Source organism: Candidatus Methanoperedens nitratireducens, from assembly GCF_000685155.1.
In the GTDB taxonomy this organism is placed as follows: domain Archaea; phylum Halobacteriota; class Methanosarcinia; order Methanosarcinales; family Methanoperedenaceae; genus Methanoperedens; species Methanoperedens nitratireducens.
In genome coordinates this window covers 108,928-166,598 of sequence record NZ_JMIY01000005.1, presented here as the reverse complement: position 1 = coordinate 166,598, position 57,671 = coordinate 108,928, and the positions used below count along the sequence as shown (strand labels likewise).

Below are 57,671 nucleotides of genomic sequence, written 5' to 3'. Positions count from 1 at the left end.
GGTCCTTTTATCTCTGCTGCCTTTTTCACTTTTTTCATCATATCCGGGGCATACGCTACAGATGCCGTGGCTACATAGGGTGAGCCGTGAGCAGCAATGATTGCAGGCATGTTCTTCTTTTGCAGCGGATTACCAAATGAGACCTTACCAGCAGGGCTTGTGGTTGTACTTGCATATAATGGTGTTGCACCACTTCGCTGCACACCTGTATTCATGTATGCCTCATTATCAATGCACACATAAATAATATCATGCCCCCTCTCAAAAGCCCCTGATATTGCCTGAAGCCCGATATCCAGTGTAGCGCCATCGCCTCCGATTGCCACTATTTTGGTATTGCTCTTCTTTCCAAGTGCCTTGAGCGCTGCCTCAACACCGGATGCAACCGCCGCTGCGTTCTCAAAGAGCGAGTGTACCCAGGGTACATCCCATGCCGACTCAGGGTAGGGTGTTGTAAAGACCTCAAGACAGCCTGTAGGGCTGACCACGATACAATCAGAACCTAACGCATCAAGCACGAACTTCCCTGCAAGGGCATCACAGCACCCTGCACATCCGCGATGACCCGGTGCAAGCAGGCTCATACCAGATCCTCCCTCAGGTCTGCGAATTCGCTTTCAATAAATATCCCCTTCTCCACTAACTTTGCTTTATTAACTATTTTCATGATCGTGCTCACAGGAATATCGCGCCCTCCATGACCCAGCATAAAGCCTATAACAGGAGTACGAACACCGGCATTATACAGGCAGGCTTTTACCTCTGTACACAGGGCACCCTCATTTTTACCGATCGAGATATTCTTATCAAGGGTTATGACAACCTTTGCATTTCTCAATGCCTTTCTTATAGCCTCTGCAGGGAAGGGTCTGAACGACCTGACCTTAAGAAGTCCAACAGTTTCTCCTTCGCTTCGCAGCATATCTATAGTATCCTTAACCGTGCCGATTACAGAACCCATCGCCATTATCACAATCTCTGCATCATCCAGTGCATAACCATCAATCAGGCCGCCGTAATATCGCCCATATTTCTCCATGAACTCGTTGGCGACCTCCTCGATCCTCTCTAATGCCTCTCCCATGGCTTTCTCCTGCTTGTACCTGAACTCAGTATATGTGCTCGGATCTGCAAACGCCCCGAACGACATGGGATTCTTAGGATCAAGCACGAACTCAGGAGAATAGGAAGGCAGGAACTCATCTGTCAGGCTCTGTTCAAGTAAGATAACAGGCTCATAGACATGTGAAAGTATGAACCCGTCCATACATGCCATAGCCGGTAATAGTACCTCTGAATCCTCTGCGATCTTATAGAGCTGCGGTATCATATCTGCAGATTCCTGGACATCCTCTGCATAGAGCTGGATCCAGCCCGTGTCCCTCTGCGCGATTGAGTCCTGCTGGTCATTCCATATATTGATCGGCGCACTGAGCGCCCTGTTCACCACTGTCATAATAATAGGTAATCTCATACCCGAGGCATTGAATAAGGCCTCATGCATCAGCGCAAGGCCCTGCGAAGTCGTAGAGGAATAGGTGCGCGCCCCTGCTGCACTTGCCCCTATCAGTGCTGATATAGCAGAGAACTCGGATTCTACGTTCATAGACTCACAGTCTATCTCGCCATCCGCCACAAACTGGGATAGATTCTCTACAATATGTGTCTGCGGTGTTATGGGGTACGCTGATATCACATTGGGCCTGCATACCTTGACTGCGTGAGCAACAGCATAAGAGCCCTCTACAACAATCATTCTATTCCTCATTTCCCCTCCAGCACCATCAATATCGCTTTCTTGGGACATTCGTTTGCGCAGATACCGCAACCTTTACAGAATTCATAATCTGGTTCATAATACCCGTTCTCTAACTTATAGACAATTCCTTCCGGGCAATACATCGCACAAATCCCGCATTTGCTGCATAGCTTATGGTCGAAAACCGGCATGAACGAGCGCCAGGCTCCGGTCTTATTGACCCGCGTGCTCCCTGGTTTAGTTACTGTCTTAATAATCAGCTTCATCGCTGTGTCTCCATAAGATCGTAAGCTGCCTGAATAGCTTTTGCATTCTTTTCCCCGATAGGTCCAGGGAAGCGTTCCATAACTGCGTTTATTATCGATTCAGGTCTGATGAGACCCGAAACGCCAGCAAATGCCCCGATTAATGTGGTATTGACAATGGGTTTTCCAATAAAATCCATTGCTAATTTTGTTGCATCAAGCGTTTTTATAGAAGCTTTTGTATCAAATTTGAAGGATGATGGGTTCTTCTCCGTATTTATCAATATGATCCCATCGCACTTGGCTCCTTTTTCAACGTCAACCACATCAACCAGTGTTGCATCCTGTACTATCACATAATCAGGTTCGTATATCTGGCTCCTCAGGCGTATTGGTTTGTCACTCAGGCGCACAAATGCAGTTACAGGAGCACCTCTTCTTTCTACACCAAATGCAGGAAAAGCCTGGCTGTATTTCCCATCCTCAAATGCAGCCACTGCCAGAAGTTCGGCTGCGGTCACAGAACCCTGCCCGCCACGACCATGTATTCGTATCTCCTTCATTTCTTTTTCTCCAAAGATAATAATATGCACTACCTTATTTTTTAATCATTAACCGTAATGGATGCCTTTCACAATTGCATTAAGGTATTTATTCTTTACTATGACGTACCATACTATAAGAGTCCCGATCATAAGTGCCAGTAACCCCATTATACCCGCTTCAGGGCCTGCAGGTCCACCTGTGAATTCAGGCTCTGTTACTGTAATATCAAAAATGCCAAGCCCGCTCCTTAACGAGAAGACATGGTACTGGAAGAAGTTCCATGAATAATGAAACCCGCAGGACATTTTTAAACCACCTGCAAGATACAATAGAGCAAGGAGTATGCCGGCTATACTTACAGTGATAAACATAATTAATGCATTGAAAGTCCCGATATCAAGGCTCAATATAGACGGGATATGCAGTCCAGAAAAAAGGATTGAGGTTGTGATAACTGCATTCCTTATGCCCAGGCTATTTATCAGTTTAGGAAGAATGTAGCCCCGAAAGGACATCTCCTCCCCCAGTGCAACAAGAAGCTGAAAAATTACATATGCTATCAGTAGATAAAATGTGTTCGGATAAAGCTCTCCAGGTTTAATCCAGCCAAGCCATAACTCAAGTATAAATATCAAAGATATAAGGACAAAACCAAAAAGGAAGCCGGGTTCCCATGATGTACCCCATTTGAATCCACCTTCCATATCTTTTAATATATAAAGTACAGCGATAATAAACAGATATGCGATAAAAGCTATACCCGGGATATATGCAGATACCAGTACAATCAGTACTAAAATGAAATAAAATGCAATGCTTGCCTGTATTCCAGTTGTATCCCTGTTATCCATAGATTTGATTATTATAACTAAATTATTTTTCTTTGTATATTAAGGTTTACTGGGCTTATAATAATCATATATAGTATAAATTAAATTGAATTATTTTTAGTAAAGTATATCTCATTTGATAACATAACAATGAAGTTCATTATGGCAGACGATAAACTCTTAATAACAGAGCTTGTACTAACGGCATATCTATATAACCAGTCTGATAAGCTTGGTGTGGACGATCTTCCACAGAAGATACGGAAGCATTACTGGAATGAGAAAGAGAAAACGGTCAAACGTCCTATCTATGTCACTGAAGGCGATATAAGAGCTATTTATGGTCTTGAGAATGTGAAAAACAGTACGAAAATGCTGCCGTTCCTGGAGTTCGAAGAGTTTGGCTCTCAGATAAAACTGACCGTCTTTGAGCTCTGCACAAAATGGTTTGCAAAGCATGCTGAGGCGATTGAGAGTATTGATAAGAACCCCATCCTTGCTTCCTTTTTTGAGAGTTATGATTCACTTCCGGTGAGCTATGAGAGAGCAAAAGCATCCAACGTACCAAAAGAGAGCGGAAGAGAATGGATAAACTCCCTTATTAAAGCAATAGAATCTGAGAAAGGATCTGAAGATATGCTGAGGCTTGTGAACATAGTCGCACCTGAGGATATCAAGCAGGATCTGAAAGACCTTGTCCTCACAAAGGAGCAGGAGGATGAGATCGAGAAGATGGCAAAGGCAATCCAGTACCGTGATTACCTGAGGCGAATCGGCCTTACGGAGATAGGTAAACTCCTGTTCGTGGGCCCTCCTGGTACAGGGAAAACATCACTTGCACGCTCACTATCTGGAAAACTAAGAATTCCCATTGTGGAAGTAAAACTCTCCCAGATAGCAGATCAGTACCTGGGCGAGACTGCCAAGAACATAGACAGGGTTTTTGAACTTGCAAAACGCCTGAGCCCATGCATACTCTTTATTGATGAGTTTGATTTCGTGGCAAAAGCACGGGCAACTGACGAGCATGCCGCATTAAAGAGGGCTGTAAACACCCTGTTAAAAGCCATAGACGAGATAAGCCTGGTAGATTACGGGGTTCTCCTCATAGGTGCAACAAACCATCCCACTATACTCGACCATGCTGCCTGGAGACGGTTCGATGAGATAGTGGAATTCACACTTCCTGATAAAGACATGCGCAAAAAGATACTGGATATCGTGCTGCGCGAGATTGAGGGTACCTTCGATACAGAGGAGATCGCAAAAAGGACTGAAGGATATTCAGGCTCAGATCTGCGGTTGATCGTCAGGGAAGCTGTGCTCAACGGTCTTATAACTGAGAGAACAGTACTGACCCAGCAGGATCTATTACGCGGGGTAGGTGAGTTCAATAAGAGGATCCCGCTCAGGACAATGGATGAAGCTAGATGAAAGTAACCCTGCTTGGAACAGGCGATGCTGTAGGGACACCCAAGATCGGGTGCTCATGCCCCGCCTGCCTTGACGCGCACACAGGCGGAAGAAGCAGGAGGCTTCGATTCTCTGTACTGGTAGAATCTTTATCAGGCAGGTTACTTATTGATACCAGTCCAGATCTTCGGTGGCAGCTTTTGAAAAAAGGGATTAATCGTGTTGATGGTGTGGTATGGACACACTCGCATTACGATCACTATGCAGGTTTTGGGGATTTTCACCGCATACAGAATAATGTGAACGTGTATGGATTGAAAAATACGCTTGATTATATACTGAATTACCTTAGCTTCATGAAGCCCATCAGGCATGATGTGAGCTTTTATACGCCTTTTGAGTTAATCGGCCTTAACATAATACTGGTAGAGGTAATCCATCCACCTCTTCAGGAATCCGCTGGCGTAATCATAACAGACGGAAGAAGTAAGGTTGTGATTACAGGTGATACTACCAGAGATATACCCCAGAAAAGCCTTGAACTTATGTACCAGCCTGATCTTCTTATTGCCGATGCCATAATTCCACCCAGAGGGAAATTACCCAAGCATATGAATTCACTGGAGGCCATGGAGCTTGCTTTTGAATTAGAGGCAAAGAATGTCGTACTTACCCATATAAGCCATAATTTTCCTCCACATGATGAATCTATTAGAGAATGGCCACTGGGATATGATGGCATGGAGTTTGAGTTTTAATTATACGAATGGCTTTATTATCCTTGGCGTCTGACTGAACTTGATCCTCAACTTCTCTTTTGTCCTTGCGCTCTCTGAGGTTATTACGAGGCTGCTGTCATGGTTCTGGATCTTAAATTTTGCCTCTTTTGCCTGGTAGTTAAGGGGCTTCAATCCGGTCGCGGCGTGCACGATTATCGTGCCGCCAGGCTTTATTATTATAAGCCTCTGCCCTTCATTTCTGTCATCTTTTCTGCCTGAGTACTCTATTTCGGCATGACCGGCGATAAGATACACAGGATGGTTATCAGGATGGTTCTCAAGCTGCTCGATCAATTCCTCTATGATATCGTGTATATCCTGTCTCTCCACAGATGATATGGGCGTATGTTCCTGTTCTTTTACCATGATATCGGCAATCTTATCCACGGTACTCCATGGCAGGGCATCAACCAGACACTCTCGCATGATATCTTCGTCAGGAACCAGCCTCTGCTGTAGATGGTCAGTCTGGTATCTCTCAAGTTCTTTTAATATGCGTTTTGCTTTTGTCTCATCTATCCCGGTGGCTTTGAGCGTCTGCGGTGTTCGGGCTGCCAGCTCCTGGATATCCGTGATACCGTGCTGGATAAGGGTTTTTATTGTTCTTATATCGATAGATTGAATCTGCAATAGCGATTCTGCCTCATCCGGTATACTGTTCCTGATTAGTGTACCCATGTTTTTTACTATTGCTGTATTGGTAGGAGTTGAGTAGTGCTGGAAAACATGTTCCAGTGCTTTAAGCAATCTCTCTGCATTCTGTTTTATGACCCAGCCATCACTTCTGAATTCAGCAGGTATCTCCCCGTGCATATATGCCAGCAGGATAGCCGCAACTTTTAGTGATCCTCCTTTCAGGTTGATTGTCCTGTTTTTAATGATATTCTTGATCAGGGCATGTTCTTTTGGCCGGATTACGATCTCGCTGAACTCATTCGCTTTTGATACTGTTTCCAGCACTTCTGATAATGCGATATCCTCCTTTTTCGCGAATTCTCTGAACAATATAGCTGTCTTTATTTTAACATAATAGATGGATGTTATAATGCCAAGCTGGGTTGGCCGGAAATCATACGTATCAGGGTTAAAATCTATAAAACCATTCGAAATAAGTGTTTTAACTTCATCCTTAACTTTCTCGCCAGGATCAAGATTATTATATTTTAGCGGGTTTTTCCTCACACACCGATATAGAAATGTGGTTTTAATCCATTCTCTTGCATCATTGATATTGTTAATCGTACCCATGGCGATTTCAGCATTAATGTGCTCGGAAAGAGATTCATGCAGTACAGATTCTATCTCTTTTCCCTCTTTCAGAATCTGCCTGTACACCCCTGCTTTTGTATAGGGAACAATCACCCACCCATATCCCCTGTCATCGTACTGCGGTCTTCCTGCCCTGCCAAGCATCTGAAGCAGGTCTATAGGACTTAGCTCTTTATTACCCTCAAGCGGGTCGTTTATCTCCACGTCCCGTATTACTACCACCCTGGCTGGAAGATTGACACCCCATGCCAGAGTAGAGGTCGATATAAGGACTTTTATAACACCCCTGCGGAACAGGTTCTCTACAGTATCGCGATCCATCTTGCCAAGTCCTGCATGGTGGAAAGCTATTCCCAATCGGATCGTCTGGACCAGTGTCTGGTTCTTTATCAGCTTTCCCAGCTCTGATACATACCTGTATTCAGCTTCTGTAAGGTACATCCTGCCGTCTTTCTCGAACAACTCAAGAAGCTTTTTAGCCGATCTGACAGTGTCATCCCTTGATGACACAAAGATGAGTGCCTGATGACCCTCTCGCAGGGGTTTTCTGATCAGGTTGAGCGCTTTGTAGAGCCGTATGTATTTGTTGATGAAATCGCTTTCTTTAGGGTCATAGGCAAGGATATCCGTATCGAGCTTGACCGGCCTGTAGCTGTCATCAAATTTAAGAATCTCCCTCTCATCTGCACCTATCCACCCTGCAACATCCTCGATATTGGGCATGGTGGCGCTGAGGGCTACTATCCGAAGCCTCCCTTTATTTATCCGCTTCATACGGCTGATCAGAACTTCTAAAGTCCCTCCCCTCACATCAGAATCTATGAGATGCACCTCATCTATTATGACGCATGATATATCGCGTACAAAGGCAAACCTGTCGGTCTGGTGTTTCCTGGTCGCCGAATCCCATTTTTCAGGTGTTGTTATGATCACGTCAGCCTCAGCCGCGTGTTTTTCAGACAATTCCCGCTCACCTGAGACGACATACACATCAAAGCCTATCTTTTTAAAGGCACCGTTCCATTCTGATTCCTTCTCATTGGTAAGGGCGCGCATGGGCGCAATATACAGTATCTTACCATGCGACGGTCTGGAGAGCTCATGAACCATGGCGGCTATAGCCACTACCGTCTTACCGCTCGCAGTCGGTGCAGCCACAACGCAGTGCCTGTCGGACTCCATGATAACAGGCACTGCCAGGGACTGCATACGGTTAAACATCTGGAAGGGAAAAAGAGACCTGAAACGCTCATCAATAACATCATCGACTTTTAGGGAGGAATGTTCTGAAATCATGATCGCTTCGCTTCTATACGAATAAAGAACACTATTACCATATAACTTTGGGTGTTTTCATTATCAAGCTATCAGATATCCAAGTAGAATACCAATTAGTTAGGTTTATATACAATGAGATTATCTTAGGTTTAGATGAGCAGGGAAACTTATTTTTAATACTAACCCCCACTCCCCAACCTGCTCATCTTATTCTTCAAAAATCAAATAACGACCGCTGGGGTTTAACCTCCTTCTTAACTTCGACCTCTGGTTTTTCCTCTTGATCTTCCCCACTAACCCGGGATTCCTGTATCCTGGCCCCAAATCCACCGAATAACTCTATCTCATGCTCTGTCTCTTTTTCTATAAGGGACTGTGCATCATTGTATATCTTCTGAACCTTTTTTGTTACAGATTTTGATTCTATCAGGAATGCAATTTCCTCTGGCTCAAGGGTAAGCAGGGCCGCAACTGAAGGTGCATACTTATCATCCTTCATCATCATCCTGAAAAAAGACAGCAAATGTGAACGGGTATAGCTCATTGATACATGACAGTAGGCTCCGATTTTTTTTGCGGTCAAATCGCGTATGCTCCTTGTGCCCTTTGTCTGCCCGAGCTTTTTCCATAAAGAAGGAGACTGGAACTTTACGAATCCTGTGTAACGGCGGGAGCGCGCGGCTACAATACCCGCGGTCATCATAACACCTGCATACCTCCACATGTTGTAATTCTGCCTTCTTCTGACCCTGCCTAAAAAGAGAGAGGCCCTGGAGAGATTACGGTAACCTTCCTCAAGGTCATCTGCCTGCGTATATTCAAGAGGCAGGTTCTCATCCACCCAGTGAATAAAGTCCTCAGGGTTCTCATCAAGATTAAAAGTAGCCTCATGGGCCTTTATGATATCCACTCCTTTGAAGATCTTTGCCATTACCTTGAATATGCTCTCTTTAGTATCCCTCTCACCTGTAGTGATATCATCAGGTTCGATACTTGATCTTCCCTGGGCTACAGCCTGCAAATCGTTTATTGCACTTCGTAGATCACCGTTTGCATTCCCTGCGATCTTCTCAAGAATAGCAGATCCGCATGTTATGCACTCTGCCTCAGTGATTTTCCTTAATACAGGGATCATAGAGCGCGACATTACAGCATTGAACTGGATGGGTTTGCATACACCCCGAAGCCCTGCTGACATATCATATAGTTCATTTGCAATAAGAATAATCGGCTGTCCTGTTTCCTTTATCAGTCCAATAATCGCCCTCTCCCCTCCCCTGTCCGCATTGCCGTGGATATTATCAGCCTCATCCAGTATAACAAGCCTTCTCATACCGCCCAGTGTGCTCATCTGAGAAGCAGAACCGGCTACTCTTTCAATTATAGCGGCTGTGCGCTGGTCACTTGCATTTAGCTCGATCACTTCCCATCCCATCTCGTTTGCAAGTGCATGGGCTGCTGTAGTCTTGCCTGTACCCGCTCTTCCATACAGAACAACCGCCCTGTCCCCGGGGATTCCCTGCTTCCAGCTCTGTGCCCAGAGCCTGAGTTCCTCTATCGCCTTATTATGGCCTGCTACCTGTGAAAGTATCCGGGGGCGGTATTTCTCTGTCCAGTCAAGTGATGTCATGATTGTGGTTTTATAAACTGTACTCCTTAAATACGTATCTTTTCATTAGATTCGGTTATGAGACTTAACATGATCCAGCTTTTCACCAACTCTGCTGTGATGATGTCAAATCTTTTTATTCCAATTCTTGCGCATGAATTTGAAGCATCAGGGATTGAGATCGGTATAATCGGGGCAGCTTATGGGGGAGCACTTTTTATCTCAACGTATATCTTCAGCAGGGCAGCAGATCTATTCCCTCCAAAGACACTTTTGTATGCAGGTTTTTTAAGTGCTTCTGTAACTTTTTTTCTCCAGATATTCGCATACGATCCCCTAAGTCTCGGTGTAGTACGGGCATTGGCCGGATTCAGTGCAGGGGTCTATCCTGCTGTGCTTGTGCTCTATGTATATAATTTAAAGCGGAGTATCGGGAAGTTCAGTTCATTCATGCCCCTTGGCTGGGCTGTGGGGAACCTGTTAGCCGGGATCATCGCTGTTTACTGGCAGATCTTTGCTATTGCATCGCTACTATTCGCCTCATCGTTTTTGGTTACATTAACACTGCCTGGTACAGAGGTGCATACGAGAAAGAAAGCAGATTACTTCTCCCGCGATATCCTGAAAAAAAACTGGGGTATATATTTTTCATTCTTTCTGCGCCAGATAGGAGCAAATAACGTCTGGGTAATCTTTCCCTTATATCTTGCAAGTCTTGGGGCAGATAAACTATGGATCGGGATAATATATATGCTGAATCCGGCCCTGCAGTTTCTCATTATGAGGCGGCTTGACAGGTACAACACTGTCCGTCTTATTCATGCAGGAGATTTAATCTCAGCCGTGGCATTTATATCACTTATACCATTAACGATATACTATCAGGCTATCTTCGGAATGGTACTGATCGCTTTTTCCTATTCATGCCTCTATGTAGGTTCTGTCCGCCTGCTTATTGATACAAATGAAGAAAAAGGCACAGCATCTGGGTTACTTAATTCAGCAATAGCGTTTTCAACAATAATCGGTTCTCTCCTGGGGGGAGCCATATTAGAATATTATGGTTTTCAGGGTGTGATGGCAATTGGGGCTTTTTTTGCTGTGCTGGGCTATGCAGTCATCCGTTTTAAAAGCTCTGGCATATCTCAAAGAAGTTATTGAGCAGGTCATTTCCGCGCTCTGTATGTGAGACCTCAGGATGCCACTGCACGCCATATAGCGGTTTTGTCTTATGCTTCATCGCTTCGATCTCACAGATCTTTGAGCGCGCCAGCCTTATAAAATCAGGAGGAAGAGAGGATACTTCATCTGCATGGGATGCCCACACTTTTGTTTTCTGACCCAGGCCTTTCAGGATATCATCTTCTTCAAGTATCTCTATCTCAACCGCAGCATAGCCTCCAGCAGCTCCTGTCCTCACCGCACCGCCGTATGCCTGCGCCATCACCTGGTGCCCGAGACAGATGCCCAGAACAGGCAGATCGATCTCCTTTACGTATAAACTGCAATTGCCCGAGCGCTCAAGTGAAGGCCCGCCGCTTAATATAAGTCCATCCGGCTCTCTTGATAGTATCTCCTCTATGGAAGAGGTGTTTTTCATCAGCTCTGCTTCCTGATCCAGATCCCGCACAGCGCGGTGTATCAGGTGGCAGAACTGGCCATAATTGTTAATTACTATGATTTTTACCATAAATATTATTTTGATTTATCCGGAATCTCTGCAAGCTTAAATCCTGCAATACCCATTATAATGACAAAGATAAGCAAAGCAGCGGTGTAGCCATAACCTGTTGATGCAGGCATGATGAGCTGTGCTGCAATAATCAGCATAATAAATACCGCTACAGAAGCAACTGCTGTTATGATCTCAATATACATCTTCTTCATAATGCGCTATACTATGAGTACAATAAGTTAAAGATTTGCCAGACCATGATAAAGCTTTTTATGGTGGAATGCACTATTAGGGCTAAGACACGCACCGATGGTCTAGTGGCTATGACTTGAGCCTTCCAAGCTCATAACTCGGGTTCAAATCCCGATCGGTGCATCATTTGTTTGCGGTTTTAAGTCTCAAAAGCATCTGGTAGTACGCCCATATCATATGCGATTTTAAAAAATAATAGATATCCGAAGAGATCCCTTTACTTCTTATTCTTTTAATTATTGCAGGTATATCCAGTCCCAGCGGGCAGTTCTCTTTGCACCTGCCGCAGGTCAGGCAGAACTCAAGCCTCTCATCTTTTTCATTATTATAAAGGGAATAGTAGGCAAGACCCTTTCCACCCAGGTAGTTATCCCTGGCGAACTCATTACCAATAGTATTATACATGGGGCAGTGGAGCAGGCAGTTCCCGCATCCTATGCACAGCAGGAGGTCTTTAAATCCATTCCCTGCAAGCTCGGTCCTCCTGTTATCAAGCAATACTAAGACTATTTCAGAAGGGTTGTGAATCCCTTTAATAAATTTCTTCTCAACATCAGCGGTCTTGCTCACGCCGCTTATTACTTCAACAAATGATGGTACTATTGAGCCTGTGGCACTGAAGCTCAGGATTTTTATCATGTTCATAGCTGCTTCAATATCAGGATAGATCTTGTCTATTGAGGTCACAACTATATGTTTTTCCTTCCGCATCACCTCATAGATGTTTCCCTCATTATGGGTCATCATAATCGAGCCTTCCTCTACGGTTATGGCATTCGCCCCTGTGATTCCCACTCTCGCATCATTGAGATTGGAGATCACATCCTCCCGTACTATCTGTACGATCTCCTCAGGGCTCTCTTTTATGGGTTTATTGTAGTACGTGGATAGTTTCTTAGCAATCTCTCTTGCCGAGAGATGGGTCACAGGCCCTGTGGGGTGGGATGGTCTTGCATTCAGTATCTGTAAGATCCGATCTCCAATATCGGTCTCAATGACTGTCAATCCCTTTCTCTCAAGGGCTCTGGTTAATTCTATTTCTTTTGTGACGTTTGATTTGGATTTTACAATATGTTTCTCATGCCCTGCTTCATCGAGAATAACATCAACTGCTTCCTGCTTCTCTCTGACAGGATATACCTTGATGCCGTTTCTCCTCAGATTATCAATAGCTTTGCTCAGAAGTATTTCATTTCCCACACAGAGTTCCCTTGAGGATTTAAGCCTCTTTTTTCTTTCTTCAAAGTCCGAGGGCGGATTCAGGCTCTGCCTTTCCTTTACTGAATTAAAGGCTTTTCTAAGGGCTATAACTTCTTCATAGTGCATAATCCTCTCTTAACGTAATGCAGCCGGTTATTAAGAGCACTAATTCCTGTGTTTAATTATATAGCTTTTCTAATACTGAGGAACCCATCCAATAATTAGACGATTAACAACGAACTCAAAACGAACTTAAACGAACTCATCAGCTCGAGTTCGTATCAAGTTCGTACCAGTTCGTTGTTTATATTAGCTGAACCACATCCGAGTCTGAGATGCGATATAGTTGAACTTTCTCATACCAGATGCTGAGGCACGGAAAGCTTTTTGATATATTTGAAAAATTGGAATTATTGAATGGGCTCGATAATTTTATCAGTATACTAATTATCATGATTTCAAAATCTATTTATTTAAATAAATCCATTATTCATTGTTTGATATGATGAAAAAAACTCTGTTTTTATTGCTGGTAGCCTTTTCTTTTGTGTATATAGGTGATGCGCAGGAATGCATGGATTGCCACGTATCTGATATGCCGATCCCCTCTCCTGTTTATCCTGCAATTAACGCCTCTTTTTTTGGATCTCATATAAATATCAATACAGCAGATGCCGGTCTCTCCAGCAGCGACTGCACAGGATGCCACTATAATGTGAACACCTCAAGTATACCGCATGGCCCTGTATCAACCTATACATGTGAGGACTGCCATCAGCAAGGGAGCGCTCTTAGAGTTAACAATCATCTGAAAAATGCCAATATCTCTGTGAATGTTCAATGCTATGACTGCCACAGCAAGACCTCGTCTCTTTTTAAGTATAGCGCCAGTGCCAGCGCAGCCCATTACGGCATGAATGCGGGTTTTGGCATATCTCCTGGAGAAGGATACTGTGCATACTGCCACCAGAACTCCTCGACTGTTTATAAGGACGTGATGCAGAACCCGAACAACATACTGGTAGGCAATCATACATCTGATATCACCTCCATCTATCCGCTGCATCCTGCTGGCAGCCCAAACTGTACAAACTGTCATGGACAGGATAAGCTACACGGAACAAATATAACCAGACCTTTAGCAGATTCCGGGTTCTGCAACAACTGTCATTTAAATGACAGGATACAAAAGAATAAACATGCTGGAAAGGTTGAGTGCATAAGATGCCATTCAGAGGTACCATCAGATGTTCATAGTATCAAGTATATATTACCGAACGGAAGCTATCAGGGCATAAATGCCACAAAGTGCGGAAGCTGTCATGTCTCTAATTTTAGCTTTAGATTACCGTTTTCTGCTGCAAACTGCACCTCCTGCCACCAGGGAAGTGGACTTATTAAGTTCGCCCAGGCCCCGATCATACCCACACCTGTTAACCACAGCACAAATCCCTATTCTGGAGCCCTGTGGAACGGCTCACAGCCAGCGTACTGGAGCAATGCCAGCCAGCAATCAAGCTGCGATTACTGCCACGGAAATACTCTTCACGATCCAGAGGCATTAGGAAAAGTAGAGAACATTCGATCTGGAAATATGCCAAATCAGGGTATAACCAGTACAAGCTACTGGTGCGCCAACTGCCATTACAGCAATGGCGCATCGGGAAACTACTTCTATAATGCTTTTTCCTTTTACCCCGTCCCACCTGAGATCCAGAATAAGACTGGCATTACGCCTGCAGCAGCAAATGACGGTACATCCTTTTTTAATCACTCCCTCGGTGAATGGTCTGATAAAACATGCCTACAATGTCACGGTAATTCCTCACAGCTTACAACCGCTTTATTTGTTCACAATGTTGCCGCAGGTGGAGGAGGAGCAGACTGTGCCTCATGTCATGATATCAAAGCCACAGGCGGGCCTCTGGATAAGAGAATAGATATTGCGGCATTTAATAACAGCGTACACTACCGCTTAAATAGAGGCGGCAACAGCGCATGCTGGGCCTGCCATGGTAATGGAGCAGAGCCAGATGGACACCCGCCTGAATATAAATCGCCCAGGAAGTGCAGTAATGATGAATGCCATTCCTTAAACCAGAAATACCGTGCTCCCATGGTATATTCCCATTTTAAGAATGCCAGCCTGAATGATAACCCTGGTAACGCTGTAAATCTTAATGTCACTACAGGGAGCATCTGCGAGGAGTGCCATGCTAATAGTGTGAAGACTCAGGGCAAAAACATGAGATCTACCGCATCCCACTATGCTTTGCGTGAACTGCCTGATAGCATAAACTGCATATACTGCCACCTGAATAAAGAAAATTCAGAAAAATGGGGAAATGCTACTTTAATATACAAGAATAGAACATCTCTGGTTGAACTTGACAGGGAGAGGAATAAGTTCAGTGTCAAAGCCGGAGATTTTATTGATTTAGGATTTAGATTCAGGCTAAAACTGCTGGAGATCTCCGTTGTAAGAGGGAATGCGATCATCGAAATTCTCAAAGATAATGTACCCGTGGATAGAAGTCTTATAAACATTGGGAATTACACATATGAAGAGTATTTTACCATAGACAACTCAAGCGTAAAGTTACCTGCGATTGTGCTTAATGTCACAGAAATTTTTAAATCAGAAAATACAAGCTTTATCCAGTTTGAAGGCTTCAGATTGAAAAGGGTTCATGCTGAGAACAATACAATCTCATGTTATTTGTGCCATGTCTACGCAAGACCAGAAATAAGACTCAGGGTAATCGAAAGAGTTGATAGAGACAAAGATGATATTTTCTATACAAGGGAGCTGGCTAATTTTACAAATAAAAAAGAGTACAATGAAACTACTGCCCTCCTTATATTAGCAAACATTACCGAAAATGATATGTATATAAATATAGAATCAGGAAAGCGTAAAGCCATTTTTGAGGGCGAGAGATGGAACATCTCAGAAAATTTCAGCCTTTTATTAAAGGCAGTGAACACAGAAAGCGATGAGGCTTTCCTGCAGCTTCAGGCCGGGAATCTCTCTTATGAGGATTTTGTAGGAAGGGGTGAGGTCTTTGAATACACGCCAGGCATAAACTACACCGGGTACCAGTCAAAGAATATCACCATTTTCAGTGCAAAGGTATCTGAAATCATCCAGACAAAGCCAAAAAATATGGTGGTTTTAGAGGAGGTTGTTGCTCTATCTCCTGATATTAAGAAAATTATGGAAAATGAGACAATAGAAGGCTACAATGCAGGCTGGCTCTGGGAAAATTCCACGCTGGTTGCAGGAAGAATCCCGCAAAACTTTCATTCCCCGCAGATCTTCGGTGGAAGGGACGGCGGCGGGGATTGCCTCTCATGCCATGGAACTGAAGGCTTTGTAGAAAAAAGGATAGATTCGCTTGGCAGACATAAAACCCTGAACGGCGGAGGAAATAACGCCTGTCGTGCGTGTCATGGTGGAGAAGAAGGTACCAAAACACATCCAGTTGGCTATAAGACCCCGAGGGATTGCAGAAGCTGCCATGCCGCAACACGGGATAATTATAACGCCGTGTATATAGGTGATGAAGAGCATAAAAATGAGAAATGTGAGGCCTGCCATGTACCCAGATCCCATGATATAATCGGATTTAACATGCTGCCTGCTGTTAAAGATATATCATTGCTTAAGCAGGGGAACAGGACTATAGTAAAGGCTCTTGCAGTGGCAGGATACAAGATGAAGATCAGAGGTGCGAGATATTACATTGATACTCCAGAAGAGAAAATTTTGATGAGTCCTGTTGATGGGATATTTGATTCCCAGACTGAGGAGGTCTTTGCTGAGATCGAAATCTCAAACATGTCACCTGGAAAACATGTAATATATATCGAATCCATGGAACGAAATGATAAGTGGGGAATTCCTGCATCACTTGCGTTTACACGGGAAGGTGCGGTTCTAAGAGTAGAGAATGATAAAAAATTGAGTTACGGCACGTTTCCCCTTCTCGGGATATTAGCTGCCTTTCTATTAAGAAGATTGGTTCAAAAGAAATAGGAAATAACATCTGTATAGTCCCTGTGACTACCGCTTCTCAACAGGCACATACCTGCATTCCTGTGGCCCACAGTACCTTCCAATATAATCAGCTTCTGGCCTGTACAGGGCAGGCTCTGGCTGTGCCTGGGCAAATTTCTCTTCTATAATATGCGCACACCATCCTGAGACTCTTGAGGCAGCAAATACCGGGGTAAAAAGGTCAGGGTCAATCCCCATCATGTAAAAGACCGGTGCGCTGTATAAATCTATATTGGGATACATGTCCTTTCCTTTGCGTTTTATTAATTCACTTCGGACTACATCTTCTACCTTTTTAGATAGATCAAACCATCTTGTATCTCCGGTTCTTTGCGCCAGCTTCTCTGAGATATCACGCAGTATTTTAGCGCGCGGGTCCATAATCCTGTAGACAGCATGACCCATGCCCATAATCCTCTCTCCGGCATCCAATCTTGTATTTACCCATTCCTCAACCTTATCAACATTATCAATCTCAAGAAGCATTTTCATTACCTCGGTATTAGCGCCGCCATGGAGTTCACCAGAGAGCGCACCCAGTGCAGCGCTCACACATGCATACATATGTGCACGGGTTGAGGCTACTTCCCTGGCTGTAAAGGTAGAGGTGTTGAATGAATGATCAGCATGAAGAATCAGACAGATATCAAAATACCTGGCTATCTGCATATCAGGGGTCTCTCCGGTCAGCATATACAGAAAATTCGCTGCTATCCCAAGCCTTTTATCTGGCTTTTTTATATCAAGGTTCTTTCGGATCCTTTCCCAATAAGCAACCAGTGTTGCCACTCTGGCAATAAGCCGGATTGATTTTCCCATATTTGCTTCTCTTGTCTCAATTCTTGCTTCCTCATCAAAATCAGCAAGCATCGGTATTACAGATTGAAGTACGTCCATGGGATAGGCTGTTTTTTTCCTGTTTTTTAGATGTCTTATAATCTCTGCCGGAAGCTGTCTTTCTGAGGTTAACAGATCAGTGAATATACCTAACTCTTCCTCTGCAGGAAGGGTCTCATAGAGCAGCAGATAGGCTACTTCCTCAAAAGTTGAGTGCTCAGCCAGCTCCTCTATGTTGTATCCCCTGTAGAGCAGTTTACCTCTCTCACCATCTACGGCGCTTATTTTAGTGTCAGCCACCGAAATCCCCCTCAATCCAATATTTTTAATCTCCCGCATGAGTTCAGTTCTTTTCTCCCTGATTCTAAAATCCCTGCTTTAAAATAGGGTTTTGTGGCTATTTAAGTTTTTGATGCAAAAATGTAACAAACTATTTCTTTTGCTCATCAATATATAGGCAGGATGATAATCGGAACATTAGGGCCTGAAGGTTCATTCACAGAAAAAGCAGCAAAACAATGGAATGATAAAGCAGAGCTGCGGTATTACAGCGATATCATGGAAACAGTAGATGCGCTCACAGGAGGGGAGGTGGATTACAGTATTGTACCTATCGAAAATTCACAGGATGGCTCGATTACGATCACATTAGACTTACTCATGGAGCAAGAATTGCAGATCGTGGGCGAGATAATAGTCCAGATCAGGCACTGTCTTCTCTCAAAGGGCAGATCCGGGGATATAAAAGTAATTGCATCCCATCCCTCAGCATTAGCCCAGTGCAGGAAGTTTATTAAAAAGAACTTTAAGAATATAGAAGTGCGCTCAACATTGAGTACATCTCAGGCTGCAAAACTGGCCTGCGAATCAAAGGATATTGCCGCTATCGCATCCAGGGAATCAGCACATAGATACGGATTGGATATACTGGCCGAGGACATACAGGATATGAACGAGAATTACACACGGTTCATTGTTATAGGGAAGAATATACCGCCTGCTACAGGTAATGATAAAACCTCGATCATCGTATACCTTGAAAAAAACAGGCCTGGCGCGCTCTATGAGATTCTCGGGGAATTCGCAGATGCGGGCATAGATTTAACCAAGATTGAATCGCGTCCAACAAAAAAAATCCTCGGAGATTACCTGTTCCATATTGACTTAAAAGGGCATATAGAAGAGGGGATCATAAGGGATACACTTGGTAGAATAAGGAGCAAGATAGGGATCAAAATACTCGGCTCCTATCCTGCAGCCCGATGAAAAGTTTTATCTCTTCTAAATCTCATAATTGGATAGCATCTCAAAAATGAGGCGATTATGGACATACTATCTCTTAAAAAACTTGCAATGCTCGGGGCACATAGAAAACCTGTTGAATTATCATCGATTGAATTCGCATTACATATAGATTCAAGCCCTCAGACAGCAGCGCGAAAGCTTAAATATCTTGAGGATGAGAGGCTTATCGCAAGGCAGATCCTGCACAGCGGACAGCTAATCACAATAACAGAGAATGGTCTTGGGGTACTGCAAAAAGAATTAAACGATTACCAGGAGATATTCTCAGGGAACGGGAGTAAGAAATTCTTAAGCGGGAAGGTAATTACAGGATTGGGTGAGGGGCAGTACTATATCTCTCTTGAAGGGTACAGGACGCAGTTCATTGAAAAGCTCGGATTTGACCCGTACCCCGGTACATTGAACATAAGACTCGATACCTCCAGTATTGGAATCCGCAAAGGGATAAGCGCGAATATCAAGATATCGGGTTTTACAGACCAGAGCAGAACCTTTGGCAGGGGTTCTTGCTTCAGGGTCATGGTTAAGGATATAAGGGGGGCTGTAGTCGTTCCTGAGCGCACGCATTATCCAGAGGATATAATTGAGATAATAGCACCTGTAAACCTGAGAGAATATTTAAACATCAGTGACGGCAGCATTGTTAAGGTGGAGGTTATAAAATGAGTCTTGAGAAAGCAATTGAATCAATACGCAAGGGTAATATGATACTTTTATTTGATGATGAGGACAGAGAAGGTGAAACCGATCTGGTAATACCGGCGCTGAGCGTAACCCCGGCAGATATTGCCCGCATGAGGCGTGATGCAGGCGGACTTATATGCGTTGCAATTCACGGAAAAGCAGCGGAGAAATTAGGGCTGCCCTTCATGTCCGATATCCTAAGCAGCATCTCTTTAAACGGCCACAGGCAATTGCGTACACTTGTGGAAAAGAAAGGCGATATTCCCTATGATTCACGCTCATCCTTCTCACTGTGGGTGAACCACAGAGGCACTTTTACAGGTATAACCGATAATGACAGGGCTCTTACTATTAATAAGATGGGTGAGACTGTGTACAGGGTATTAAATGGGGAAAAGATCGATTTTGGAAGGGAATTCAGATCACCAGGCCATGTTGCACTGCTCCGCGCAGCAGCAGGTCTCCTGGATGAGCGGCGCGGACAGACTGAGCTATCGATACAGTTAGCATTAATGGCCGGGATATGCCCCTCAATGGTAGTATGTGAGATGCTTGATGAGAGAACAGGAAAAGCTCTCTCTAAAGAGGATGCAAAGGAGTATTCCCTTCGCTATGATATGCCATTTATAGCAGGGAAGGATATCATGGAAGCGACTCTGCATCGCTTATGATATATCAGTTCCCCACTCCCTGGAAGATTATCTACTCAATTCTTTCAGGCGCTTGATGCTTGCCATCATTGCCTGTGATTCCTTTCTCTTCTGGTTCTCCAGATATTCGATGATCTCATCAATACTTGTCTTGAGCTGGTATATCTTATACGGGCGGCCCTTTCCTGGTTTTTTCTCCTCTCTCTCTGCAATCCAGCCAAGCTCCTCTAACTCACGCATGGCTATACTGACCTCAGGTTGCCTAAGATCAGAACCCATTTCAAGGTCTCTGGAAGTTACTTCTTTGACGTTCTTTAGATATGTTAGTACTTTTGCTACGTTTCTCTTTAGTCCTAGTTCGATCAGGGTATCGGCGAATTCTTCATCGGCTTTATCGAGTACATTAACTGATAGGCTTTTCATTATATTTCACCCTATTTTTAAATGCTTCCATTGAATATAAATCTTACGTTTTAATAAATTCGATAAAAGAAAAGTTATTATAATCCAGAAACTGTTTTTAGACCTGAGAATGTCCAGAGCTAGTTGTTGTACAATACAGCTAAAGCCTCCATCAAAACACATATATCTAACGTTTTCCTTATGTGACCGGGATATGCATGGAATTATTAATTTATTTCAATGGAGAATTCGTGCCAAAACACGAGGCAAGAACCTCTATATACGATCACGGTTTCTTATACGGTGATGGTGTTTTTGAGGGCATCAGGGCATACAACGGCAGGGTATTCAGGCTCGATGAACATCTTGACAGGTTGTACGATTCAGCAAAGGCGATAGACTTAAAGATTCCTCTCTCAAAAGAAGAGATGAAAAAGGCCATTATAGATACCTTGAAGAGGAATAATCTAGAAGATGCCTATATACGCCCCATTGTTTCACGAGGGGATGGTGATCTTGGTCTTGATCCAAGGAAATGTCCCAGGCCCAATGTATTCATCATCACGCAGGAATGGGGCGCCATGTATGGTGACCTGTATGAGAGAGGTCTTACTGCTGTTACTGTTGGTATCAGGAGGAATGCACCTGAGGCCATGCCACCTAATATCAAATCATTGAATTATCTGAATAACATCCTTGCTAAGATCGAAGCCAATGTAAAAGGCGGGGATGAGGCAATAATGATCGATACATGCGGCAATATCTCAGAGGGCTCAGGGGATAATATCTTTGTTGTAAAGAATGGCAGGATCATAACCCCACCCACGCTTAACAACCTGCGAGGAGTAACAAGGGCTGCAGCAATAGAGCTGGCTATCAAAGAAGGGATAAGAGTATTCGAGACCAATATAGGTCTGTTCGATATTTATACTGCAGATGAGGTTTTTGTAACCGGTACGGCTGCTGAAATAGCACCTGTTACGAGGATCGATGGACGCTTAATCGGAGATGGAATACCTGGTCAGGTCACTAAAAAGTTAATGGCTGCCTTCAGGGAATTGACCATGATAGAAGGCACGCCCATTGTTTAGTTGAACTATAATTCCCTGACGACGTGTATATTCGCGAACGGTATATAGTGTTTCTTCCCTGCATATTCTCCCTCAAGCGGATAAAACACCAGGTACTGCTCATTATGTTTTATTTCTATGACGTTTGCATTTGTGACCCATTTATCAAACGTCATTTTTCCATCTTCGCCAACATACCTTCTGGACTCTATTACGTATTTTCTATCTGGCATAGCCTACCTCCTGTAGTTATAGATGATACCTTAGACATAGAAAAATACCTCTAACTATAAAAACCTAAGTTCAAATTTTTCATTACAGCCTGTCATATGGTTCGGTTCTATTCTTCCTGCGTGCCAGTTCACTGGTGTACCGCATACCAAGACCGGTGGAATTCTCCCTGATCCATTCGGTCAGCTTTGTCTCACCTGCAGGTGGTGAATCTGTGCAGAGCAGATCAGCCATCAGACCCTCGATCTCATCCCGGGTGATCGTTACGTCCCCAACTATCTTACCGATGAGTGCCCCGACAAAGTAACATGCAGCAGGTGAGACAGAAACAATCGGCCTGCTTTTACCTATGATATTGCCTATTTCCTCAACCAGGCCGCGATACGTGAATGTCTCCGGACCGGTTGCATCGATGATGCAATTCTCGGTTCTCTGTCCCTGCTCGACTGCCAGCCTGGCCAGGTCATCAACATATATTGGCTGTAAACGGTAATTTCCATCCCCGAATACTCCAAACACCGGGAACCTTCGTAAAAACCATGCTATATTGTTTATCAGGATATCCTCTTTTCCAAATAAAACAGTTGGCCTGAGTATTGTGTATGTTAATCCAGATTCGATCAGTGCACGTTCTAATTGTGCCTTGCCGCTGAAATACTCAAGATGGGAATCTTCTGAAGGGTTTGTTATGCTGATATGAACTATTCGTTTGATCCCTGCCCTCTTTGCAGCATCAAACAACCTGAGAGTATTATCGACAGCAAATGAATGTGTGAAATCCGAATGATTAAACCTGACCCAGTAGGTATTATAAAGAACCGAAGCTCCATGCAATGACTCAATGAGTTTTTCGGGATCATCGAAATTGTACGGGCAGGCTTTTACCCTGTCACCAAACGGATTAACACGGGCAGGAGAATTTGTTATGGTGCGTACCTGATATCCAGCATCAAGTAAGCGCCTGGCGATATATTTTCCAGAGTACCCAAAGGCACCTGTCACAACATGGGTCTCATTGTTAGACATATCAGCAGTCGTAGTTAGCTCTCTATTCTTTAAAAGACTATCTGCACCGCAATTATCTCACCTTTATCCTGAAGAAAACCTCATCAATCCCAAAGTGCAGCCCCTTAATTACCCCACATTCCTCAAACCCCATTCTCTTGCTGATTGAAATAGAGGCTTTGTTGTTAATACGTGTCGAGGTGATTGCATAATCCTGGCTCATCTGTTCTTTCTTGCAGATCTCAATGAATTTTTGCAGCATCTTGCTTCCAATTCCAAGCTCACGGTATTCGGGCAAAACCACGATTCCATTAAGATAATTTACATTATGCGACCATCCACGGATATAGCCAAAGGTTCCAACAACTCTACCACCGAGTAGAGCCACCCACAGCGTCCTATTTTTTTGTTTCTCTGATACTGCTGCAACAGCCTCATCTTTAGATCTATAGAATTCTCTGAATGCTTCAAAATAGAGTAAAGCTGCGACTTGCACATGCTCTTCTTTTGCTAAAACAACCTCAATTTCGGATGCGACACTGGACCCCAATTTTACACCTGCTTTTAAAAGAGAGTTACAGCACCAAATATTTATCCTCCTGGATACCTGCACAAGTACTGTCTGTAGTTCGAAACCTTGATGTACCCCTCTGTCTTAAGTAGTCACAAATGGCACAATCATCGCATCAGGTCTGGGAAGATTTCTTCAAGCGCTATTACTGGGAGAGTATACTTGACCTTGCCAACCATTACCCTGAAAAGCGCAGCATGTTCGTTGAGTTCTCTGATATTGCACGATATGATATGGAGCTTGCAAACGAGCTGCTTGAGCACCCGGATTCTGCATTGGCACATGCAAACGAAACCTTAGTGAGAATCGACCTACCTGCGGATGTTGAATTTACCAATACCCATGTAAGGATCATCAAGCTGCCAGAGCGCGTACAGATAAGAGAGCTTAGAAGTGTTCACATCAACAAATTCATAGCTGTATCAGGTCTTATCAGGAAGGCGACCGAGGTGAGACCCAAGATCATCAATGCAGCCTTCAGGTGCCAGAGGTGCGAGCATGTAACAGTAGTGCATCAGAGCGAAGGCAAATTCATTGAGCCGTATGAGTGCGAAGATGAGATGTGCGGCAGAAAAGGTCCTTTTAAGCTTGTTCATGAGGAATCTGAGTTCGTGGATGCGCAGAAGCTGAGGGTGCAGGAATCGCCTGATGATCTGCGGGGAGGCGAGCAACCCCAGACGCTTGATGTGGATGTTGATGATGACCTTGCCGGGATCGTAGCTCCGGGTGACCGTGTGGTGGTCACCGGGATACTGCGCTCGTATCAGAGAAGCACACAGCAGGGAAAGAGTACCTTCTTTGATCTCGTGCTTGATGGGGTATCAATTGAGATAGAGGATAAAGAGTTTGAGGATATCGAGATATCAAAAGAAGAGATTGAGGAGATCCTTGACCTCGGGAAGGACCCGCAGGTTTACAGCAAGGTAATCCACTCAATAGCGCCTTCGATCTACGGCTATGATGAAGTCAAGGAGGCCATGGCTTTGCAGCTTTTCTCAGGTATGCCAAAATCCCTGCCCGACGGCACCCGAATCCGCGGCGATATACATATCCTTCTTGTAGGTGATCCGGGTGTGGCGAAATCTCAACTCTTACGCTATGGAGTAAGACTTGCGCCGCGCGGAATATACACAAGCGGGAAAAGCTCAACATCAGCCGGCCTTACCGCGACTGCTGTCAAGGATGAGTTTGGAGAGGGAAGGTGGACGCTTGAGGCTGGTGCGCTTGTACTTGCAGATATGGGTCTGGCATGCGTGGATGAACTTGATAAGATGGAATCAGATGATAGAAGTTCGATGCACGAGGCCATGGAGCAACAAACTATAAGTATAGCCAAGGCAGGCATTATGGCTACATTGAAATCGCGCTGTGCACTGCTCGGGGCTGCAAATCCAAAGTTCGGGAGGTTTGATCGGTATGAACCTATTGCAAAGCAGATCAATATGCCTCCTGCCCTTATGTCGCGCTTTGATCTGATCTTCATCCTGACAGATGAGCCCTCAGTCAGCCGGGATACCGCAATCGCGGAGCACATACTCAAAGCACATTATGCAGGCCAGCTCTCGATCAGGAGGGATAATATCATTAATTCTGGCATAACACTGGATGAGATAACAAGCGCCATGGAGGTGATACAGCCCGTTATCCAGTCAGGCATGCTCAGGAAATATATAGCATATACAAAGAGGAATATCTTTCCTATTATCCAGGATGATGCCAGGAAGCAGTTGATCGACTTTTACCTCGGCCTGCGAAAGCAGGGTGAAGATCCCAATTCTCCAGTTCCTGTGACCGCCCGTCAACTGGAAGCCCTTATCCGCCTTGCAGAAGCAAGCGCACGTGTCAGGTTGAGCAATATCATAACAAAAGAAGACACAGATCGCGTTATCAGGATTGTGATGGCAAGCCTGAAACAGGTCATGACAGATCCTGAGACCGGCAGGCTTGATGCCGACATTATTAATGTCGGAATGGGCAAAAGCCAGAGGGATAGGATTAAAGTATTAAAAGAGATAATTAGGAAACTTGAGGGAGAATATAAGAGCGCAGTTCCCCTGGGAGATATTATATCAAAGGCAGAAGAATCAGGTATTAAAAAAGATACCGTTGAAGATATGATACAAAAATTAAAGACCGTTGGAGAGGTACTTGAAGTAACAAATGAGCGGTTTAAGGTCGTTTAAATATGTATATGAGAAAATATGAAACAGAGGGTCAATTTATTGTAGCCATCTGTGATAAGGATATTATTGGAAAAAAATTCAAGGAAGGTGAGCTTGTCCTTAAACTGGACGAGGGCTTCTATAGAGGTAGCGAAGCCTGCGAAGATGAGGTTAAAGAAGCACTCCTGTGTGCCACAATCGCAAATATTGCGGGCGAAAAAGCTATTGCCTGTGCAGTTGATTGCGGATGCATAGATACTGAGAACATTATATTTATACAGGGTATACCTCATGCCCAGATGGTACGAATATGACTGAGATAATGGACAGCGAAAGATTAATTGAACTGGTTATCGATAAACATAACCGGTTTCTTGAAACGTTTAATTTTGAGTTCTTTGAGCTTGAGAGCAGATCAAATGCTGCTAAGCAGCAGCTCGATACAATCAAGAGAGAGATAGAGACAGCCGAATCAAGAATCGCTGTTCTTAATGAAAAATACCACCTGCTTTTCCACCAGGCCAAAAAACAGAGAGAAGAGTTATTTGCTCAGGTAATTGACAGGATGCGCGCTAATAAGGCAGCCAGTATCCATGATACAATACGTACAACTGGAAGAATAGAGGAATTAGAGAAAAAACTCCAAACCTCAAAAAACATTGAAGATGAAGAGAAAATGATAGCTGAGATTAAAAAATACCTCTGCGATTTTGAATCTGCGGCAGGGAAAGCTGGAATAACCGTAACATGCAGAGGAATTACAGATATATTAGATGAAGCTAATTCTTCTCATAGAGAGCTACTTTCACTTCAGGGTAGACCAAAGGAGCATGCAATCTCTGCAAGAGATCATGAAAAACAGATCAACGAAAGTGAAGGGCGCATTCGATGGTTAAAACACAGGATCGAGAGCCATAACAGTGCTCTTGCTTACTGGATGAAACAAAAGGGAGGGATCAAGGTTGACTGAATCTGATAATATGCAGATGGAGAATATCCCGGGCACAGTCAATGCCCAGCAAGAGCAGGTTGATGATGTAAGAGCACAAGATGTGGCGGCGCAAGAGATACCCAAACTTTCAGAGCGGGAATTAAAAGAAAAGATCAACATTCTCAGGCAACGATTGGATAAAAATGATAGAGAACTGAGAACCATTTACAGGGAGATCTCACTTCATAATGAAGGAGGTCAGGAATTAAAGGCCAAGCGCGATGACCTGAATGCGCAGGTTAGAGAGATGTCTCTTAAAGCTTCAGAGCTGCGAAAGAAGCGTGATGAAGCAAATGCAAGGATCTCAGAATTAAAATCCGTGCGGGAAGAGCTAAAGGGCAGGGGGAAGGAATTCAGTGAAAAGATCGGGGATCTTAAAAAGACACGCGATGATCTGAATAAGACTGCAAGAGGCAGGGTTGAGACACTTGAGAGAGCATACAGTGATGAGCTCAATATGCTCCTGACTGCTGATATCCCTCTTGAGCATGAGATTAATATCTATAACCGCTTAATCGAACTGGGCTCAAGATTTGATGCCACGAAAAAAGCCAATGAAATCCATACTGAGATATCGGAAGAGTATAATAAAGCAAAAGATATCTATACAGATGTGGATTCCATACATGCGCAGATCCAGATCCTGGCACCGGAATCCCAGAAATACCATGAAGAGATGATCGCACTTTATAATGAGATCGATATAATCCGAAAAGAGGCAGATTCTTATCACTCCCAGTTATCTGAAAAATATAAATGCATAGCTCCGCTTAGGAAGAAGATAAACTCTCTTAAGGCTGAGAATCCAAAACTCAGGGATGAGCTTGGGATATATCTTGAGCAGATGAAGGATATACAATTAGACAGGGATGAGAGGAAAAACGAGGGGAAAAGAGAGCAGGCAAAGGAAAAATTCCAGAAGAGCGGACGCTTAAGTCTTGATGAGTTCAGGCTTCTTGTTGAGAACGAGGATATTAAGCTTTAGACCATACACCTGTCGCTTTCCCATGAAGCGCAAGCTCACCCATCATTCTATCCACCTCTCTGGATAATGGAGACGGCAGGGTGTTCTCAAGCGCTGTCCCGGGCAGGGGCATGAAATAGTGGGAATGTACCTTTGCTCCTTTTCCGGTCAGCCATTTAATAAGCCTGAGAGTATCAAGCTGGTCCTCTTCTGTCTCATAGGGCAGGCCGAAGATGAAATCCACTACAGGTATAAATCCATGCTGCAGGCACCTCTCAGCTCCGATGATAATGTCCTCAACTGTATGGTTCCTGTTTATACTATCAAGTATCCTCTGGCTTCCAGACTGACCGCCCATGCTGAGCGTTCTATTGGCGCAGTGATCTGATACAAGCTCAAGGAGCCTTTCATTTATGAACTCGGGCCTCACTTCAGAGGGAAATGTGCCAAAAAATATGCTCCTTCCGGGCAAAGCCGAAAGTAGCGCCTCGATCTTTTCAATTCGCGGATGAATCCCATCAGAGCCGTATGCAAACGCATTGGGGGATGTGAACCTTATATCCCTTAAAAATTCTGCATGCCTTGCGATCACATCAATGCTGCGGTGCCTCATCCGATGGCCGAAGAGTTGCGGGGTCTGGCAGTATGAGCAATTGAATGGACAGCCGCGGCTTATCTCTATGCTGCTGTGCATCATACGGGGGTCAAAAGGCGGATACCTGTCCAGATCAATATTATCTCTTTTTCCTGTGAAGATGATGCTGCCTTCCTTTTTAAAAGCGATACCTCTGATCGATGATGGCTCCCCTCCTTTTTGCAGCACGTCTATCAGTTCAGGCAGTGTCTCCTCACCTTCCCCTGTGACCACGTAATCGAAAAACTCAAGTGTCTCATCGGGGCGCGCAGATGGATGAGGCCCGCCTGCTATGAATATTGAATTCGTTTTTGATTGCTCCACCTCGCGGAAGATAGATGCAGCCTGGGTTGTTGCAAAGCTGTAGATCATTATACCATCGCAGGGCCGCCGTACAAGGTTAGATTCGGGAAGAAGGGGCATCAGGGCTGCGATGCTCTGCATGTTGTGTTTGAAGTAGCGGAAATTGATGTTAGATATAGGCATGAGAGGCTTTTAGATTATAGAATATTAATAAGCATAGTGGAAAACTGCTGGATAATAATAAGTAGCTTAATTATATATTTAATAAATAGAATAATATAATTATTATATGATACCAACCTAGAGATGAGTTATGGTGCATCAGTTATACTTGACCTTTTTTTATCTATCCAACCTTTCAAAAACCAGCCTATAACTGCAGCAGCAATTCCCACAAATGAGATTACCAACCCAATTCCAAGGTTTCCCAAATTATTCTCTGATCTTACTAACAGTGCCCTATTATCTATAGTATAGGTCATTGTTAGACCGTTGTATTCTCCAACTATATCATAATATTCTTTGTATCCTTTTGGAATTTGAATAATAACATTTCCGTACTCATTAGTCGTATATGGACCACTAAGAAATCTTCCTCCCCCATGTTCAAAAACTTTTAGAGTCACATCTGTTAGAGGCAATTTCTCTATAGAAATTGTCTTTACTAATAAAAAATCTTCATTGGAGAGTTTTTCGGTCTCAATGTAGAAATAAGATGGCGTCCCCACTGAGAATGTAAAAATTGGAATTATTACTGCCATTATGAAGGTAATTACAATCATCAAAATAGTAGCAATTGGTGATACTCTTTCCTCACATTTTTTAATTTTTTGTTTCATTTTTTAACTTTATCTTATTGTGATTATATTTATAATTTACTTTTCTCAGCAGACTATTTATCCATAGCGTCAAGATTAGCTTGGATTTTATAAATAATCATCAATAAATGCCTTCCACACTTGCTTCTACCCCTAAAATGGATTGAAGAGCAGGTATCAATTCGCAGGATGGACCAGTCTTCTCCAAAACTTTTATGATATTTTAACAAATATCAAACACTTTCACTCTGCTTGGCATTACTAAATAAGATTTAGAATTAATATTGTATTAGATATAAGTCTGTAGCATTCGATTTCAATTGAAAACGAAATAATACTGGCCTGAACTGGAAATTTCTGATAAAAGAGTTCGTTCAGTTCGTTTTAGTTCGTTGTTTATCTTGCACAGAGGGATATGATGGAATTAATATATAAACAAGAGTTTTATGACATAAAATCAGCCTGTATAGCCATAAAAATTGAACTTGGTCTTGGATTCTTAGAAAAGGTATACGAAAACGCTCTAAAAATTGAACTTGAAGATAGAGGTTTCATAGTCAAGCAACAATTCCCGATTCAAGTTACTTATAAAAAAAATGTCGTCGGCGACTACTATGCAGATTTATATATTGTAGATAAAATAATCGTTGAGATAAAGGCTGTGTACGAAATAACAAGCATACACAAAGCACAAGTTTTGAATTATCTGAAAGCGACAGGGATTAAACTTGGAGTTTTAGTTAACTTTAGTAGAGAAAGAAATACAGTGGACATTGAACGGATACCAAATTTAATTTAAAAATAATAAAAATATATTAATAAAAACAACGAACTAATACGAACTGTTACGAACTCCAGTTGATTTTGTTATCAGTTAAGATTGTCCAATTTAATACATTGAAAAAATATTTATCTAAAAGTCATGTTATACTTCGGTATATCTATTTTGTCACCTTGCTGATTTTCCAGATAAAGTATACGTTCATTCATGTGTGTAGTGTATATACACTACACAACCTTTTGCCTTAGAGGAGGAGGCTATATTGGGGCGGAGCCTAAGCCTTTTTCATAAAAAAATAAGGTGGTATTTTAAAAAATTACAAGACTAACTTGACGCTATGGCTATTTATCCAGTTTCCCGCGCACGAACTGAGGTACGCATTTCATATTTTCCTCTATAGTACTATCGATTTTCGTCACCGTATCCTCTGCTACATGCTCTTCTTTTCCAATATGCATATGTCTTGGATACGTTGAAAGATTGCGGTGATGAGGTGCTGTATCTATTCTTAGTATTCTATCTTTAAGTTGCCAGTGAAACGAGTACTTAGCTTCAACCGGGTATCTTATATCCGTATTTTAGCCATCAACAAAAACAAGCCTTACTTTATCGCTATAGATTATTGGCGCCTCGCTCAATATATCAGAAAAAAAGAAGAGTTTCTGTTTCTGTACCTCTTATGTATGGGCTTACTGTTGATGTCTTGGATACTTCAGATGTGCTGTGTATAGATCCGCCTTTAAAGTTATATTTAGTAGATTTGAGTATATATAGAGATGCTGGGGCTGGTGAAGGTCATAGGGTACTTACCAATACCCTTCTATAACCGTTGGCAACTTTCTTTCACCCTCCTATGTCAAATAAGCTCTTGATGCCTTTTACGTTCATACGAGTCTGGAGACCAAGGTTGTTTTTCATGTAACTATTGATGTCCTCACTAATATTTCTCAGATGGTATAATGCAATGTTTTTATTGCTGTTATAACCACCATCAAACCATATTTCCTCCATTGTTAAGTCAACTTTTATGCAGAAGAGTTCCATTATTGCGTCCATTCCTTCATTGCCCAGTCTTATTTTTTCAAAATGCTGCAGCGTCTCATGGTCTGGAATCTGAATACAGGAGTTACCCTGCTTCAACAGTACTACGAACTGATCCGACTCCCAGAATGCCATCTGCAATATCTTACCGTTCATAGGCTTGATATTGATTACTCCTTTTGGGAGAGCATACTGGGTCTCCCGAGTTCCCATAAACTCCGTTTGATACCATGCTACGGTCTTAGACCCCGTTGGACTCACAGCACCTTGCCGTGTCGCATAGCTCTCTGCTATATTCCAAGACTGGAGATGCTTAATATCGGTGGTGTGATTGCTGCCTTCCGTTACACAGATAACGTCGGCTTCCAAGATCTTCGGAATTTTCACCTGCTGGCGAGTATGAGCTTAGCTCGGCGCGCCCGTGTCATCCGTGCTCAAGACTTTCAACTCTGTGGCTCATTTCTTCCATCCTTCACAAAACTTCTTTTATGCTGGAAACGTATATTGAGGTATTGGGTGAAATGTCACCTGATAAAAGGGGGGAGAAATGATGGTTATTAACATGGATCATGTCCAGATAATGAAAAATGAATTTTTCAACGCATTGGAGGGTATTTTCCCTGCTATTGAAGTGGGAAAAACACCTCATGAGGTAGTAGATGAGGACAGGCGGTTAAATTTTAAGCTTCTTCGGTATGCAAAGGAAAAAGATAAAGGTAGAACTTTACTCGTTATTCCACATATAATAAACAGACCTTATATCCTTGATCTCAATGATGATGTCAGCGTTATAAGAGAGTTCATTGAATGTGGCTTTTCAGTGTATATGCTTGATTGGGGCTATCCAACAGTGGAACAGAGAGATGTCTCCTTTTCAGATTATGTACAATATCTGGACAGAGCAGTGGATATTATATGTAAGGAGAGAGGGATAGAAGCAGTCTTGGCCCTGGGATACTGCACAGGCGGCATAATTTCCCTTATGTACACCTCTTTATATCCGGATAAAGTGGAGCGGCTTATTCTGATGGCAACTCCTGTGGATTTTTCCATGTGGTATGATCCAAGGATACTGTGGCCAAAGATACTTAATGCCCGCGGCATTGTGCCTCTTTTCGGCAATTTTCCCGGCGAGTTAGCTGTCCTTTTTGGCCGCAGTTTGTTTATGTACTCTCTTCCATTTTTCTCCAGGAGCCCGCAATTCAATAGAGAGTTTCGAACTTATGAATCATGGCGGGATGCTTTAAGAACGAATAGATGGCTCATTGATACGCCGATGGTACCAGGCTCTACTTATACTCAATTTATTGAGGATTGCTACCAGCGCAATTTGCTCATCAATAATAAGATGAGGATCGACTCTCAGATCATTGACCTGAGAAAAATTCGCAGTCCAATACTTAACATACTGGCTGAATATGACCATCTTGTTCCTCTATCATCAGGCAAAGCGCTAAAAGATGTCTATTCCGGGAAGAGCTATGAAGAAATCGTCTTCCCTTCCTCTCATACCGGTCTTTCTGCGAGCAGGGATGCACACCTGAACCTGTGGCCGAAAGTATGCGAATGGTCAGGACGGACTGATTGACCACGTATAATCTTCGGTCATTCCCTCTCAAGCTTATCTGACAGCAGCATGCTATTTACAGCAACTTCTTTTTTTCTGTCTTTACCCTCCATCAGCTCGAAGAAAGATACAGTCCTCTTGCCAGCTCTCCTGCGGCTGAAGAGTATCTGTCCGCCTCTCTCCATGTATGCCTTATACACATCCTCAAACTGCTCTTTTTCTTCATCGTTCAGCTCGATTGTTGTTATGTTTCCCGATAACTGGTTAATAGCCTTAAGCACGTTGATCTCACGTACACGCTTAAGTTTATCAGCATCCTGCATGTCATCGGTAACATAGACGCTCTGCTTTAATCGGGGCGACCATGCTACGGTCTTCTTCGTTATCTCGATAAACTCGATTGGAACATATTCACCTGGCTCAGGCTTTACGAAATGTTTGATAAGATGATAGCTGGTATCGGACATAGGATAAATTATTACTTCACCTACTGATACTTATATATCATTTTGGATGGTTGAAATTTTCTCTGCAAAATCTGGGTGATAGCTTAAATATTTTTAATTACAGATGCTATTACAGGAGCAACGCTTACAACGCTTACACCTTTATCTAAAGTATCTGTTGCAATAATCCCCCTCACTCCTGCCTTAAATAATTTCAGGATTGCACTGTTTGAGAGAACAGGATGCACACAGGCTGCAAACACCTCACGGGCACCCTGGCTCCGCAGCAGGGATATTGTCTCTGCCATCGTTCCTCCTGTTGAGATGATATCATCGATAATAATTACATCCCGTCCCCTCACTTCGATACTCTTGGGTTTTATGGATACAGCCTCCCCGCTGATGCGGGTTTTTTCAAGGAAATCATAATCAATACCTAAATTTGAAGCCGCACTTCTGGCCAGAGGGATGGCTCCATCATCAGGGGCTATAATAAGAGGATTTTTAAATTTAAGATTTTTTATATATTCGCCGATCATTGGGGTTGCATCAAGGTTAACTGCCTCTGCGTCAAAATAATCAAGGATACTCTGCGAGTGGATGTTGATAGTAAAAACACGGTCAGCCTTAATTGCCCTTGCCATTGCACGGGCGCTTATCGGCTCACCCCTCTTGAATCTTTTATCCTGGCGCGCATAACCCATATACGGAATGACCACATTGATCCTGGCTGCTTCGCTACATGCATCGATTAACTGAAGCAGTGAGATAAAATCTGAATCGCTCACCGTACTCTGGATTATCGTGATATCATGAGTAACATCAAAATCATCCAGTACACGTGTGTATAACTCTCCATCAGGGAATCTCCTGTATTCACTGATCGGCAGATTATATTCTAGTATCTCCGAGACTCTTCCTGCAAGCAATTGTGAAGCAGGGCCACCGATAATATTCAATGCAATACCTCACGCCTGTAATAGATATAAAGAATATAAAGAGTTATTGTTTTGGTTTAGACCTGGCAAAAAATTATCTGGGCGGAAGGCTCACAATAGTAAACCAGAATTCTATGACCTGCTTTACTATTGCTATGAACTGGTCCAGGTCGATCGGCTTGATAATATAGCAGTTGGCATGGAGATTGTAGCTCTTCAGGATATCCTTCTCTGCACTTGAGACGGTCAGGACGACAACCGGGACACGCTTCAAATCAGGATCATTTTTAATCTCCTCCAGTACCTCCTGGCCACTTTTCCTGGGCAGTTTCAGATCAAGCAGGATAAGATCAGGTCGAGGCGCATTGGCATACTTACCTTTCCTGTGCAAGAAGTCCAGTGCCTCTACTCCATCCGTCACCACTGAGAGATTATTTGGTACCTTACTTTCATCGAGTGCTTCCATCATCAGGCGCACATAGCCTGGATTATCCTCAACCAGCAGAATCTCAGAAGTTCTATATCCTTCCATCATATTCAGCTCTCTCACCTCTTTTTACTGGTATTGTGAAATAGAATGTCGAACCTCTGCCTTGTACAGATTCAGCCCATATCCTGCCGCCGTGACGCTCCACGATCTTCTTGCAGATCGCAAGACCTATGCCTGTGCCCGGGTATTCACTTGCTGCGTACTCGCGCTGAAATAACTGGAAAAGATGACCCATGAACTCAGGAGATATACCTATCCCGTTATCTTGAACAGAGAAAACCCATTCATCATCCCCTCTTTTTGCAGAGACATGGACACGCGGCGGCTCTTCCCCCCTGAACTTTATTGCGTTGCTGATCAGGTTCTGGAACAACTGAACCATCTGATTGTCATCAGCTATTACAGCGGGCAGGGAATCATGTGTCACTGCGGCATTGTTCTCCTCAATAGCCACCTTGAGATTGGCCACTGCCCTCTCAAAGACATCTTCACAGTTTGTGGACTCAAATGGTCTCCCACGTGTGCCAACACGCGAGTACATAAGCAGATCCTCTATCATTGTTTGCATTCGTGTTGCTCCATCTACAATATAGGTAATGTACTCACCAGCACTTTTATCTAACCTATCTTTGTAGCGCCGTTCAAGAAGTTTCGTAAAGCCTGATATCATGCGCAGTGGCTCCTGAAGGTCATGAGAGGCTATGTATGCGAATTGCTCAAGTTCAGCATTCGAGCGCCGCAGTTCTTCCTCAATCCGCTTACGCTCTGTAATTTCAACCTGCAGGGCTTCGTTGGCTTTTGTAAGCTCTGCTGTCCGCTCCTGAACACGTATCTCTAACTCATCGTATGACCTGCGCAGCGCCTCCTCAGCCATCCTGCGCTCTGATTCTGCACGATCTATAGCGCCGCTGATGATGCGTGAGAGCTGCAAAACAACAATGCTGGCGATCGCCACAGAGATCAACACCGACAGTGCTGCCCTCAGCACCTCATTTATAATTAAATCCACGAACAGGGTATAAATAATCACCTCGATCAGGGCAACCACAAGTATTACCAGAAGAAAATAGCGCAGCAGGAGCGCGCGCATTGATGGACCGACAAGCAACCGCAGGGGAAAGTGATCTGTGATCACCAGGATACCCGGACCTGCTGCGATTGCACTGCATACCAGTGCCATGCGATTAAGAATATCTCTGGTGCTGTTATTTCTCATAGTAATAAGATATATTAAATAGATTAAAATGTTTATGGTTCTCCCTGAATCAACCCGTGCTTCTCACCGGTATTGTGAAGTAGAATGTTGAACCCCTGCCTACCTCGGATTCAACCCATATCCTGCCTCCATGGCGTTCCACAATCTTCTTGCAAATCGCAAGGCCAATACCCGTGCCCGGGTATTCTCTCCCTGTATGTATACGCTGGAATATCTGGAAAAGTCGATCGAAGAATTCAGGTGCTATGCCTATCCCGTTATCTTGAACAGAGAAAACCCATTCATTTCCCGCTCTTTTTACCGAGATATGAACACGCGGCGGCTCTTCCCCTCTGAACTTTATTGCGTTGCTGATCAGGTTCTGGAACAACTGAGTCATTTGAGTGGAATCAGCCATTATGGCAGGCAGAGGGTCATGTGTCACTTGAGCATTATTTTCCCCAATAGTCACCTTGAGATTAGCTATAACCTGATCAAAGATGTCTTTACAACTGATCAGCTCAAACGGCTTGCCGCGCGTCCCGACCCGCGAGTACGCCAGCAGATCCTCTATCATCCTCTGCATCCGTGTGGCACCATCTACGATATAATCAATGAACTCATAAGCATTCTCATCTAACCTGTCCCTGTAGCGTCTTGCCAGGAGCTGGGTAAAGCCTGATATCATGCGCAGCGGCTCCTGAAGGTCATGGGAAGCTACGTAGGCGAATTGCTCAAGTTCAGTATTCGAGCGGGCAAGCTCCGCCGTCCATCGCTCACGCTCCTCCTCTGCTCGCTTACGGTCTGTGATATCACGATAAATGCAGTGAAAAAATACCTGACCGGATAACTTAATTGCCTGCACAGTTATAAAAACATTTCTAATTTTACCATCCTTAGTACGATGCAGGGTTTCAAAGTCATCCCTCCCTTCACGCAATACTTTCTCAATATGGGCTCTAATTTCTTCTGGTGTTTCTTTTGCTTCGTAATCGAAAGCTCGCAGATTTTTGAACTCCTCACGCGTATAACCAAGCTGGCGATGAGCTATTTCGTTAAACTCGATGGCACTTGCAGTCTCTGGATCAATGATAAGAACGCCATCAGTTGAATGCTCAAAGAGCATACGATAGCGCATTTCTGATTCTCGAAGTATTTCCTCAGCTCGTTTGCGCTCTTGTATCTCAGCCTGCAAAGCCTCATTTGCTTTTGAAAGTTCTGCTGTCCGCTCCTGAACCCGAATTTCCAGCTCATCATGTGCTTTGCGCAGCTCATTCTCTGACCGCTCCAGTTCTCTGTTCAGATCGAGCAGTTTGGTAATGGATTCCTGGAAGCCGCGAAAGGTCATCTCAAACGGCGCCAGGCTCTCACAGAAGAACCCGGCTGCCTTCTCTGTGATCTGTGCGCTCTCTTCTGGTGTGAGCGCGCGCGGCAGGACCGCGGCCAGAGCATCCTGGTGAACCGATGCCATGTGCAGGATGCCAAGCCCCTGGGCGATTGCCCTGCGCCCGATCTCATACGCCTGCTCCAGGGCAGCTTCTCCCTTTCCTGCAAGATAGTCCTCCAGTGCGGATATGTACTGTTCCTTTATGTCATTCATTGCCCTCTTCCTGTATTCCTTTATAGCGCACAACCAGCACCAGCGCGTCATCTGTCCCCCTGGCGCACTGTGCCATGATATGATCTGCAATTTGCTGCGGCTGCTCGCTCAGGTCCAATCCTATCTCGAAGCCGCTGCGAATGCCATCAGTAACAAAAATCAGTATATCGCCAGGCATGAGGCGAGTAACGGAGACCTTAAGCGGTGGGAGATGATAGCCTAACACCCCGCCGCGAAGCGGCAGGTTCTCCTGCGATACCTTCGCATCCGTCCGAAGCAGCATGCCTTCAACATTTCCCACGCCCAGCCATACCATCGTGTTATCGAGCAGGTTGAGTGAGGCAATGCTCATTACAACTCCGCGCGTTCCCTTTAGTGCTTCATGACAGCGTCTGATTAATGAGATAACAGGCTCGCTGGCATGAATATCCAGCGTGTTGATTGCGACCCGGGAAGCTACTGCAGCCTCATAGCCATGTCCCAGCCCGTCCATTACAGCTATGAGTACACCGTTTACAAACTGCTTGATTATGTGCCTGTCACCTGAGACACTCTGTCCGGGCGCCGCCATCATGGAGACACCACACTCGATCAACATAGTGAATAGATAGCATTATTATATGATATTTGTTCTCACCATCGATTCATCTTTACCTCAGCCATTTCTTCATCGTTACTGTCGTTCCACTGCCGACCTTAGAGGTAACTTCAAATTCATCCATCAAACGCTTTGCCCCTGGAAGGCCCAGCCCGAGCCCCCCTCCGGTTGAGTAGCCATCCTGCATTGCTAAATTGATGTTAGGGATTCCAGGTCCTTTATCCCTGGCAGTGATAATGATGCCGCTCCTGCTGCCCTGCTGGATAATGCTCATAGAGATCTCACCGTGCTTTGCATATTGAACTATATTGCGCGCTATCTCAGATATGGCTGTGGCAATGACCACAAGTTCCGTGGATGAGAAGCCAAGCTTAGCAGCCAGATCTCGCCCTTTCAGTCGGGCGGTCACTATATCATATTCAGAGTTGATAGATACGCGTACCTCATCAGCCACGCCTGCTATCTCCTTTTGCTCGTATGCAGTGTTTGCAGGTATGCAAGGCCCTCTTCCAGATCAAGTGCTGTCATCACGCCCTCCAGTTTCAGACCCAGTTGTACCATAGTGAACGCCACCTCTGGCTGTATCCCGACTATAATGGTCTCAGCACCGCGCAATCTGATCATATGTGCTATGGCGCGCAGGGTGCGGGTCGCAAACGAGTCCATTACATAAAGCGCGGTGACATCTATGATGACACCGCGTGAGCGCAGCTCGCCCACGCGTTTTACAAGTTCATCCCGCAGTTTTAAGAGATCCTCATCGCTCAGTTCAGACTGAACTGAAGCAATAAGGTAATCACCCTGCTTTAGAATAGGAACCAGCATTGATCATGGCACCTTTTCCTTGCTGGTAATCAACCCTGTCGCTGGCGGCTCTGTCCTGGAAACCTTATAACCCAGTAACTGGTCTGCCACTTCGATGCCGCCCTGCAGGTCGCCTACTGTGTTCATCTTGCTCAGGTCAACGCCAAGGGTCACCAGTGTCTGGGCAATCTCGGGTGATACACCCGTGACAACCACTGTTGCGCCCATGAGCCTGGATGCATCAACGGTCTGCACCAGGTGGTTGGCAACCTTGGAGTCCACGGACGGAACACCTGTGATGTCCATAACTACGACCCTTGCCCTGTTTGCACGTATGGCGCGCAGCAGTTGCTCTGTCAGTTGACGGGCGCGGAGGGAATCGATCAGACCGATAATCGGCAGGATGAGCAGCTTATCCCTGAACTGCAGCACAGGGGTTGAGAGTTCGCGGATGGCCTCCTGCTGCTGGCGGACGACCTTTTCACGCTCTTCAACGAATGCAAGCGCTACGACAGAAAGGATCTTATTGGCTACTGGTTCATAGATGTCTAATGCTGCGGACAGCCGCTCCATATCGTGCTGATACCGCTCGAACAGGCTGCGCCCATACACATCACGCAGTGTGAGCAAACCACCGATGATCTGCTCTGTCGTCATCCCGCGCAGCACGCCGCGCTCAGCCATACGTGTGGCATAGGCCTGAGCGCCTTCATACTCACCTGTTTCCAGACAGACAATGCAGGTATCGTAGATCGTTATTGATTCAGTCTCGATCTCTTCCTGGGTCAGACCTGCAAGTAGCCCCTTTCCCATCATCAATTGCACCCACTGCTGCCGCAGAATCTCCCGCTTCTCACGGAAGTGGTCCACTAACTCGCGCAGAAGTGCGTCACTTGATTCTGGTGTCGGCTTTTTAGTCTCTTCTTTATTCATTTTTCTGAAATTTTACTCCCTTTTCTTAGATCTTAAATCATCATGGTGCGAATCGTTAGCTTCATGATGTAAATTTAGTATAAATTGTTTTCTCCCTATTTAATATTACCGCTATACCCTGCGGCTATATATCAATGGTTTTGGACGGGAGATTCTGATCATATCGCCGTACACTGCACCATATCTACTTTTCAAATCGGAGCATCTGGATTCTAAAAACATACTCAATTCAGGGCGGCAGGTTGAATTAATATACTCATCAGCATACATGTTTATTAATTTATTATATTCTTCCTTTGAATTGCCATGCGCATAGTTCTTGCCTTCAAAGCGTCTTATATCCCCGTTAAACAGAGGGGAGATATGATACAGCTCATGCAATACGGTTGCAAGTTTATCCTCAAATGCTCCGTGGTTCAGATATCGGGGCAAACAAAAATAGACAACATATAAAATATCGTTCCCGTTAATGTTTATATCGGGATGCAAGATCCTGCGGTAGATCCTGGGACTTCCCTCAAACCGCAGAGGCCGCAGCTTTGCGATCACACCATGATCGCTTCCGTTTGAGTGGGATATCGCAATTAATATGTTCTCAGGTCTGATATGACAAAAAGAGGGATGGGTTTTTACAATATCTTCAACAAGCAGGGTCATACTACCGGTAAAATCAAAACCGGCCGATCTATTTTTGTCTGAATCTACTGGCAGCATGTTTTAGCGACTCGATCCCTGGCAGTTTTTCGCCTGCTAGATAATCAATGCAGGCCCCGCCACCTGTACTTACATGAGAGAACTTATCCTCTAAACCAAGCTGCTCAACGGCAGCCGCAATATGCCCCCCTCCTACAACCGAGAAACCTGATGCTGTCCCGGCTTTGATGAGTTCGTATGTTCCAAGTGCGAAAGCATCTTTTTCAAATACACCGGCAGGACCGTTCATCACCACAGTCCTTGCGCTGCTGATTTCCCTTGAGAACTTAACAATCGTCTCAATCCCGACATCGTAGATCGGCAATTGTGTATCAAGACTGCGGACTTTTTCTTCCACACGCTCATCATCTTTATTCAATGCAACATCCACAGGCAGCCCGATCTTATCCTTGAAGCGTCCGAGCAGCTCGCGGGCAATATCTATCTGATTTGTATAACCCTGTTTTTCAATAAAATTCATATTTGAGCTTCCTATTCTAACACCTGAAGCTGCAAGAAAGATATTGGCAACAACACCAGTGACCAGTACCCTGTCTGCAGCTCCTCTCTCAAGCACGTTTTTTGTGACCTTGATCGAGTCATCCACTTTTGCGCCCCCGAGCACGTATATACACGGACGATCATCGCAGGATAGCCCCCTGTTTAATGAATCTATTTCTTTTTCCATCACCCTTCCCGCGATGCTGGGTAATACCTCGGTAAAGCCTGTTACAGAAAGATGAGACCTGTGTGAAACCGAGAAGGCATCATTCATAAAAACATCGCAAACAGACGCCAGGCGCTTTACCATGTGGGTTTTGGTATGCTCTTTTGGTGTGCGCTCAAGCGATTCCTCTGAATAGAACCTGGTATTCTCAAGCAGGATAATGTCACCCTGATGCATTCTCTTTATAGAATTAACAGCATGCGAGCCGAATATATCATCAACATAGCCTACATTCTTTCGCATAAGTTTTGATAGCAGTTTTGAGTGCGGTCCCATGGTAGTAAAATCGCTTTTACCCGGACGGCTCTGGTGGGATAATATGACCACTTTAGCCTCATCAAGCTCTTTTAAGGTTATAAGGTGGCTTCTGAAGCGTGAATCATCAAGAATAATTCCATTCGGGTCCATTGGCGAGTTTAAATCAAGCCTGCATAGAATCGTCTTTCCCCTGAGGTTTATGTCATCGATTGTTAGGTAATCCCGCATCATATCGAACGAACTTTATTCGAAGAGGATAGCTATAAACATAGCGATAAACCAGGGGGTACCTTAAGAGTATGAATTCCTGCTTACCAATGGATTTGGGTAAACTTTGGTAAAACCCTTATGGTAGTTAACACCGTTAATAGACCTTATGACTAAATAAACCCTCATCTGGGACTGGGGATACCGGGTAAGGGGCATTGGTTTTAGTCAGGAGTTCAGGTGACGGATTATCTGCATATAACTATTACTATATGCGGCTGTTTTAGGGGGCAAGCAGGGTGAAAGAGGAGGATAGGATAAAAAAGCAACTCATAGATGAATCAGGACTGTACCGGGCTCTGTACGAAGAAAGCCCGTCAATCTATTTTACCGTGGATGGGGATGGAAAGATACTTTCCATCAACAGGTTCGGGGCAGAGCAGCTAGGTTATACGGTTGAGGAACTGACCGGGCAACCGATATTCAAGATTATTTATGAAGATGATAAAGAAATCATCCTGCAGCAAATGACTTCATGCCTGAAGTACCCTGAGTGTATTGCTACCAGGGAATTTCGTAAGGTTCGTAAGGATGGAACCATACTGTGGGTGAAAGAGGCGATCCGAGCCATACGTGTCCCTGGTGGTGGAATAGTTATTCTAATTGTGTGCGAGGACATCACAGACCGCAAGCAGGCAGAGGATGCACTTCGTGAGTCAGAGGCACGCTACCGAAATCTATACGATGAGTTAGAGATACGTGTTCGGGAGAGGACAGCAGAGCTGGCACGAACAAACGAAGCGCTGCAGGCTGAAATTGCCGAGCGCAGGCGAGCAGAAGAACGCATCAGGTTTCAGACCGCTGTATTATCCCAGGTGAACGATGCGGTTGTTGCGATAGATAATAATCATCGCATTATCTACTGGAACAAAGGGGCGGAGCGGCTATACAACTACAAATATAAGGAGGTGCTCGGCCTGCCGCTGGAGAAAGTGGTCCACTATCGCTGGCTCAGGGCAGAGGATGAGAAGGAAGCATACGATTCTCTGGCTGCGACAGGCTCATGGTGCGGAGCGTATATCCATATAAAAAAGAGCGGAGAAGAGATATATGTCGAAGCATCTATCGGGGTACTCACTGATAAGAAAGGCACAGCCATCGGCTTTATTAGCTCAATGCGCGACATTACAGAGCGCAGGCGGATGGAAGAGCGTCTCAGGGAATCTGAAGAAAGATACAGGAACCTGATCGAGCTAACGACTGATATCATATATCTATCTGATAAAGAAGGAAAAAAGATATTCGTGAACAATGCAGCTTACAGGATACTGGAAACCACGCCAGAAGAGATGGCCAGCCAGCCATGGACAAAGTGGGTTCACCCTGATGACAGGGAGATAACTATCAAAAAATTCAGTGAGATGATAGAACAGGGAATAGACACCTTTAGTTTAGAAAACAGGCTTGTATCAAAGAGCGGCAAGATTATAAATATCCTTCATAACGTAAGATTAATCAAGAATGAGCGGGGAGAGATTATCGTGATCCATGGGATTGCAAGGGACATCACAGAACGAAAGCGGATCGAGGAGGAGCGCGAGAGGTGGACGGCAGAGCTTGCCCGCTCGAATGCGGAGCTTGAGCAGTTCGCCTATGTAGCCTCACATGATCTTCAGGAGCCGCTGCGCATGGTGTCAGGTTTTATCCAACTGCTGGCAAAGCGCTACAGAGGTAAGCTTGATAAGAGTGCCGATGAGTTCATTGCTTTTATCGTGGACGGTGCTAACAGGATGCAGAGGATGATCGAGGATCTGCTTGCGTACTCCAGGATTGGCACGCGCGGCAAGCCGTTTGAGCCGACTAACATGGAGGATGTTTTTGATAAAGCAGTTACTAACTTGAAGGTGGCAATTGAGGAAAATAAAGCCACTGTGACACATGATCCATTACCTGCAGTAATGGCCGATGATTTACAGATGGTTCAGTTATTTCAAAATCTTATAAGTAACGGTATTAAATTCAGAAGAGAGGAAGTACCGCGTATTCATATTTCGGCAAAAAGAGAGGAGAATGAATGGGTTTTCTCTGTTCAAGATAACGGGATAGGCATAGCCCCTGAGTTCTTCGGACATCTATTCCAGATATTCCAGCGCGAGTACGCTGCAACCAGATACCCTGGTACAGGTATAGGCCTTGCGATCTGCAAGAGGATCGTGGAGCGCCACGGCGGAAGGATATGGGCTGAATCCGAGGTAGGCAGAGGCTCCACGTTCTATTTTACGATACCGGTGAGAAAAGATATATGAGCGGTAATGACGATAATGAAAGCGACTAAGAGTAAGAATACTGCTGTGATTTATGCATTATCTGTTGTAATAGCTGTAGTGATATTCATCCTTGATCTGTTGGCACCATTAGGTATGGCAGTATGGTTAGGATATCTGCTCCCGCTTATAATCGTATCCCTGCAGTTCCAGCGGTCCTACATTTATGCTTTTGCGGTGATCTGTACAATTTTTATCGCACTGGGATATATGTATTCTCCTCCTGGTATTACGATAGAGATAGCAGTCTTCAACAGTATCCTGGCAGTATTAGTGTTATGGTCAACAGCAATACTCCTCGTGATGCGCAAACAGGCCGAGGGGGCACTGCAAAGAGCATATGGTGAGTTAGAACTACGTGTTCAGGAGAGAACCGCAGAGCTGGCAAGAGCCAACAAAGCCCTGAAGGCTGAAGTCATCGAACGCAAGAGAGTAGAGGAAGAACTGAGGCTGCGAACAGATGAATTAGCACGCTCGAATGCCGAACTTGAGCAATTCGCATACGTAGCCTCGCATGACCTTCAGGAACCGCTGCGCATGGTATCAGGTTTTATCCAGCTTCTGGATAGGCGCTATAAAGGTAAGCTTGATAAGAGTGCTGATGAGTTCATTGCCTTTATTGTGGATGGGGTCACACGGATGCAACGTATGATCGATGATCTGCTTGCATACTCACGGGTCGGCACGCGCGGAAAACCGTTTGAGCTTACAAACTGCGAGGATGTATTTGATCAGGCAGTAACTAATCTTAAGGTAACTATTGAAGAGAATGGAGCTGTAGTGACCCATGATCCTCTGCCCACTATAATGGCAGATGCATCTCAAATAGCTCGACTGTTTCAGAACCTGATAAGTAACGGTATCAAATTCAGAGGAGAAGAGGTACCACGTGTTCATGTATCGGCAAAAAGAGGGGAGAATGAATGGTTTTTCTCTGTGCAGGATAACGGGATAGGCATAGCACCTGAGTTCTTCGGGCATCTCTTCCAGATATTCCAGCGCGAGTACACCAAAGACAAATATCCCGGCACAGGTATTGGCCTTGCAACTTGCAAGAGGATTGTGGAGCGCCACGGTGGAAGGATATGGGCTGAATCCGAGGTAGGCAGGGGTTCGACATTCTATTTCACGATACCGGTGAGAAGAGGTGAACTACAAAAAATTTAATAGTTTCCAAATCCTATTAGAAAGTAGATCGTGAAAGCTGTGAGAATCAGGGCTGTACTGGTTAGTTTTGAACGAGCTAGTTTTGAACAAGCTCCACTGACAGCGAGGAAAAATTAAATGGGTACTTTGCTGCGCGTATTAATTATCGAGGATTCAGAGGACGATGTCCTGCTGGTAGTGCGCGAACTGCGCCGTGGTGGCTATGACCCGGTCTTTGAGCGCGTGGATACAGCGGAAGCCATGAGCGAGGCACTTGAAAAAAAGACATGGGATGTTATTATTTCCGATTATGTCATGCCTCAATTCAGCAGCCTTGAGGCACTCAGGCTTTTGCAGAAAAGCGGACTTGACCTGCCATTCATAATTGTATCTGGAAAGATCGGGGAGGATACTGCGGTAGAAGCAATGAAGGCTGGCGCAAATGACTATATCATGAAAGACAATTTAGCAAGGCTTGTTCCTGCAATCGAGCGTGAGATGCGTGAGGCAGAGGTGCGCAGGGAAAAAAAACGGGCTGATGAGAAATTGCGCAGAGCGTACGATGAGTTAGAAATACGCGTTCAGGAACGGACAGAAGAACTGGCAAAAGCTAACGAAGCCTTACAGGCTATCATAAACAACTCCACTGCTGTCATCTATGTAAAAGATACACAGGGCCGATATATTATGGTTAACCGCCGGTATGAGAACCTGCTCCACATCAAGAGTGAGCAGATTAAAGGCAAGACAGATTACGATATATTCCCGAAGGAAATGGCCGACGCAGTACGAGCTAATGACCAGAAGGTACTCCAGGCCAGAGTCCCATTAGAGTTTGATGAGGTCATCCAGCAGGATGATGGGCTGCATACTTATATCGCGATCAAATTTCCACTTTATGACCCGGCAGGAATCCCCTATGCGGTCTGTGGCATATCTACTGATATCACAGAGCGCAAGCGGACAGAGCAGGCGTTACTGGAAAGCGAGCAGCGCTACCGCTCACTGTTTGAGAACATGCTGCATGGGTTTGCATACTGCAAGATGCTTTTTGATGACCGCGGCCGTCCTGTAGATTTTATCTATCTCAATGTCAATAGTGCATTCGAAAGGTTGACCGGCCTGAAAAACGTGGTAGGAAAAAAAGTCACCGAGATAATTCCGGGGATCAAAGAATCATATCCGGAGTTATTCGAGATTTATGGCAGAGTCGCGTTGACGGGCCGACCGGAAAAATTCGAAATAGATTTCAAACCTCTGGGGATATGGTTATCCATCTCGGTTTATAGTACGCAAAGGGAACACTTTGTAGCTGTTTTTGATAACATCACGGAGCGCAAGCTGGCTGAGGAAGAACTGCGACGCTCGAATGCCGAGTTAGAGCAGTTTGCCTATATCGCTGCCCATGACCTTCAGGAACCCCTGCGCATGATATCGATCTTTACCCAACTGCTGGCAAAACGCTATAAAGGCAGGTTAGATAAAGATGCTGATGAGTTCATTACATATGCCGTGGATGGGGCCAGGCATATGCAGCAGATGATCGAGGACCTGTTGAAATACTCACGGATCGGCACGAGCGGCAGGCAACTCGAACCTTCTAATTTAGAAGATATATTTGATCAGACAGTGGCTAATCTTAAGGCGGCAATCGAGGAGAATAACGCGGAAGTTGCTCATGATCCTCTGCCCACTGTTATGGCTGATGCTTCGCAAATGGTTGAGTTGTTCCAGAATCTGATCGACAACGCCATCAAGTTCAGAAGGGAAGAGCCGCCGCAGGTTCATGTCTCGGCAAGGAGAGAGGGAAATGAATGGGTTCTTTCTGTGCGAGATAACGGGATAGGTATATCTCCTGAATTCATGGGAAGTCTTTTCCAGTTGTTCCAGCGGGAGCATGTGGCAAAATACCCCGGCACAGGCGTAGGCCTTGCGATATGCAGGAGGATTGTGGAGCGCCACAGAGGCAGGATATGGGCTGAATCCGAGGTAGGCAAGGGTTCGACATTCTATTTCACGATACCGGTGAGAAAGTTCGTTTAAGTTCGTTTTGAGTTCGTTGTTAATCGTCTTTTTCATTGTTATCTCTGAACCGCGTTCATAGCAGACTCTGTGGCTTCATAAAAAAATTGCCACTAATACCTGTCTAATTATTTGACGGGTTCTCAGGATACATTATAGAGGATTTTGATTAACCTACTTTTTTATTGATTCGCTTATAAACCCTTTATAAAGGAAGAACCAAAATTAGGGGTTTTTCGAAATCCTCTATATTTATATTTGAAGAGGACACTTACTGAATAAATCACTAAAATCATGACAGAGTATTGAAAAAAACAGGGAGAAGAAATTAGCTAATGACCGAAGTAACAGATAATACAGGATTCCCGGAAGTTCTTCAAAAATGTCCAACCGGGATCAGGGGACTGGATGATATCACGGACGGGGGGCTGCCGGGAGGACGTCCGACACTGATAGCAGGCGGACCCGGAAGCGGTAAAACCCTGATAGCCATGGAGTTTCTCGTGCGGGGCGCGACCCAGTATGACGAACCCGGCGTCTTTATTGCATTTGAAGAGAGAGAAGAAGACCTGGTCAAAAATTTTGCTTCGCTTGGTTTTGATCTAAAAGAACTTGAGGCACAAAAAAAGCTCCTTGTTGATTATATTCACATAGAGCGAAGTGAGATCGAAGAGACAGGTGAATACGATCTTGAAGGGCTGTTCATCCGCCTCAACTATGCGATCGACTCTATCGGAGCCAAACGGGTTGTACTGGATACCATCGAGTCACTATTCTCGGCACTCACTAATGAGGGCATCCTGCGTGCTGAGCTAAGACGTCTGTTCCACTGGCTTAAAACCAAAGGCGTGACCGCAATCATTACAGGAGAGCGGGGAGGCGGAGACACACTGACGCGGCGCGGACTTGAGGAATATGTCTCGGACTGCGTGATCACGCTTGACCACAGGGTGGAAGGGCAGATCGCAACCCGAAGGCTGCGCGTTGTCAAATACCGCGGCTCAAAGCACGGCACAAATGAGTATCCGTTCCTTATTGACGAGCACGGCATCTCAGTGCTGCCCATTACCTCACTTGAACTGGATCACGATGTATCCACTGAGCGGATCCCAACTGGAGTCCTCCGTCTTGATACAATGCTGGGAGGGGGATTCTATCGCGGCAGCAGCATCCTCATCTCAGGCACGGCAGGAACAGGCAAAACCACTCTTGCAGCCAGCTTTGCCAGAGCAACATGTGAGCGCGGCGAGCGGTGCCTCTATCTCGCCTTTGAGGAAGCCCCAAGACAGATCATACGCAATATGCGTACCATTGGCATTGATCTTGAGCCATATGTGAGGCAGGGTCTTTTGAAGATCCATGCTGCGCGTCCCACGATTTTCGGCCTGGAATTGCATCTTGTAACGATGTATAAAATGATCAATGAATTTAAACCATCTGTCGCTGTCGTTGATCCGATTACAAATCTTATCACTGTAGGCAGTGAAACAGAAGTTAAATCAATGCTGACGCGTCTTATTGACATGCTCAAAGCCAGCCAGATTACCGCTCTCTTTACGCATCTGACACACGGCGGAGCCCCTCTTGAATTAACAGAGATGGGAGTCTCATCCCTGATAGATACATGGGCTCTGCTGCGCGATATTGAAATAGGCGGTGAGCGAAACCGCGGACTATATATCCTTAAATCACGCGGCATGGAGCATTCTAACCAGATACGCGAATTCCTCATGACAGGCCAGGGCATAGATATAATCGATGCGTATACCGGCCCTGCAGGCGTACTTACAGGTACAGCCCGCGTTGTACAGGAGGCAAAGGATAGGGTTCTTGAGGTTGAGCGCAAAGAGGAGATCGAGCGCAAAAAGCGCGACCTTGAGCGCCAGCGAAAAGCGGTAGAGGCGCAGATTGCCGCCCTGCGTGCAGAGTATGAGGCCGGTGAGGAAAAATTCAGGAAGTTCACCCAGGAAGAGGAGCGCAGGAAGGAAATACAGGAAGAGGTGCGCAAAGAAATAGCACGCATCCGTAAGGCTGATGTTCCGTAAGCAAAAATGTTGATATAAGACCCTGACTCATATATATAAACAATAACAACGTAAGTGGGGGGGTTAGAATGAACAATATAAAAGAGCCACAACAGGAATCTGAAATACAGGAGACGGAGCCTGAGGTATGGGAACTGCGGCTGTATATTGCCGGGCAAACAGCCAGATCAGATGCAGCCCTTGCCAACCTTAAGAGAATATGTGAAGAGCACCTGGCTGGAAAATACAGGATTGAAGTGATCGACCTGCTGAAAAACCCACAAATTGCCAGGGATCATCAGATACTTGCCACTCCGACGGTAATACGGAAGCTTCCTGAGCCTTTGAAAAAAACAATCGGGGACCTCTCCCAAACCGAGCGTGTTCTTGTGGGGCTTGACCTGCGCCCGCTTAAAAAAGAGTAAATTTATTAGGAGATGTTGAAAGAATATTGGTTTTGAATGAGCCGCTACCGCTAATGAGGAGTGATTAGATGGGTACTCCGCTGCGCGTATTAATTGTCGAGGATTCAAAAGACGATGCCCTGCTGGTAGTGCACGAACTGCGCCACGGCTGCTATGACCCGGTCTTTGAGCGCGTGGATACAGCAGAGGCCATGAGCGAGGCACTTGAAGAAAAGACGTGGGATGTAAAAAATTCTCTATTACGTTGGATGATAAGAAATAACCTTACCAGTGAAAAGCAGATGCCGAATTTCTTTAGCTACATATACAGGGATGGTCTTAAAGCGATAAAGCCTGAGGCAGTGAATATTATACGTCAAAACCATGAGAATAAAAACACGATTTACATTTAGTCTGTTGAAACGCTTTAGCTTTATCCCGATTCTGTTAATTATAGCTACAGCCGTAATTATCTATATTATTGATATACGGACGATTTACGAACCTTATTTGCTGTTACCGATACTCAATACTATCTTCATTGGTGGCGGTGGCTTCACTATAGCATTCATCGCGGCATTAGCCTACGTATTCGGAGCTAAACGCCAGGCCCTTCTCCTGGGTGGAGGTGCTTTGGCCCTTGGCATTTCAGCGTTGCTTGCCGGATGGATGTTCTCGGACAGCCCCAATGTGGCTGTGACGATATTTAGCATAGGGGCTCTGCTTGCAGCGGTATTACATCTATTAGGTACGACCCAAAGTACCAAAAAGTATCCTGCCCGACATTCCTTGAAGAGATTTCCCAGACAATCAATTGCAATACTTTTTTATTCTGGTATTGCAATATTTTTTATTATTCTTTCCTTGGCCGCAATTAGGGGATTTTTCCCACTGTTTTTCGTGGCCGCAGAGGGATACACACCTACCCGATGGGTTATCATAACAGTGTACCTCATTCTCTTCTTTACCTCAGCCTCGCTCTACGCGAGATTATATTATTTTTCCAAAGAGAGTTTTATTTACTGGTATTCTCTGGGTCTGGCAATTATCGCTGTTGGCTTAACACTTGCTCCCCTTGCCACACCAGGAGACCCCTTAAACTGGTTGGGCAGAATTGCACAGTATCTGGGTAGTGCTTATTTCCTCGTGGCTGCAGTATCTGTACTCAAAGAAGCACGGGCTAAAGGAATGGGACTCGCCCAAAAACTGGGCAATATTTGGCGGGAGCCTGCGATAAGCTACAGGATGCTTGTGAACATGGCCAGAGATGCAATAATATCAATTGATGATGAGGGCAACGTTCTGGTTTGGAGCCCCGCTGCAGAAAGACTATTCGGTTACAGCCAAAATGAAGCAATTGGTTCTTCTTTTGCCAGTCTGGTAGCTGCTGACGAACAAGCGGACTCGTTGATGATCCAGTTAGACTATTCGAATGATATTAATAATGACATGGCAGACAAGAACCAGGTTGAGCTGGAACTACGAAGGAAGAATGGAGAAACATTTACCGCTGAGCTATCGGTGTCGGTAGGAGACACTCCGAGCGGTCGGCTGAGAATGGTGATAATAAGAGATATTACCGAACGCAAGCGGACGGAAGAAGAACTAATTAAAAGCAACAAGAGGATAACTGATATTCTTGAAAGCATTAATGATGGCTTTTTTGCCTTAGATAATGATTGGAACTACACCTATCTTAATAAGCTCTCAGCAGCCAAAGTTGGCCTTGAGCCCAAAGATTTAATTGGACAAAACTTTTGGAAGCGCTTTCCTCATGTTATTGGCACCGCGTTTGAAAAGAATCTTCGCGAGGCAAAACTAAAAGGAGAAGTTAAGCGTTTTGAAATGCAAAGCATCCGCAACCCCGCAGAATGGCATGGGTTTAGCGTTTTTCCGTCCGCAGAAGGAATCTCAGTTTACTGGCAAGATATCACCGAGCGAAAACAGGCTGAGGAGGCGCTGCGTAAAGCGCACGATGAGTTAGAACTACGTGTTCAGGAACGGACAACAGAACTGGTAGCCACCAATGAAGCACTGCAGGCTGAGATCACACAGCGCAAGCAGGCTGAAGAAGCATTACGCAGGGCGTATGATGAACTGGAGATACGTGTTCAGGAACGAACTGCAGAGCTGGCACGCTCCAATGCCGAACTTGAGCAATTCGCATACATAGCTTCACATGACCTTCAGGAGCCGCTGCGCATGGTATCGGGCTTTACCCAGATCCTGGCAAGGCGCTATAAAGGCAAACTGGATAAAAGTGCAGATGAGTTCATTGACTACATAGTGGACGGAGCAACACGTATGCAGCGCATGATAGAAGATCTGCTGGCTTATTCACGTGTTGGTACGCGTGGCAAACCATTTGAGCCTACTAACTTAGAAGATGTCTTTAGTCAGGCAATGGTAAATCTTAAGATTGCTATTGAGGAGAATGGTGCTGTAGTAACCCACGATCCCCTGCCCACTGTAATGGCTGATCCTACTCAGATAGCTCAATTGCTCCAGAACCTGATAAGTAACGCCATCAAATTCAGAAAAAGAGAAGAACCGCCATGTGTTCACATCTCATTCAAGAGAGAGAAAGGTGAATGGCTCTTCTCTGTGCAGGATAACGGAATAGGCATATCTCCTGAATTTATGGACGATCTCTTCCAGCTATTCCAGCGTGAGCATGCAACAAGCGAATATTCTGGCACAGGCATAGGTCTTGCGACCTGCAAGAAGATTGTGGAGCGCCATAGCGGCAGGATATGGGCTGAATCTGTACAAGGCAGAGGTTCGACATTCTATTTTACGATACCAGTGGGAAGAGGTGAACTACAAAAGAGTTAATAGTTCCCAAATCATATTAGAAAGTAAATCGTAAAAGCTGTGAGAATCAGGGCTGTACTGGTTAGTTTTGAACGAGCTAGTTTTGAACAAGCTCCACCGATAACGAGGAAAAATTAAATGGGTACTTTACTGCGCGTATTAATTGTCGAGGATTCAAAAGACGATGCCCTGCTGGTAGTGCGCGAACTGAGCCGCGGCTGCTATGACCCGGTCTTTGAGCGCGTGGATACAGCGGAGGCCATGAGCGAGGCACTTGAAGAAAAGACGTGGGATGTTATTATTTCTGATTATGTCATGCCTCATTTTAGTGGCTTGGAGGCACTTGGGCTTTTGCAGAAAAGCGGACTTGACCTGCCGTTCATAATTGTATCTGGAAAGATCAGAGAGGATGTGGCTGTAGAAGCCATGAGGGCAGGCGCGCATGACTATATCATGAAAGACAATTTAACGAGGCTTGTACCTGCAATTCAGCGTGAGATGTGTGAGGCAGAGATGCGAAGGGAAAGAAAGCTGGCTGAGGAGACATTGCGCAGAGCATACGATGAGTTAGAGTTACGGGTTAAGGAACGAACTGCAGAACTGGCAAAAGTTAATGAAGCTCTACAGGCTGAGATACAAGGGCACAAGCGGGCTGAGGAAGCTCTATATCGCCGTGAACAGGAATTCAGTGCACTGGCTGAGAATGCCCCTGATATTATTGCACGTTTTGATAAAAAGCTGCGCCATATCTACGTAAACCAGGTAATTGAACGCATAACGGGTATTCCATGCAATTCATTCATCGGGAAGACGAATAGAGAATTAGGGATGCCAGAGAACCTCGTTACATTGTGGGATAATGCATTACAAACTGTTTTTAAGACTGGAAAGGAGAAAATCATTGAATTCGATTTTACAACAGCAGGCGGAAAAGCATACTTTGAATCCCATATTGTACCTGAGTTCGCAAAAGATGGCTCGATTGAATCCGTGCTGGGTATATCTCGCGATATCACAGAGCGCAGGCGGACAGAGGAGCTAAGTAAAAAACTCAACGACATCAACTTCATTATAAACTCTACACTTGATTTTAATGAAATAATGCAAAAAACCGTAGTTGAAGCTGCTAAAGCTACAGGCAGTGATGCCTGCAATATAACGCTATGCAAGAATGGTCACTGGGTAGTAGAGTATGCATACGGGCTACCGCAGGAAGTAATCGGAGTAATTTTTAGTGGAGAACAGGCCGCAATCTCTGACATCATTGAGAATACTAAAAAACCAATCGTTATCAAAGACCTTCTCGGTGATGAAAGATTCAGACACTGGCTACTCAAAGAATATGGTGTACGCTCGGTACTGGGTATCCCGCTTCTGATGAGGGATGAGGTAATCGGCATTTTGTATTTTACTTACCTCTCAGTAAAACCGACATTTAGCCGACCCGAGATTGACTTTGCAGAGAAGCTGTCGGCATCAGTATCACTGGCGATACAGAACGCCAACCTGTTTGAGTCGGTTCAACGCGAAATTACCGAGCACAGGCATGCCGAGGAAGAACTGAAACAAAGAACAGAGGAATTAGCCCGCTTGAATGCTGAACTAGAGCAGTTCGCATATATCGCAGCCCACGACCTTCAGGAACCGCTGCGCATGATATCTATATTCACCCAGCTTCTTGAGCGACGCTACAAAGGCAGGCTGGATAAGGATGCTGATGAGTTCATAGCCTATATCGTGAATGGGGCCAAACAGATGCAGCAGATGATCGAGGATCTTCTGGAGTATTCGCAGATTGGTACGCGGGGTAAACCATTTGAGCCTGCTGACTTAGAGGCTGTATTTGAACAGGCAATTGCCAATCTTAAGGTAGCTATTGAAGAGAACGGAGCTGTAGTTACCCATGACCCTCTGCCTACCGTACTGGCTGATGCTTCTCAGATGGTTGAGTTACTCCAGCATTTAATCAGCAACGCCATCAAGTTCAGAAAAGAGGAGCCACCGCGTATTCACATCTCGGCTGAGAAAAAGGGAAATGAATGGGTGTTCTCTGTGCAGGACAACAGTATAGGCATATCTCCCGAGTTCATGGGGCAGCTTTTCAAGATATTCCAGCGAGAGCATGTAGCAAAATACCCAGGCACAGGCGTAGGTCTTGCGATATGCAGGAGGATCGTTGAGCGCCACGGAGGAAGGATATGGGCAGAATCTGAACCCGGTAAAGGTTCGACATTCTATTTCACAATACCGGAAAGAGAGAAGAGCGGGGTGATATTATGAATGAAACAGCCAGGACATGCGAGGAACTCAAGCTTGAAATTGAGAAACTTCGAGAGAGGCTTGCAGAAGCTGAAGAGACACTGCGCGCTATCCGAAGCGGCGAGGTGGATGCACTTGTAATCACAGGGGAGCAGGGCGAGCAGGTTTATACATTAAGAGGGGCTGAGCAGCCATACCGTGCCCTTATTGAGGAAATGAGGGAGGGGGCGGTTACGCTTGCATCCGATGATACTGTTCTTTACTGCAATCACGGCTTTGCCAGGATGCTCAAGATACCGCTTGAGAGAGTGATGAGTGCCGATATTGCGAGTTTTATATCGGCAAAAGATAGAGCGAGGTTTGCGGAGTTATTGCAGCAGGGCAGAGATAAAGGCAGTGGCAGGGGAGAAATCACCTTCATGGCAGGGGATGGAACGCCTGTGCCTGCATACATCTCAATCAACATCCTGCAGATGAATGGGTTATCTGCCACCTATCTTGTTGCCCTGGATCTGACCGAGCACAAGCGGGCTGAGGAAGAGATCAGAAAGCTGAATGAGGATCTTGAGCGCCGCGTGATCGAGCGCACAGCACAACTCAAAGCTGTCAACAGCGAACTGGAAGCCTTCAGCTACTCTGTCTCTCACGACCTGCGCGCCCCGCTGCGGAGTATCGATGGGTTCAGCCAGGCGCTGCTGGAGGATTATTCAGAAAAGTTAGATCCGCAGGGCAAAGACTACCTGCAGCGTGTGCGTGCGGCCAGCCAGAGAATGTCGCAGCTAATTGATGACCTGCTTGCGCTCTCACGCGTAACACGACGTGAGATGAAGCGTGAGAGGGTTGACCTGAGCTCTCTTGCAAAGAATATTGCAGGAGAACTTAAGAGAAGAGAACCCGGGCGTAAGGTTGAATTTATCATTGCGCCGGGACTGGTTGTAAATGGTGATGCCCCGCTTCTTCAGATAGTGCTTGAGAACCTGCTTGGCAATGCATGGAAATTTACCTCAAAAAACAAAACTTCAAAAATAGAATTTGGTATTACAGAGCACGAGGGTAAACCTGCATATTTCGTGCGCGATAACGGTGTGGGTTTTGACATGGCATATGCAGATAAACTTTTCACGCCTTTCCAGCGATTGCACGCAGCGACTGAGTTTCCTGGCACGGGTATAGGGCTTGCTACGGTCAAGCGCATCATTCAAAGACACGGCGGGCAGGTCTGGGCACAGGGCAAGGTAGGAGAGGGTGCTACATTTTATTATACACTTTAACAGAAGAGGAGGGATAAAGATGGATAACAACAGAGATATATTGCTGGTTGAAGACAACCCTGATGATATTGAGCTTACACTGCGGGCGCTTAAGAAGAGTAAAATTGCAAACGAAGTGACCGTAGCTAAAGATGGGGTTGAGGCACTGGATTATCTATTCGGCACAGGTACCTATGCAGGCCGCGATATAAGCAGGATGCCGACAGTTATTCTGCTGGATCTGAAACTGCCCAGGATAAGCGGCCTGGAGGTGCTCAAGCGCCTGCGTGCCGCTAAGCGAACAAAACTTCTTCCCGTGGTCGTTCTCACCTCATCTAAAGAGGAGGAGGATATGGTCAGCAGCTACAGACTTGGTGCCAACAGCTATATTCACAAACCTGTTGACTTCACCAAATTCGTGGAAGCAGTGCGTGAACTTGAGTTGTACTGGTTAGTTCTGAACGAGCCGCCGCCACCGGCGGGGAAGAAATAAATGGGCACGCAACTGCGTGTATTAATTGTCGAGGATTCAGAAAACGATGCTCTACTGGTAGTGCGTGAGCTGCGCCGTGGGGGCTATGACCCGGTCTTTGAGCGCGTGGATACAGCGGAAGCCATGAGAGAGGCACTTGAAAAAAAGACATGGGATGTTATTATTGCTGATTATATCATGCCTCATTTTAGCGGCTTAGAGGCTTTGAGAGTACTGCAGAGAGGCGGGCTTGACCTGCCGTTCATAATCATATCCGGGAGGATCGGCGAGGATATAGCCGTAGATGCAATGAGGGCAGGCGCGCATGACTATATCATAAAAGGAAATCTAACGAGGCTTATTCCTGCAATCGAGCGTGAGATGCATGAAGCAGAGGTACGCAGGGAAAGAAAGCGGGCTCTTGAGGAACTACGTGAATCTGAGGCACGCTATCGAAATCTTGTTGATGAGCTGGAGATGCGGGTAGAGGAGCGGACTGCTGAGCTGGCACAGAGAACGGAGGACCTGGCCCGCTCGAATGCCGAACTTGAGCAATTCGCATACGTAGCCTCGCATGATCTCCAAGAGCCGCTGCGCATGATATCAGGCTTTACACAAATCCTGGCAAGGCGATATAAAGGCAAGCTTGATAAGAGTGCTGATGAGTACATTGCCTATATCGTGGACGGAGCAGCGCGGATGCAGAGGATGATAGAGGATCTGCTGGCGTATTCACGTGTTGGTACGCAGGGCAAGTCGTTTGAGCATATTAATCTTGAAGCAGTCTTTGATCAGGCAGTAACCAACCTCAGGGTGGCTATTGAGAAGAATGGCGGCGCAATGACACACGATTTTCTTCCCACTGTTATGGCTGATGATTCCCAGATGGTTCAACTGTTCCAGAACCTGATCAGTAATGGTATCAAATTCAGAGGAGAAGAGGTGCAGCATGTCCATATTTCGGCAAGGATTAAGGAGAATGGTATTTACTCAGGTTTTTTTAGATTCGTTTAGCTCCTAATATTTTGCCTCATTACTAAGTTTTAATTGCGAAAAGTGAATAGTGTAACGAATAAAAGTGAATAGTGTAACGAATACTACAATCTTACAAATGGACTTAAATGATGAGCTTCTCT

General features: G+C 45.0%; 55 protein-coding genes and 1 tRNA gene (1 of these 56 running past the window's edge). 26 read left to right on the top strand and 30 right to left on the bottom strand.

The genetic code is table 11. The features are described from left to right. The 5 genes in view from porB to ANME2D_RS10640 are tightly spaced (at most 48 nt apart) and all read right to left on the bottom strand, a layout consistent with a single transcriptional unit that may run on beyond the window. On the bottom strand, positions 1–584 hold the 5' portion of the coding sequence (gene porB / locus ANME2D_RS10660) for a pyruvate synthase subunit PorB (RefSeq protein ID WP_102044986.1). It extends 289 nt beyond the left edge of the window; the window shows 584 of its 873 coding nt (coding positions 1–584); its start codon is at positions 582–584; the stop codon falls past the left edge of the window. Next, complete coding sequence (gene porA, locus ANME2D_RS10655; protein WP_048091474.1) at positions 581–1,768, bottom strand: pyruvate synthase subunit PorA; 1,188 nt, start codon at positions 1,766–1,768, stop codon at positions 581–583. The genes porB and porA overlap by 4 nt, the downstream gene beginning before the upstream one ends. After that, a complete protein-coding gene (locus tag ANME2D_RS10650; RefSeq protein WP_048091470.1) occupies positions 1,765–2,025 on the bottom strand; it encodes a 4Fe-4S binding protein in 261 nt (86 codons plus the stop codon). Before ANME2D_RS10650 ends, porA begins: the two co-directional genes overlap by 4 nt. Further along, positions 2,022–2,567 (bottom strand): pyruvate ferredoxin oxidoreductase subunit gamma, encoded by a 546-nt coding sequence (locus ANME2D_RS10645; RefSeq protein WP_048091468.1) that lies wholly within the window; start codon positions 2,565–2,567, stop codon positions 2,022–2,024. The genes ANME2D_RS10650 and ANME2D_RS10645 overlap by 4 nt, the downstream gene beginning before the upstream one ends. A gap of 48 nt (positions 2,568–2,615) precedes the next feature. Continuing rightward, positions 2,616–3,401, bottom strand: coding sequence for a type II CAAX endopeptidase family protein (locus ANME2D_RS10640; RefSeq protein ID WP_048091467.1), 786 nt, complete (start codon positions 3,399–3,401; stop codon positions 2,616–2,618). Between the two features lie 141 nt (positions 3,402–3,542). On the opposite strand from ANME2D_RS10640, the gene ANME2D_RS10635 reads away from it, so the two are divergent. Together ANME2D_RS10635 and ANME2D_RS10630 are read left to right on the top strand one after the other, a co-directional pair. Then, positions 3,543–4,814: an ATP-binding protein gene (locus tag ANME2D_RS10635; protein WP_048091891.1), complete on the top strand. Its 1,272-nt coding sequence runs from the start codon at positions 3,543–3,545 to the stop codon at positions 4,812–4,814. After that, positions 4,811–5,551 carry an MBL fold metallo-hydrolase gene (locus tag ANME2D_RS10630; RefSeq protein WP_048091465.1) on the top strand — a complete coding sequence of 247 codons (741 nt, stop codon included), beginning with the start codon at positions 4,811–4,813 and terminating at the stop codon, positions 5,549–5,551. Before ANME2D_RS10635 ends, ANME2D_RS10630 begins: the two co-directional genes overlap by 4 nt. Here ANME2D_RS10630 and ANME2D_RS10625 read toward each other — a convergent pair whose 3' ends face one another. Together ANME2D_RS10625 and ANME2D_RS10620 are read right to left on the bottom strand one after the other, a co-directional pair. Further along, positions 5,552–8,137, bottom strand: coding sequence for a DEAD/DEAH box helicase (locus ANME2D_RS10625; RefSeq protein WP_052368840.1), 2,586 nt, complete (start codon positions 8,135–8,137; stop codon positions 5,552–5,554). A 196-nt stretch (positions 8,138–8,333) separates the two neighbouring features. After that, positions 8,334–9,749, bottom strand: coding sequence for a replication factor C large subunit (locus tag ANME2D_RS10620; protein ID WP_048091463.1), 1,416 nt, complete (start codon positions 9,747–9,749; stop codon positions 8,334–8,336). A 57-nt stretch (positions 9,750–9,806) separates the two neighbouring features. Between ANME2D_RS10620 and ANME2D_RS10615 the strand changes: the two genes are divergently transcribed. Continuing rightward, positions 9,807–10,889, top strand: coding sequence for an MFS transporter (locus ANME2D_RS10615; protein ID WP_048091462.1), 1,083 nt, complete (start codon positions 9,807–9,809; stop codon positions 10,887–10,889). Here ANME2D_RS10615 and ANME2D_RS10610 read toward each other — a convergent pair. Further along, a complete protein-coding gene (locus tag ANME2D_RS10610; RefSeq protein WP_048091460.1) occupies positions 10,855–11,418 on the bottom strand; it encodes a GMP synthase subunit A in 564 nt (187 codons plus the stop codon). The genes ANME2D_RS10615 and ANME2D_RS10610 overlap by 35 nt on opposite strands. 5 nt (positions 11,419–11,423) lie before the next feature. Then, the gene (locus tag ANME2D_RS10605) at positions 11,424–11,615 is read right to left on the bottom strand and encodes a hypothetical protein (RefSeq protein ID WP_048091458.1); all 192 of its coding nucleotides are present in this window, start codon (positions 11,613–11,615) and stop codon (positions 11,424–11,426) included. Between the two features lie 91 nt (positions 11,616–11,706). Here ANME2D_RS10605 and ANME2D_RS10600 point away from each other — a divergent pair. Continuing rightward, a tRNA-Gly gene (locus ANME2D_RS10600) sits at positions 11,707–11,778 on the top strand. On the opposite strand, the gene ANME2D_RS10595 is transcribed toward ANME2D_RS10600, so the two are convergent. Then, positions 11,779–12,981 (bottom strand): LUD domain-containing protein, encoded by a 1,203-nt coding sequence (locus ANME2D_RS10595; RefSeq protein ID WP_052368834.1) that lies wholly within the window; start codon positions 12,979–12,981, stop codon positions 11,779–11,781. Between the two features lie 376 nt (positions 12,982–13,357). Between ANME2D_RS10595 and ANME2D_RS10590 the strand changes: the two genes are divergently transcribed. Beyond that, positions 13,358–16,894, top strand: coding sequence for an S-layer protein domain-containing protein (locus ANME2D_RS10590; RefSeq protein WP_157834067.1), 3,537 nt, complete (start codon positions 13,358–13,360; stop codon positions 16,892–16,894). Positions 16,895–16,921: 27 nt separating this feature from the next. On the opposite strand, the gene ANME2D_RS10585 is transcribed toward ANME2D_RS10590, so the two are convergent. Next, entirely contained in the window at positions 16,922–18,091 is a 1,170-nt protein-coding gene (locus tag ANME2D_RS10585) for a citrate/2-methylcitrate synthase (protein ID WP_048091454.1), read from the bottom strand. 123 nt (positions 18,092–18,214) lie between these two features. Here ANME2D_RS10585 and pheA point away from each other — a divergent pair, with 123 nt between their 5' ends. Genes pheA through ribB form a run of 3 tightly spaced genes read left to right on the top strand, consistent with a single transcriptional unit; the run spans position 18,215 to position 20,412 of the window. After that, positions 18,215–19,018, top strand: coding sequence for a prephenate dehydratase (gene pheA, locus ANME2D_RS10580; RefSeq protein WP_048091452.1), 804 nt, complete (start codon positions 18,215–18,217; stop codon positions 19,016–19,018). A 57-nt stretch (positions 19,019–19,075) separates the two neighbouring features. Further along, complete coding sequence (locus ANME2D_RS10575) at positions 19,076–19,723, top strand: winged helix-turn-helix domain-containing protein/riboflavin kinase (protein WP_048091450.1); 648 nt, start codon at positions 19,076–19,078, stop codon at positions 19,721–19,723. After that, a complete protein-coding gene (ribB, locus tag ANME2D_RS10570; RefSeq protein ID WP_048091448.1) occupies positions 19,720–20,412 on the top strand; it encodes a 3,4-dihydroxy-2-butanone-4-phosphate synthase in 693 nt (230 codons plus the stop codon). Before ANME2D_RS10575 ends, ribB begins: the two co-directional genes overlap by 4 nt. Positions 20,413–20,439: 27 nt before the next feature. Here the strand turns inward: ribB and ANME2D_RS10565 are convergent, their stop codons facing one another. Further along, positions 20,440–20,814, bottom strand: a complete 375-nt coding sequence (locus ANME2D_RS10565; RefSeq protein ID WP_048091446.1) for a MarR family transcriptional regulator — start codon at positions 20,812–20,814, stop codon at positions 20,440–20,442. 197 nt (positions 20,815–21,011) lie between these two features. Here ANME2D_RS10565 and ilvE point away from each other — a divergent pair, with 197 nt between their 5' ends. After that, positions 21,012–21,884 (top strand): branched-chain-amino-acid transaminase, encoded by an 873-nt coding sequence (ilvE, locus tag ANME2D_RS10560; RefSeq protein ID WP_048091444.1) that lies wholly within the window; start codon positions 21,012–21,014, stop codon positions 21,882–21,884. 5 nt (positions 21,885–21,889) lie between these two features. Here the strand turns inward: ilvE and ANME2D_RS10555 are convergent, their stop codons facing one another. The 3 genes from ANME2D_RS10555 to ANME2D_RS10545 all read right to left on the bottom strand — a co-directional run bounded on the left by ANME2D_RS10555 (position 21,890) and on the right by ANME2D_RS10545 (position 23,649). Continuing rightward, positions 21,890–22,096 (bottom strand): hypothetical protein, encoded by a 207-nt coding sequence (locus tag ANME2D_RS10555; RefSeq protein WP_048091442.1) that lies wholly within the window; start codon positions 22,094–22,096, stop codon positions 21,890–21,892. Between the two features lie 82 nt (positions 22,097–22,178). Continuing rightward, the gene (locus tag ANME2D_RS10550; RefSeq protein ID WP_048091440.1) at positions 22,179–23,120 is read right to left on the bottom strand and encodes an SDR family oxidoreductase; all 942 of its coding nucleotides are present in this window, start codon (positions 23,118–23,120) and stop codon (positions 22,179–22,181) included. A 52-nt stretch (positions 23,121–23,172) separates the two neighbouring features. After that, positions 23,173–23,649: a GNAT family N-acetyltransferase gene (locus ANME2D_RS10545; RefSeq protein ID WP_048091438.1), complete on the bottom strand. Its 477-nt coding sequence runs from the start codon at positions 23,647–23,649 to the stop codon at positions 23,173–23,175. A gap of 119 nt (positions 23,650–23,768) precedes the next feature. On the opposite strand from ANME2D_RS10545, the gene ANME2D_RS10540 reads away from it, so the two are divergent. The 4 genes from ANME2D_RS10540 to ANME2D_RS10525 are packed head-to-tail and all read left to right on the top strand — an operon-like array spanning position 23,769 to position 27,808. After that, positions 23,769–25,853 (top strand): minichromosome maintenance protein MCM, encoded by a 2,085-nt coding sequence (locus tag ANME2D_RS10540; protein WP_048091436.1) that lies wholly within the window; start codon positions 23,769–23,771, stop codon positions 25,851–25,853. 8 nt (positions 25,854–25,861) lie between these two features. Continuing rightward, positions 25,862–26,146, top strand: coding sequence for a DUF424 domain-containing protein (locus ANME2D_RS10535; RefSeq protein WP_052368883.1), 285 nt, complete (start codon positions 25,862–25,864; stop codon positions 26,144–26,146). After that, the gene (locus ANME2D_RS10530; RefSeq protein ID WP_048091427.1) at positions 26,143–26,802 is read left to right on the top strand and encodes a hypothetical protein; all 660 of its coding nucleotides are present in this window, start codon (positions 26,143–26,145) and stop codon (positions 26,800–26,802) included. Before ANME2D_RS10535 ends, ANME2D_RS10530 begins: the two co-directional genes overlap by 4 nt. Beyond that, positions 26,795–27,808, top strand: coding sequence for a coiled-coil protein (locus ANME2D_RS10525; protein WP_052368833.1), 1,014 nt, complete (start codon positions 26,795–26,797; stop codon positions 27,806–27,808). Before ANME2D_RS10530 ends, ANME2D_RS10525 begins: the two co-directional genes overlap by 8 nt. Here the strand turns inward: ANME2D_RS10525 and ANME2D_RS10520 are convergent. Together ANME2D_RS10520 and ANME2D_RS10515 are read right to left on the bottom strand one after the other, a co-directional pair. After that, complete coding sequence (locus ANME2D_RS10520; protein WP_048091424.1) at positions 27,798–28,907, bottom strand: TIGR04013 family B12-binding domain/radical SAM domain-containing protein; 1,110 nt, start codon at positions 28,905–28,907, stop codon at positions 27,798–27,800. The two genes, ANME2D_RS10525 and ANME2D_RS10520, sit on opposite strands and share 11 nt — an antisense overlap. A 128-nt stretch (positions 28,908–29,035) precedes the next feature. Further along, positions 29,036–29,563 (bottom strand): hypothetical protein, encoded by a 528-nt coding sequence (locus ANME2D_RS10515; protein WP_048091421.1) that lies wholly within the window; start codon positions 29,561–29,563, stop codon positions 29,036–29,038. A 394-nt stretch (positions 29,564–29,957) separates the two neighbouring features. Here ANME2D_RS10515 and ANME2D_RS10510 point away from each other — a divergent pair, with 394 nt between their 5' ends. Further along, positions 29,958–30,341 (top strand): GxxExxY protein, encoded by a 384-nt coding sequence (locus ANME2D_RS10510; RefSeq protein WP_048091419.1) that lies wholly within the window; start codon positions 29,958–29,960, stop codon positions 30,339–30,341. A gap of 323 nt (positions 30,342–30,664) precedes the next feature. Here ANME2D_RS10510 and ANME2D_RS18705 read toward each other — a convergent pair whose 3' ends face one another. Beyond that, the gene (locus ANME2D_RS18705) at positions 30,665–30,892 is read right to left on the bottom strand and encodes a toxin-antitoxin system TumE family protein (RefSeq protein WP_277812940.1); all 228 of its coding nucleotides are present in this window, start codon (positions 30,890–30,892) and stop codon (positions 30,665–30,667) included. Positions 30,893–31,166: 274 nt separating this feature from the next. Beyond that, positions 31,167–31,577, bottom strand: a complete 411-nt coding sequence (locus ANME2D_RS10505; protein WP_157834066.1) for a hypothetical protein — start codon at positions 31,575–31,577, stop codon at positions 31,167–31,169. A gap of 334 nt (positions 31,578–31,911) precedes the next feature. On the opposite strand from ANME2D_RS10505, the gene ANME2D_RS10500 reads away from it, so the two are divergent. Continuing rightward, the gene (locus ANME2D_RS10500) at positions 31,912–32,952 is read left to right on the top strand and encodes an alpha/beta fold hydrolase (RefSeq protein ID WP_081810239.1); all 1,041 of its coding nucleotides are present in this window, start codon (positions 31,912–31,914) and stop codon (positions 32,950–32,952) included. A 17-nt stretch (positions 32,953–32,969) separates the two neighbouring features. Here ANME2D_RS10500 and ANME2D_RS10495 read toward each other — a convergent pair whose 3' ends face one another. The 11 genes from ANME2D_RS10495 to ANME2D_RS10445 form a co-directional block, all read right to left on the bottom strand. Then, a complete protein-coding gene (locus ANME2D_RS10495; RefSeq protein ID WP_048091411.1) occupies positions 32,970–33,398 on the bottom strand; it encodes a hypothetical protein in 429 nt (142 codons plus the stop codon). Between the two features lie 83 nt (positions 33,399–33,481). Beyond that, entirely contained in the window at positions 33,482–34,336 is an 855-nt protein-coding gene (locus ANME2D_RS10490; RefSeq protein WP_048091409.1) for a ribose-phosphate diphosphokinase, read from the bottom strand. A gap of 73 nt (positions 34,337–34,409) precedes the next feature. Then, positions 34,410–34,850, bottom strand: a complete 441-nt coding sequence (locus tag ANME2D_RS10485) for a response regulator (RefSeq protein ID WP_102044983.1) — start codon at positions 34,848–34,850, stop codon at positions 34,410–34,412. Next, the gene (locus tag ANME2D_RS16960) at positions 34,834–36,021 is read right to left on the bottom strand and encodes a sensor histidine kinase (RefSeq protein WP_198527409.1); all 1,188 of its coding nucleotides are present in this window, start codon (positions 36,019–36,021) and stop codon (positions 34,834–34,836) included. The genes ANME2D_RS10485 and ANME2D_RS16960 overlap by 17 nt, the downstream gene beginning before the upstream one ends. Positions 36,022–36,070: 49 nt before the next feature. Then, on the bottom strand, positions 36,071–37,651 hold the full coding sequence (locus tag ANME2D_RS10475; RefSeq protein ID WP_081810238.1) for a sensor histidine kinase: 1,581 nt from the start codon (positions 37,649–37,651) through the stop codon (positions 36,071–36,073). Continuing rightward, a complete protein-coding gene (locus tag ANME2D_RS10470) occupies positions 37,593–38,198 on the bottom strand; it encodes a SpoIIE family protein phosphatase (RefSeq protein ID WP_048091407.1) in 606 nt (201 codons plus the stop codon). Before ANME2D_RS10470 ends, ANME2D_RS10475 begins: the two co-directional genes overlap by 59 nt. 52 nt (positions 38,199–38,250) lie before the next feature. Further along, a complete protein-coding gene (locus tag ANME2D_RS10465) occupies positions 38,251–38,652 on the bottom strand; it encodes an anti-sigma regulatory factor (RefSeq protein ID WP_048091406.1) in 402 nt (133 codons plus the stop codon). A 5-nt stretch (positions 38,653–38,657) separates the two neighbouring features. Then, positions 38,658–39,023 (bottom strand): STAS domain-containing protein, encoded by a 366-nt coding sequence (locus ANME2D_RS10460; RefSeq protein WP_048091404.1) that lies wholly within the window; start codon positions 39,021–39,023, stop codon positions 38,658–38,660. Between the two features lie 3 nt (positions 39,024–39,026). Next, on the bottom strand, positions 39,027–39,935 hold the full coding sequence (locus tag ANME2D_RS10455; protein WP_048091402.1) for an STAS domain-containing protein: 909 nt from the start codon (positions 39,933–39,935) through the stop codon (positions 39,027–39,029). 111 nt (positions 39,936–40,046) lie between these two features. After that, positions 40,047–40,592: a hypothetical protein gene (locus tag ANME2D_RS10450; RefSeq protein ID WP_048091879.1), complete on the bottom strand. Its 546-nt coding sequence runs from the start codon at positions 40,590–40,592 to the stop codon at positions 40,047–40,049. A 28-nt stretch (positions 40,593–40,620) separates the two neighbouring features. Beyond that, on the bottom strand, positions 40,621–41,844 hold the full coding sequence (locus ANME2D_RS10445) for a phosphoglycerate kinase (protein WP_048091399.1): 1,224 nt from the start codon (positions 41,842–41,844) through the stop codon (positions 40,621–40,623). Between the two features lie 275 nt (positions 41,845–42,119). Here ANME2D_RS10445 and ANME2D_RS16955 point away from each other — a divergent pair, with 275 nt between their 5' ends. The 11 genes from ANME2D_RS16955 (at position 42,120) to ANME2D_RS18445 (ending at position 57,549) form a co-directional block, all read left to right on the top strand. Next, entirely contained in the window at positions 42,120–44,126 is a 2,007-nt protein-coding gene (locus ANME2D_RS16955; protein WP_052368826.1) for a PAS domain-containing sensor histidine kinase, read from the top strand. Positions 44,127–44,141: 15 nt separating this feature from the next. Beyond that, on the top strand, positions 44,142–45,311 hold the full coding sequence (locus tag ANME2D_RS16950; protein ID WP_198527408.1) for a sensor histidine kinase: 1,170 nt from the start codon (positions 44,142–44,144) through the stop codon (positions 45,309–45,311). Between the two features lie 117 nt (positions 45,312–45,428). Continuing rightward, positions 45,429–47,333, top strand: a complete 1,905-nt coding sequence (locus ANME2D_RS10430) for an ATP-binding protein (protein ID WP_052368818.1) — start codon at positions 45,429–45,431, stop codon at positions 47,331–47,333. A 314-nt stretch (positions 47,334–47,647) separates the two neighbouring features. Further along, a complete protein-coding gene (gene kaiC / locus ANME2D_RS10425) occupies positions 47,648–49,357 on the top strand; it encodes a circadian clock protein KaiC (protein WP_048091397.1) in 1,710 nt (569 codons plus the stop codon). A gap of 68 nt (positions 49,358–49,425) precedes the next feature. Further along, on the top strand, positions 49,426–49,761 hold the full coding sequence (locus ANME2D_RS10420; protein WP_048091395.1) for a circadian clock KaiB family protein: 336 nt from the start codon (positions 49,426–49,428) through the stop codon (positions 49,759–49,761). 68 nt (positions 49,762–49,829) lie between these two features. After that, on the top strand, positions 49,830–50,153 hold the full coding sequence (locus tag ANME2D_RS10415; protein WP_048091393.1) for a hypothetical protein: 324 nt from the start codon (positions 49,830–49,832) through the stop codon (positions 50,151–50,153). Beyond that, positions 50,125–52,575: a PAS domain S-box protein gene (locus tag ANME2D_RS16945; RefSeq protein ID WP_081810237.1), complete on the top strand. Its 2,451-nt coding sequence runs from the start codon at positions 50,125–50,127 to the stop codon at positions 52,573–52,575. The genes ANME2D_RS10415 and ANME2D_RS16945 overlap by 29 nt, the downstream gene beginning before the upstream one ends. A 117-nt stretch (positions 52,576–52,692) precedes the next feature. Then, positions 52,693–54,834, top strand: a complete 2,142-nt coding sequence (locus ANME2D_RS16940) for an ATP-binding protein (RefSeq protein ID WP_052368813.1) — start codon at positions 52,693–52,695, stop codon at positions 54,832–54,834. After that, positions 54,831–56,084, top strand: a complete 1,254-nt coding sequence (locus tag ANME2D_RS10400) for a sensor histidine kinase (RefSeq protein WP_052368811.1) — start codon at positions 54,831–54,833, stop codon at positions 56,082–56,084. Before ANME2D_RS16940 ends, ANME2D_RS10400 begins: the two co-directional genes overlap by 4 nt. 19 nt (positions 56,085–56,103) lie before the next feature. Then, on the top strand, positions 56,104–56,556 hold the full coding sequence (locus ANME2D_RS10395; protein ID WP_048091391.1) for a response regulator: 453 nt from the start codon (positions 56,104–56,106) through the stop codon (positions 56,554–56,556). Further along, positions 56,557–57,549 carry a sensor histidine kinase gene (locus tag ANME2D_RS18445; protein ID WP_052368804.1) on the top strand — a complete coding sequence of 331 codons (993 nt, stop codon included), beginning with the start codon at positions 56,557–56,559 and terminating at the stop codon, positions 57,547–57,549. Positions 57,550–57,671 lie beyond the last annotated feature (122 nt).

Bases quoted from the DNA above. Each gene is read 5' to 3' on its own strand.
- ANME2D_RS10645 (WP_048091468.1), bottom strand. From the start codon at position 2,567: ATGAAGGAGATACGAATACATGGTCGTGGCGGGCAGGGTTCTGTGACC.
- ANME2D_RS16945 (WP_081810237.1), top strand. From the start codon at position 50,125: ATGAGAATAAAAACACGATTTACATTTAGTCTGTTGAAACGCTTTAGC.
- ANME2D_RS10455 (WP_048091402.1), bottom strand. From the start codon at position 39,935: ATGAATAAAGAAGAGACTAAAAAGCCGACACCAGAATCAAGTGACGCA.
- ANME2D_RS10615 (WP_048091462.1), top strand. From the start codon at position 9,807: ATGAGACTTAACATGATCCAGCTTTTCACCAACTCTGCTGTGATGATG.
- ANME2D_RS10505 (WP_157834066.1), bottom strand. From the start codon at position 31,577: ATGGGAACTCGGGAGACCCAGTATGCTCTCCCAAAAGGAGTAATCAAT.
- ANME2D_RS10415 (WP_048091393.1), top strand. From the start codon at position 49,830: ATGGGTACTCCGCTGCGCGTATTAATTGTCGAGGATTCAAAAGACGAT.
- pheA (WP_048091452.1), top strand. From the start codon at position 18,215: ATGATAATCGGAACATTAGGGCCTGAAGGTTCATTCACAGAAAAAGCA.
- ANME2D_RS10540 (WP_048091436.1), top strand. From the start codon at position 23,769: ATGGCACAATCATCGCATCAGGTCTGGGAAGATTTCTTCAAGCGCTAT.
- ANME2D_RS10395 (WP_048091391.1), top strand. From the start codon at position 56,104: ATGGATAACAACAGAGATATATTGCTGGTTGAAGACAACCCTGATGAT.
- ANME2D_RS16960 (WP_198527409.1), bottom strand. From the start codon at position 36,021: ATGAGAAATAACAGCACCAGAGATATTCTTAATCGCATGGCACTGGTA.
- ANME2D_RS10500 (WP_081810239.1), top strand. From the start codon at position 31,912: ATGATGGTTATTAACATGGATCATGTCCAGATAATGAAAAATGAATTT.
- ANME2D_RS10530 (WP_048091427.1), top strand. From the start codon at position 26,143: ATGACTGAGATAATGGACAGCGAAAGATTAATTGAACTGGTTATCGAT.
- ANME2D_RS10635 (WP_048091891.1), top strand. From the start codon at position 3,543: ATGGCAGACGATAAACTCTTAATAACAGAGCTTGTACTAACGGCATAT.
- ANME2D_RS10470 (WP_048091407.1), bottom strand. From the start codon at position 38,198: ATGTTGATCGAGTGTGGTGTCTCCATGATGGCGGCGCCCGGACAGAGT.
- ANME2D_RS10475 (WP_081810238.1), bottom strand. From the start codon at position 37,651: ATGACGCGCTGGTGCTGGTTGTGCGCTATAAAGGAATACAGGAAGAGG.
- ANME2D_RS10430 (WP_052368818.1), top strand. From the start codon at position 45,429: ATGGGTACTTTGCTGCGCGTATTAATTATCGAGGATTCAGAGGACGAT.
- kaiC (WP_048091397.1), top strand. From the start codon at position 47,648: ATGACCGAAGTAACAGATAATACAGGATTCCCGGAAGTTCTTCAAAAA.
- ANME2D_RS10420 (WP_048091395.1), top strand. From the start codon at position 49,426: ATGAACAATATAAAAGAGCCACAACAGGAATCTGAAATACAGGAGACG.
- porA (WP_048091474.1), bottom strand. From the start codon at position 1,768: ATGAGGAATAGAATGATTGTTGTAGAGGGCTCTTATGCTGTTGCTCAC.
- ANME2D_RS10605 (WP_048091458.1), bottom strand. From the start codon at position 11,615: ATGAAGAAGATGTATATTGAGATCATAACAGCAGTTGCTTCTGTAGCG.
- ANME2D_RS10595 (WP_052368834.1), bottom strand. From the start codon at position 12,981: ATGCACTATGAAGAAGTTATAGCCCTTAGAAAAGCCTTTAATTCAGTA.
- ribB (WP_048091448.1), top strand. From the start codon at position 19,720: ATGAGTCTTGAGAAAGCAATTGAATCAATACGCAAGGGTAATATGATA.
- ANME2D_RS10535 (WP_052368883.1), top strand. From the start codon at position 25,862: ATGAGAAAATATGAAACAGAGGGTCAATTTATTGTAGCCATCTGTGAT.
- ANME2D_RS10460 (WP_048091404.1), bottom strand. From the start codon at position 39,023: ATGCTGGTTCCTATTCTAAAGCAGGGTGATTACCTTATTGCTTCAGTT.
- ANME2D_RS10400 (WP_052368811.1), top strand. From the start codon at position 54,831: ATGAATGAAACAGCCAGGACATGCGAGGAACTCAAGCTTGAAATTGAG.
- ANME2D_RS10485 (WP_102044983.1), bottom strand. From the start codon at position 34,850: ATGATGGAAGGATATAGAACTTCTGAGATTCTGCTGGTTGAGGATAAT.
- ANME2D_RS10610 (WP_048091460.1), bottom strand. From the start codon at position 11,418: ATGGTAAAAATCATAGTAATTAACAATTATGGCCAGTTCTGCCACCTG.
- ANME2D_RS10510 (WP_048091419.1), top strand. From the start codon at position 29,958: ATGATGGAATTAATATATAAACAAGAGTTTTATGACATAAAATCAGCC.
- ANME2D_RS10520 (WP_048091424.1), bottom strand. From the start codon at position 28,907: ATGCCTATATCTAACATCAATTTCCGCTACTTCAAACACAACATGCAG.
- ANME2D_RS10625 (WP_052368840.1), bottom strand. From the start codon at position 8,137: ATGATTTCAGAACATTCCTCCCTAAAAGTCGATGATGTTATTGATGAG.
- ANME2D_RS10630 (WP_048091465.1), top strand. From the start codon at position 4,811: ATGAAAGTAACCCTGCTTGGAACAGGCGATGCTGTAGGGACACCCAAG.
- ANME2D_RS10445 (WP_048091399.1), bottom strand. From the start codon at position 41,844: ATGATGCGGGATTACCTAACAATCGATGACATAAACCTCAGGGGAAAG.
- ANME2D_RS10650 (WP_048091470.1), bottom strand. From the start codon at position 2,025: ATGAAGCTGATTATTAAGACAGTAACTAAACCAGGGAGCACGCGGGTC.
- ANME2D_RS10565 (WP_048091446.1), bottom strand. From the start codon at position 20,814: ATGAAAAGCCTATCAGTTAATGTACTCGATAAAGCCGATGAAGAATTC.
- ANME2D_RS10590 (WP_157834067.1), top strand. From the start codon at position 13,358: ATGATGAAAAAAACTCTGTTTTTATTGCTGGTAGCCTTTTCTTTTGTG.
- ilvE (WP_048091444.1), top strand. From the start codon at position 21,012: ATGGAATTATTAATTTATTTCAATGGAGAATTCGTGCCAAAACACGAG.
- ANME2D_RS10550 (WP_048091440.1), bottom strand. From the start codon at position 23,120: ATGTCTAACAATGAGACCCATGTTGTGACAGGTGCCTTTGGGTACTCT.
- ANME2D_RS10555 (WP_048091442.1), bottom strand. From the start codon at position 22,096: ATGCCAGATAGAAAATACGTAATAGAGTCCAGAAGGTATGTTGGCGAA.
- ANME2D_RS10515 (WP_048091421.1), bottom strand. From the start codon at position 29,563: ATGAAACAAAAAATTAAAAAATGTGAGGAAAGAGTATCACCAATTGCT.
- ANME2D_RS10450 (WP_048091879.1), bottom strand. From the start codon at position 40,592: ATGACCCTGCTTGTTGAAGATATTGTAAAAACCCATCCCTCTTTTTGT.
- ANME2D_RS18445 (WP_052368804.1), top strand. From the start codon at position 56,557: ATGGGCACGCAACTGCGTGTATTAATTGTCGAGGATTCAGAAAACGAT.
- ANME2D_RS10640 (WP_048091467.1), bottom strand. From the start codon at position 3,401: ATGGATAACAGGGATACAACTGGAATACAGGCAAGCATTGCATTTTAT.
- ANME2D_RS16940 (WP_052368813.1), top strand. From the start codon at position 52,693: ATGGGTACTTTACTGCGCGTATTAATTGTCGAGGATTCAAAAGACGAT.
- ANME2D_RS10575 (WP_048091450.1), top strand. From the start codon at position 19,076: ATGGACATACTATCTCTTAAAAAACTTGCAATGCTCGGGGCACATAGA.
- ANME2D_RS10620 (WP_048091463.1), bottom strand. From the start codon at position 9,749: ATGACATCACTTGACTGGACAGAGAAATACCGCCCCCGGATACTTTCA.
- ANME2D_RS10495 (WP_048091411.1), bottom strand. From the start codon at position 33,398: ATGTCCGATACCAGCTATCATCTTATCAAACATTTCGTAAAGCCTGAG.
- ANME2D_RS16950 (WP_198527408.1), top strand. From the start codon at position 44,142: ATGAAAGCGACTAAGAGTAAGAATACTGCTGTGATTTATGCATTATCT.
- ANME2D_RS10585 (WP_048091454.1), bottom strand. From the start codon at position 18,091: ATGCGGGAGATTAAAAATATTGGATTGAGGGGGATTTCGGTGGCTGAC.